Raw genomic sequence first — 57,671 nt, 5'->3', positions numbered from 1 at the left:
TTTTCATGCGTTTATATCCTTTATCCCCAGGACCTAATCCATCACCATGACCTATTAAAAATAATTTATCATTGATTTTAAATTCTTGAGGTGAATGAAATACAGGGATATCTAATTCCTTTTCAAAATAATCATGCATCCATAAATCATGATTTCCAACAAAAAAGTAAATCGGAATACCACTATCTTTTATTTCAGCAAGTTTACCTAAAACACGAACAAAACCTTTAGGAACAACAGTTTTATATTCAAACCAAAAATCGAATAAATCACCTAGAATAAAAATTGCTTCAGCATCTTTTTTAACTTCGTTTAACCATGTTACAAACTTTTGTTCACGAGGAAAACTAGCTTCAGAAGTTGGAGCTCCTAAATGTTGGTCAGAAGCAAAATAGACTTTTTTATTCTCAGAAGTATTGATTGAAATCAAATCGTAAATTTTGGTAAAAATAAGTATTTTACCTAGAGTTTACACAAACAAATTTTGGCTACATTTGTTTTCGTATTTACAAAAACTCTTGTTGATGAATCCATTTGATGATGCCTACTTTATGAGAAAAGCTTTACAAGAAGCTGAGTTAGCTTTTGATAAAGGAGAGGTTCCTGTTGGTGCAGTTATTGTTTTTAAAGATCAAATAATAGCAAGAGCACATAACTTAACAGAGTTGTTAAATGATGTTACCGCACATGCAGAAATGCAAGCGTTTACTGCAGCAGCAGATTTTTTGGGTGGAAAGTATTTAAAAGACTGTACTTTGTATGTTACGCTAGAGCCTTGTCAAATGTGTGCGGGAGCGAGTTACTGGGCGCAAATAGGTAAAATAGTGTACGGAGCTAGTGAACCTAAACTTGGTTTTTCTGTTTTACAAACTAAAATACATCCAAAAACAAAAGTAATATCAGGAGTTTTGGAAGAAGAGTGTGGATTTTTGTTGAAGAAATTCTTTATTGAAAAACGCAACTTAAATTGACGATAGTCATTCAAAACTTGTTTCGATACCTTATAAAAAGAAATTAAAACAAAGTCTGTTGTTTGGCTCCACTTTCGTGTTCTAATAACCATTTTTTACGCCAAACACCACCAGCATATCCTGTTAATGAGCCATCAGAACCAATAACTCTATGACATGGAATTACAATCCAAATAGGGTTTTTACCATTGGCAGAAGCTACAGCTCTAATAGCCTTCACGTCGCCTAATTGTTTGGTCTGTTCTAAATAGGTTCTGGTACTTCCAAAAGATATGTTTAATAATTCTTTCCAAACAGATTGTTGAAAGGTTGTTCCTTGTGGGTTCAATTTTAGGTTGAAATCTTTTCTAGTACCAGCAAAATACTCATTTAGTTGGGTAATACATTCTTGTAAGCAAGCTGGAATTTCCTTTGAGGAGCTGATTGTGGTTGAGGTATCATCATCCAATACAGAAATGGATTGAATTCCGTTTTCATCACCTTCTATTTTGGCAATTCCTATAGGAGTTTTATAATATGTGGTCTGTAGGTTAGACACCAAAAACGTCTTTAGAGTTCTGTGTTGTAATTTCCGAAATTTCATCGAAAGTCAATCCATAAATATCTACCAATTTATCCACAACATTAGTTATATAGCTGCTTTCATTACGTTTACCTCGGTATGGAGTAGGAGCTAGGTAAGGAGAATCAGTTTCTAAGACAATGTGTTTGATATCAATTTGATTTAAAAATTTATCAATCTTTCCATTTTTAAAAGTCGCTACACCACCAATTCCTAATTTCATGTTGTATGAAATTGCTTTTTCAGCTTGCTCTAAGGTTCCTGTAAAGCAGTGAAAAACACCAAATAAATCCTCTCCTTTTTCAGTTTCTAATACTTCAAAAATTTCATCAAATGCATCACGACAGTGGATTACAATTGGTAATTTTTTTTCTTTTGCCCACTGAATTTGCGTACGGAAGGCTTCTTGTTGTTGTGGTAAAAAAGTTTTGTCCCAATATAAATCGATACCAATTTCACCAATCGCATAAAAATCACGTTTATCTAACCATTCTTTTACATGTGCTAATTCTTCTTGGTAATTCTCTTTTACCGAAGTAGGGTGCAATCCCATCATTAAAAACACATCGTTTGGATAGTTCTTTTCTAAATCGAACATGCGTTCAGTATAAGAACTATCAATCGCAGGAATAAAGAAACGAGAAACGCCAGCTTCTTTAGCACGTTGTATCATTTCGTTTCTGTCTTCGTCAAACTGACTTGAATATAAGTGGGTGTGTGTATCTGTAATCATTTATTGCCGTATCTTTACGAGACAAAAGTACAAGAAATGGCAAGTTTGAAAAAAGTATTACGAAAAAAGAAATACATTAAAATAAAACTCAAAAAAATGATAACAAATCATTTAGAGTTAGATGCGGAGATAAATGGTGTTAAAGGAAGGTTTATTTTAGATACAGGGGCTTCTAATTCGTGTGTTGGGTTAGATTTAATAGAGCGTTTCAAGCTTATTTCTGAAGAAAGTGAAGTAAAAGCTGCTGGAGCAGGAGCGACGGATATGGAAACACATAAGTCAGGAAATAATTCTCTTAAAATAGGAAAGTGGAAAGCGAATGAGTGTGATTTAGTATTGTTTGATTTAACGCATGTAAATACAGCTTTAAAACAACATGATGCTGATGAGGTAGACGGAATTATAGGCGCAGATATTTTAGAGCAAGGAAAAGCTTTTATTGATTATAACAAAAAAGCATTGTATTTAAAGAAGCTTAAAAAGAAAAAAGTTAGAAAATTAAAAGTTCCATTTTAGAGTATAAAAAATCCGTAAGACACGTCTTACGGATTTTTTTATACTTAATTTATTTAAGTTAATTAACTTAAAACTTCTTTAATTCTTTTAATTGCCTCACGTAATTGTAATTCAGAAGCAGCATATGATAAACGAACACAGTTTGGTGCACCAAAAGCTTCACCAGTTACTGTAGCTACATTTGCTTTTTCTAGTAATAACATAGAAAAGTCGTTGGCATCTTTAATTTCTTTTTCTTGGATAGTTTTTCCGAAGAAATCAGAAATATCTGGGAATACATAAAAAGCCCCTTCTGGTACGTTTAGTTTAAACCCATCGATTTCTCCTAATAATTGTAAAACTAAATCTCTACGTTTTTTAAACTCATCTACCATGTATTGTACTTTTTCTGGCGATGCTTTTACAGCTGTAATTGCAGCACGTTGAGCAATACAGTTAGTCCCTGAAGTAATTTGTCCTTGCATTTTAGTACAAGCCTTAGCAATCCATTCAGGAGCTCCAATATAACCAATTCTCCATCCTGTCATGGCAAAAGCTTTAGCCAATCCGTTTACAGTTATGGTACGGTCGTACATGCTTTCAATAGCAGCAAAACTAAACGGTTTTGTTCCGTAGTTAATGTGCTCATATATTTCATCAGATAAGATATAAATATCTGGGTGCTTTTCTAATACTTTAGCTAATGCTCTGTATTCTTCCTCGCTATATATAGTTCCACTTGGGTTATTTGGCGAGTTAAAGAAAATCATTTTTGTTTTTGGCGAAATAGCAGCTTCTAATTGTTCTGGAGTGATTTTAAAATCATTTTCAATAGAAGAAGGAATTTCGGTAAATTTAGCTTCACACAAAGTTGCAATTGCAGAATAGCTTACCCAATAAGGAGCTGGTAATAATACTTCATCACCAGGGTTTAATAATACCTGAGCTACGTTAGCAATAGATTGTTTTGCTCCTGTAGAAACAACTACTTGGTTTGGAACATATGTTAAGTTATTATCACGCTTAAACTTCTCGCAAATAGCTTCTTTTAATTCTACATATCCATCAACTGGAGTGTATGAGTTATAATCTTGATTAATAGCTTCAATTGCAGCATCTTTAATAAAATCAGGAGTGTTAAAATCTGGTTCTCCTAAACTTAAACTAATGATGTCTTTACCTTCAGCTTTTAATTCTCTTGCTTTAGCAGCCATTGCTAAAGTTTGCGATACTGGTAAACTGTTAATTCTGTTTGATAATGCGTTTGACATTGTGTTGTTATGTTGTATGTTGATTTATGCTAATTGCGGTTTTTTTCCTAATTCAGCTAAGTGTCTAAAGTGCTCAATAACTGCTCTACGTGTAGTATTGTATTCGTTGTAAGGAAGGTTAAATTCCATAGCAGTTTCTTTTACAATTTGAGCTAACTTATTATAATGAATATGAGAAATATTAGGGAAAATATGGTGTTCTACCTGATGGTTTAAACCACCTGTGTAAAAGTTGATAAACCAATTTCTAGGAGCAAAATTTGCTGTAGTGTATAATTGGTGAATAGCCCATGTGTTTTTCATATTACCATCTTCATCTGGTAATGGGGTTTTTGTTTTAGGAACAATGTGCGCTAATTGGAAAACCACACTTAAAATGATTCCTGCAGTATAGTGCATCACAAAAAATCCGATTAATACTTTCCACCAAGCAACATTCATCACAGCGATTGGTAATACAATCCAAAGAGAATAATAAATAACTTTAGAAACTACTAATTTAGTCCACTCTTTAGCTGGATTTGGAAACTCACCATACGATAACTTACGCTTTAAATAACTGTGCATTTGTTTAAAATCGGTAGTAATAGCCCAGTTAATAGTTAACAATCCGTATAAAAAGATTGAATAATATTTTTGGAATTTATGAATCCATAACCATTGTGTGTGTTTTGAAAAACGAATAATCCTACCAGCATCCATATCTTCATCATGGTCTTGAATGTTTGTGTATGTATGGTGTAATACATTGTGTTGTACTTTCCAGTTATACACATTACCTGCTAAAATATAAATACTGCTTCCAAAAAGCTTATTTACCCATTTTTTACTAGAAAAAGATTCGTGGTTGGCATCGTGCATCACATTCATTCCAACTCCAGCCATTCCAATACCCATTACAATAGCAAGTGCTAATTTTATCCATTGCGACATATCAACAGTTAAAATTAATATGAACGGAACGATAAACATAGCTAACATAATAATAGCTTTTGAATATAGTTTCCAGTTACCTGTACGCTTAATATTGTTTTCTTTAAAGTAAGTGTTAACTCTTTTATTTAGAGTTCTAAAAAACTTAGCTTTGTCTATTCTTGAGAAGTTTACTGTCTTCATTTGTTGTTTGTTTGTACCGCAAAAATAAACGTTTTTGGTTCACGGTTATTGCTAAAGGTTAACTTTTTAACTAGATTAATATCTTTTACATAAAAATTAACAATACCAATTAGTTTTTTATTTTTGCAGCGGAAAAAATCACTTCATGGAACTTATAAAAAAATACTTTGACAATTTATCAGAAAAGCAATTAGAACAATTTTCTAAGTTGCAAGAACTGTATCAAGATTGGAATTTAAAAATTAATGTTGTTTCTCGAAAAGATATTGATGAATTGTATTTACGCCACGTATTACATTCGTTAGGAATAGCGAAGGTTATGGAGTTTAAAGCAGGAGCCAAAGTAATGGATGTAGGTACTGGTGGAGGTTTTCCAGGAATTCCGTTAGCTATTTTATTCCCAGAAACACAATTTCATTTGGTAGATTCTATTGGAAAAAAGATAAAAGTAGTGAATGAAGTTGCTGAAGGATTAGGTTTACAGAATGTGAAAACGACACATGGACGTGTTGAAGAAGTAGACGACACCTACGATTTTATTGTAAGTAGAGCAGTAGCACAAATGGAAACGTTTCACCGTTGGGTGAAAAATAAAGTGCATAAAAAACAAAATCATGCACTTAAAAATGGAATTTTATATTTAAAAGGTGGTGACCTTACAGAAGAACTTGCGAACTTCCCTAAAGCCACCATTTATAACTTGCCTGACTTTTTTGAAGAAGATTTCTTCGAAACCAAAAAAGTAGTGCATTTACCTATGAAATTCAAAGGTTAATTTTTTACAGTAGAAAACACATAGTGCATTTCAGCTGCAATTTGTAAACTACGCTCTAAGTATTTCTCTTTTTCAGAAGATGTACCGTCGTATAATTTAGGATCTTCATAAGTAATAGGAATCCTTTTATCAGCACTTGCTATAAAAGGACACCCTTCGTCGGCTTGTGAGCAGGTCATGATAGCACAAAATGCTGAGGTAGGGTTAAACGTATCATCATATTTTTTAGAAAAACCTATTATAGAAGGCGTGTTTTCTGCGTACTTAATTGCATAAATAGGGTTTGTACCTTCAGATAATTGCTGAATCTTAAATCCGTTACCTACTAAAGTATCTACAACTGTTGCATTCATAGCAGTAGCTTCTGTTCCTCCTGAATAAGAAAGGACATTTGGAATTTGATAATAAAAAGCCATTGTTTGTGCCCATACTTGCGACAAATGACTTCTTCTTGAGTTATGAGTACAAATAAAATTCAGATTTATGACTTCTTTATTGTTCAGTTTTTCCTGAATGTAACTTACAAGAGGTTGTAAAACTTGTTTTCGCTCTTCTGAAACAGTTGGTAAACTTGAAAGAGTTTGTTGTATTTCAGTAAATAGAGATGAGGTTTGTGTATTCATATTAGCAGCACCCTGAATTTGGTTCACAAGCAGTTTGTTTTTGTAAATCTGATAGTTTTACTCTTGGCTTTTCTGTTGGAATTCCGCAGTTATCTTTCGCTAAACAATCCGTTTGTTTTGTGGTTAGTAAGAAGTTGGTTCCGTCAAAGTCTAATCCATACTTTCCAATAGTACTTCCTTGGTATTCTACTTCAATTTCTAAATCAGGAATATTTAATACTTTTTCTGATAATTCAATAATATGGATTAATTTTTCCGGATGTAAACGATGATCATAATCATTAGCATTCCATAATTGGAAGTTAACTACTTCTTCATTTCTAATTGTTCCACCGCAGTCGATAAAGTTTTTAGTAACTTTTCCTACTTCAGTTACGTGAAAATGATTAGGAACTAGGCTACCGTCAGGTAATTGAAAAGCAATAGTTTTTAATGCGCTTAAATGTTGTTTGATTTCTGATAGTTTCATGGTTATAGTATTTATTGTAATATTACGATTAATGATTCCAAATTTTTTTAGCAACAGCTTTGGTTATTCACGTCAAGGTTTAAAAAAGAAGAAAGTAAGTTTTTTATTTCTTTCCATGTTGATGGATTAATACAATAGCAAACGCTAGTTCCTTCTATAGTTCCTTTAATAATACCAACTTTTTTTAACTCTTTTAAATGTTGCGAAATAGTAGGTTGTGCCAAACCGATTTCATTTACCAAATCACCACAAACACAAGAATTCAATTTGAATAAGTGTTGTACAATAGCAATACGAGCTGGGTGCCCTAACACTTTCGCAATCGTAGCTAATTGATTTTGCTCTTCAGTGAATATTTCAGACTTGGTTAACCCCATTGATTAATTATTATATTGCAATATTACGATTAATAAATAAAATACCAACTATTTTTAATGTTATTTTTTATAAAAAGTTTAATACCAGCGTTTTTTCTTCTTTTTAGAAGCTTCTGATTTTCTTCCTTTTTTGTGTTTACTAACAGTGTTGGGTTGTTTTTTCTTCTTTGGTTTTGCTAGAGGGAATGGATGGTCTTCTACAATTTTTATAGTTCTATCCATAAATTCTTGAATTGCTTTGATGTAAGAAGTTTCATCGGCGCTACATAACGAAAAAGCAATTCCAGATTTACCAGCTCTACCTGTTCTACCAATTCGGTGTACATACGTTTCAGGAATGTTTGGTAAATCTACATTAATTACAGCATCGACTTTGCTTACATCAATTCCTCTGGCAGCAACATCAGTGGCAATTAAAATATTGGCTTTGTTATTTTTGAAGTCTTCTATGGCTTGATTACGCAAGTTTTGCGATTTATCACCATGTACACTGGTTGCTTTATAACCGTTTTTTTGTAGTGTTTTTTCTAACTTATCAACTCCAAATTTGGTACGACGAAATATAATGATGCGTCCTTTTATGGTGTTTCGTAGTAAGTGCAAACACAAATCTACTTTGTGTTTTTTAGGGGTGTAGTATAGTAACTGACCAATGTTTTTAGAAGTGGTTTCCGCAGGTGAAATATCTACTTTTTCAGGATTGCGCAACATCGATTTTGCTAAATCATTTACCTTATCAGGCATCGTAGCAGAAAACAATAAGGTTTGTTTTTTACGCGGACATAACTCTTCTATTTTCTGTACATCGTCAATAAAGCCCATGTCTAGCATTAAATCAGCTTCGTCTAGCACCAATGTTTTTAGTTGTCTAACATCAATACTACCTTGTTTGTGTAAATCGATAAAACGACCTGGAGTAGCAATTAAAATATCAACTCCTTTTGCTAATACATCTTTTTGAGGTTGCGTAGACATACCTCCGTATATAACAGTGCTTCTTAAATTAGTATACTTACTATACGCTTTAAAATTTTCTTCAATTTGAATAGCCAGTTCTCGAGTAGGACTTACAATTAAAGCTTTGATTTTTTTTGCTCTTTTTTCAACATCTTCTTCTTTAGAAAGCCCTTGAATAATAGGCAACGCAAAAGCAGCTGTTTTACCAGTACCTGTTTGTGCAGCTACAATCACATCCTTTTTGTTAAGTACTAACGGAATTACTTCTTGTTGTACTAGCGTTGGTTTGTGGTGTCTTTCTTCGGTAAGTGCTTTTAAGATAGACTTGCTAAGTTGTAGGTCTGAAAACTGCATCAAATATTTTTTTGCAAAGGTAGGCTAAAAGGAGTTATACTTTAAGATTTACCAAAAAGTTAAAATATATCCTAACATAGCACCTCCTAAAACAATAAAAGCGCTGTTTACTTTTTTTTTAAAAAAAACAGCAAGCAGACTTATGATGGCAATAACAATAGTGCGCCAATCTGTAACTGTATCTTTAGCCATTGTTATACAAACAGCAATAATTAAGGCAACGGCTGCTACATTTACAGCATCTAAAATAGCACCAATAAGCTTCGATTTCCTCATTTTAGGAATCAACGGATTTAAAACTAAAACAAAAAAGAAGGATGGTAAAAATATTCCAATAGTTGCTACCAGTGCACCCGTTATTCCATTCATTTGCCAACCAATAAAAGTAGCGGTAGATAAAACAGGACCTGGAGTTATTTGCCCTACAGCAACAGCATCTATTAGTACCTGTCTAGAAAGCCATCCGTTAGCAACCAGTTCTGCATCTAAAAAAGCAAATAATACATAACCACTTCCATATAAAATTGCACCAACTTTTAAAAAGGTCAATAAAATTTTCAGGTTGTTGGCTTGAAGCGTTTCACTTGCTTGAAATAGAAAAAAAGGAAGTATGCTGGTTAAATTAGTACGGTTTTGGTTGAAAAAATAGAGTAATGCACCTAGTAAGCCACAGCCAAATAAAGCCGCTATTTCATTAACGCCTAAAAGGCAAGCAACTAAAGTGATTAATCCTAAAATAGCTAAAGATGTATTTTTTACGGCTTTTTTACCTAATCGATAAGCTGCCATAACAATAATGGCGATTACTGCTGGTTTTATTCCGTAAATGAAGGGTTCAACTTTAGGAAGCTGACCATATTCTTGGTATAACCACGCTACTATTGATGTAATTACTACGGCAGGAAAAATAAAACAAAAACCAGCTACAATTAACCCTTTCCAACCAGCTCTTTCATGTCCGCAGTGCATGGTCATTTCAGTAGAGTTTGGTCCTGGTATTAAATTGGTAGCTCCCATTAAATCTAGAAAATGTTGCTGAGTCATCCATTTTCTTTTTTTAACAACTTCATCTTCCATCATGGCAATATGCGCAGCAGGTCCGCCAAAAGCAATACAACCTAGTTTAAAAAATAGTTTGGCGACTTCTTTAAGTTGAGTTTTTTGTGACATTTTAAAGTGTTAGAAAAATAGACTTTAGTGGTTTTTGGAGGTAAATTTAAATAAAAGTACACTGGTTAAAGCTTTTTTACACTTTTTTGACAATTGATTTACACTTTTAACGTAAGGTTGCGATAGTTTTGATGAAAACTTTAAAAACGAATAGTATGAAAACCATTAAAAATAGAATTTTGTTAGTTGGGGCATTGTTAGTTATAGTACTTGTAAGCGGATTTGCTAAAAGTACTTCAACAGTTACACCAAAAGAAATAAAAGAGGTAAGAGAAACTGTGAAAAATCAAACAATTAATATGTTTGTAACACACGGACATTGTAGTACACCGTTTGGTGGTATTGTAAACGATTTAAAAGTGGATATCCCTGTACGAATGGATGCTGGAAACCCGTTAGAAAACATGCGTATTTCGTTTGAGGTTGACCCAAACTCATTTAGAGTATGTAGAGGTGATGAGGCTGATTTAACTGCAAGAATTAAAACCAAAGGAGTGTTTATTAATGATCAAAACGATAACATAACATTTAGAACTACGAATGTTTTTGTGATGGGGGTAGATTGGTATCAAATTAACGGAATGATGTCTATTAAAGGAGTTGAAAGAGAAGTGAAATTTTTTGCAACTGGAATTAGAAATTCATACGAAAGCATGTCTAGCGAACTGGTATTGCAAGGTCAAGTAAATTTATTAGACTGGGGGATTGATTATGATAAATTAGTAAACGGGCAATCATCAAACGTTCCTACCAAATGGTTGTATTTAAATATGAAAATTGAGTTGAGTTAATTGAATATATAAAAGAGCCTACAATGTTTTAAATTTTGTAGGCTTTTGTTAACGGTTATCATATGGTTTGTTGAGTGAAAATCAGGTGTAATGAATTAAACATAGTGTTGTATCATGTCTTTCTTTTTAATTTTAAATTTCTGAACTTTATTATTTTGCGTTCTGTATTCTATATGCCAATTTGATTTCAAAATTTTATCAAAGTCTTTTTTAAAATAAACACTCAAATTAAAATTTCTAATTTCTTTTGGTTGAAGGTTTATATGTTTAAGGTCATCTACTTTAATCATATAATCTAAATTTTTCCTAGTAGAGTTATCTTTGAAGATTGTTGTATTTTTTGATTTTTGGTCAGTTGCCACAAATTTTACATCCCTTAGAATTTTTCTTGAATATTCGGAAGTGTTAATTAAATCAAAATCAATACTGATGTGGAGAAGTTCAGTCTGCTTCTTTATTTTTTGAGTTTTATTATAACCTCCAGAATCACTTCGTTCTAATAAACTAAAACTTACATTATTTAAGTAAAATTTTATTCGACCAAATTTAGATATTTTGTTAAGAAATGCTCCTAATAAAACACCTAGCAGAGTACCTAGCAATCCAATGATTTCAGTAAAATGTTTTGATATTAAGTCAGTCAATTTTTATTTGATATAGGTTATAATGTATTATAACTTTTAAGAGTATAAATCCGTTTTAATAATTCATATTCTAATGTCAACCAAGTTAGTTTAAATCAGGTAAAAAATCAAACCTAAAAAATAGACTGTTCAGAAAGCGTGGTAAACTCCTCTAAAAAGCGCATACCTCTGTAGGAATTTCCTTTTTTGTTCAGTTTAGGGCTCCATACAGCAATGGCATACTGGTTAGGGTGTATGGCAATAATACCACCGCCAACTCCGCTTTTACCTGCGAGTCCAACTTTAAAAGCAAACTCACCAGATTCGTCATAAAACCCACAAGTTTGCATTAGTGCATTAATTCTTTTCGATTGACTTTTGGTCAATATTTGTTCTCCTTGTCGTGTTTTTCCGTTATTGGCTAAGAAGAAAAACAATTCAGAAAGTTGTTCGCAAGTCAATTCCAACGAACATAAATCGAAATAGAAATCAAGCACCACTTCAGGATCATTGTATATGTTTCCGTAAGATTTAATAAAATTACATAAGGCAACATTTCTGTATCCTACCGATTTTTCTGAAGCTGCAATTTTTGCTGAGTAGTCAATGTCTTTATTTTTAGAAAGACTTTTAATGAAATTCAATAAATCTTCCTTAGGATTTACCAAACTACTAATTAAAATATCAGCAATTACAATAGCACCTGCGTTGATAAACGGATTTCTAGGAATACCATTATCCGTTTCTAGTTGGATCAATGAATTAAAACTATTTCCAGATGGCTCAACACCTAATCTGTCCCAAATAGATTCACCAAGATGCTTATACGCCAAACAAAGTGATAATACTTTAGCAATACTTTGAATAGAAAATTTTTCTTGAAAGTTTCCTAATCCAAAATTAGTATTAGTAACTGTTGAAATATGTACGCCAAATTTATCAGCATCAATGGTAGCTAATTCAGGAATATAGGTAGCTAACTCCCCAACATTTTCAATAGGAGCTATTTTTTGATATACAGTTTCAAGTATTTCTTTATAATTCATTGTTTTTAAACACTAAATATGTGTTAAACGAAATTAGTTGAATTCTATTTGAAAACAAAAAGGAAAGTAACTACTTCATTTATACTGTTTTAAAATGTTTTCATGATTGATTATCAGTGTTTTATGGTGTTTTTTGTATGTCGAGTTTATTTATTTTTGAACTTAGCATTGTCGAAATGAAGTGCTATTAAAGCAAGAAATCTATATATAGTGATTATAGAGGTATAAAATGAAAAAGGTTTGGTAGTACTATGAATTTTAAAAGGTGGAATCCGAAAAACCTATTATAAATAGAGTAGGAAATTAACTAACCAAATTTTTATATTATGTCAAGTATAGCATTAGAAGCTCTAGGAGCAGAGGTAGGTAAATTCCTTAGTCATGCAAATGATAAGGTGTGGCTTCAAAACGGAGTGCAAGGAAAAGGAGAAGTTTTTGAACTTAAAAAATTAAAAGATAATCGTGTAGCTTTAGCATGTAAAGGAGCTGAAAAAGGAAAGTATCTTAGTCATGCTTTTGGTAAATTATGGTTGCAAGATGGTGTGCAAGGAGAAGGAGAAGAATGGATAATGAAAGATCATGGAAAAGGAAATGTATCTTTTGATTGTTTAGGAGCAGAGACTGGAAAAACACTTAGTCATGCTTTTGATAAAATGTGGCTACAAGATGGCTATCAAGGAGAAGGAGAATTGTGGGCTAAAAAACACGAATAAAAACTTTTCTTCTTGAAGGAAAATAAAAAAGCAACCTCAAACGAGGTTGCTTTTAATATATAGTAAGGCTCCTTGTTAGGAAGTTCTTTTCTTATCCTAAGAAAGGGTAACGGTAATCTACAGGAGAAACAAAAGTTTCTTTGATTAAACGAGGAGATACCCAACGTAATAAGTTTTGAGCAGATCCTGCTTTATCGTTTGTTCCTGAAGCTCTAGCTCCACCAAATGGTTGTTGTCCTACAACAGCACCTGTTGGTTTATCGTTTACATAGAAGTTACCAGCACAGTTTTCTAAAGCTTTAGTAGCTTCTGCAACTGCGTAACGATCTGTAGAGAATACAGCACCAGTTAAAGCGTATTCAGAAGTTCCGTCAACTAACTTTAAAGTATCAGCCCAATCTGCATCTTCGTATACATAAATAGTTACTACAGGACCGAATAATTCAGTTTCCATAGTAGTATATTTAGGGTTTGTAGTTAAGATAACAGTTGGCTCAATAAAGTATCCTTTTGATTTATCGTAGTTACCACCAGCAAAAATCTCAGCATCAGCATCCGCTTTAGCTTGATCAATATATTTTGCTAACTTATCAAAAGAACCTTCGTGAATTACCGCAGTAATAAAGTTACTCATGTCTTCTGGAGAACCCATTTTAAAAGAAGCGATATCTTCTTTTACGTAGTTCAATGTTTCTTCAGCTAACGATTTTGGTAAGTATACTCTTGAAGCTGCAGAACATTTTTGACCTTGGAATTCAAAAGCACCACGAGAAATACCTGTAGCTACTTGTTTTGGATTAGCAGAAGGGTGTGCAATGATAAAATCTTTACCACCAGTTTCTCCTACAATTCTTGGGTATGTTTTGTATGTATGAATGTTTTCTCCAATCTTTTTCCATAATTCCTTAAATACATAAGTAGAACCTGTAAAGTGGATTCCAGCAAAATCAGGAGAAGATAAAACTACATCAGTAATTTCAACAGGATCACCATAAATTACGTTGATAACACCGTCTGGTACACCAGCTTCTTTAAATACATCTACAATTACTTTTGCAGAGAAAATTTGGCTATCAGATGGTTTCCAAACTACAACGTTCCCCATCATTGCAGCTGATGCAGGTAAGTTTGCAGCAATTGCAGTAAAGTTAAATGGAGTAATTGCGTATACAAATCCTTCTAACGGACGGTACTCAACGCGGTTCCAAATTCCATCGTCAGAGTTTGGTTGCTCGTTGTAAATTTCAGACATGTACTCTACGTTAAAACGTAAAAAGTCGATTAACTCACATGCAGCGTCAATCTCAGCTTGATGAACTGTTTTTGATTGAGCAATCATAGTTGCAGCGTTAATCTTTGCACGGTAAGGTCCAGCAATTAACTCAGCAGCACGTAAAAAGATAGCAGCTCTTTGTTCCCATGGCATTTGTGCCCATTCAGTACGAGCTTCTAAAGCATTAGCAATAGCTTTTTCAGCATGAGATTTATCTCCAATATGATATTGTCCTACCACGTGTTGGTGATCGTGAGGAGGAGTCATATTACGAGTATTTCCAGTTCTAACTTCTTCGTTACCGATGTACATAGGTACATCAACAGATCCGTTAAAATATTCTTTGTATTGTTTTGAAACGGCTTCACGCTCTGAAGATCCAGGAGCGTATCCTTTTACCGGTTCGTTAATGGCAGTTGGTACGTGAAAAAATCCTTTTCCCATTTGTATGTTGTTTGTTGAATTAAATTTCTTTCTTTGTTATTGAAAAAGTCCAATAATGAACTTTCTTAAATGACAAAGTTACGGTTATTTTAGGAATATTTAAATGGACATAAGGCTGGAATTATATAAAACTAAAACAACATGTGTACGGTAACTTATTTACCTTTAGGGAATAATGATTTTATATTAACTTCTAACAGAGATGAAGATCCGAAGCGAAAAACTATTTCTCCAAAAACGTATGTTGAAGAAGGAGTGAGGTTAACGTATCCTAAAGATGAGTTAGCAGGAGGAACTTGGATAGGTTTAAGTGAAAAAAATAGATTGATTTGTCTGTTGAACGGTGGATTTACAAAACATCAAAGAGCAGAGTCGTATAGAATGAGTAGAGGAGTTATTGTAAAACAATTATTAAAAGTTGATAATCCTGTTGAAATAATCAATCATTTTGATTTTGAGGGAATTGAGCCTTTTACGATTATTTTAGTTGATTGGAGTAAAGAGTTAAAAGCATACGAGTTGGTTTGGGATGTAAAAGGAAAACATTTTCAAGAGCTAGATAAAACGCCTAAAATTTGGTCGTCATCTACACTCTACACTGATGAAATGAAACAGTTGAGAAGAGATTGGTTTGCTGATTGGTTATCGGTTAATAAAGATTTCGAACAATCAAAAGTCATTAACTTTCACCAAGATGAAACTAGAGGGAATAAAGAAGTGTCATTAAAGATGAAGCGTCAAAATGTAGAAACAGTAAGTGTAACATCTGTAATGAAAAATGAAGAAGAACTTACCATGAGTTACTACGATTTACATTCAAATATTAACAAAATAGAGGAAGAAATCATTCGCTTGTAATAAAAGCTATTTAATATCTTTGCAAAAAAGTTTTTATGAATAAAAGATTATTACTCCTATTTTCCGTAATTTCTATTTTCTTATTTACAAGTTGTTTTGAGTTTGTTGAAGAGGTAACTTTTAATAAAGATGGTTCTGGAAGTGCTGTACTTACTATTAATTTAAGTAAAAGTAAAACAAAGCTAGCTTCTATAATGCTACTTGATAGTATAAATGGCTACAAAGTACCTTCAAAAGTAACCATAAGAAAAAAAGTACAAGAAATAGTTTCTAAAATTAAAGGAACAAAAGGAGTTCATAATGTAAAAAACACGTTAGATTTTAATGAGTTTATTGTTACAGTTTCGTGTGATTTTGATAATGTGGAAGCTTTAAATGAAGTAATAGCTAATTTTAGCTCAAAGAAACACATAGAAGCTATCAAAAAGAATAAACATTTTACATTTAATGAAAAAAGTAAAACATTTACACGTAGTCATCATTTCGATTTAGGAAAAGAGTTTAGAAAAACAAAAAACCAAGATCGTAAGGTGTTTGAAACAGCAACTTATACAAGTGTTTATAGGTTTGAAACACCAATAAAAACTACAGAGAATAATCAAGCAAGAATATCAAAAAGCAAAAAAGCTATTATGTTGCATTTACAAGCACAAGACATTATAGCAAACAAGCAAACAATCAAAAATAAAATACAATTAGAGAATTAAATTTAGAATGAAAAAAATTATTGCTACACTACTGTTATTAAACACATATACAGCTATACAGGCTCAGCGATTAGAGTCTAAAATACCTAACAATGTAGATGTGTTAGTTTCTGCAAACGCAGAAAACTTATTTAAGTTAATAAAAGTATCAGATATAGATAAAAGCGCTATTGGAAAAGAGATTTTAAAAGACTTAAATAGAAGTAATAAAACTTACAGAGTAGAATCTGTAGTTGAGTCAGAGTCTGATGAAAAGAAAGAAGGCTCAAAAGAAATAGAAGAAAGAAAAAAAGTGTCTTCAGTAGCTAATGCAGGTATAGACATTAAATCAAACGCTTATTATTTCTTTACTAAAACAGACAGTATTTCATACCATAACTTTTATGTGGAGTTGAAAGATAGAGAGTTGTTTGAGTCAATGTTAAGTAAACGAAATAAAAAGAAGATAAGAAGAATGGAAGGCTACAACATTATTGAAGGACGTAGCGATATTAGAATTTGGAATGATGATTATCTTTTATTAGTGAATGGAGATGTTTCTAGAGGTTATTTCTCAACTCATAAAGAGCGTTTAGATAAACTAAGAGAAGAGAAGGAGTTCACTTATTCATTTAGAAAAAGAATAGGTAAGGGTTGGACAAAAAAGTATGTACTGGACTTATTTAATAAGAATGTTATCAGTTCTATTGCTTCTAATACTAAGTTTCAAAAGAGTAAAAAGAAAAATGCATCAGCAACACTTTGGGTTCGTAACTATGGTATGTTAATGACAGATTTATTTAAATCTTTTGGTAGTTCTTTGTACCCTTTATATGCAGATGTAGGAGATCAAAATATTTATGGAGTTGAAGAAGTAACTGCTAATTTATTTTTTGATAAAAGCGATGCAAGAATTTTACTAGATATGTCAGTTAGTCCTGATATGAAGAAATCTTTTAAAAAGATTTATAATAAAAGAATGAGTCGCGATCTAGTAAATAGCTTTGATCATGATAAAGCATTAGCATTTTGGAGCATTTCTATTGATACTGAAGAAACATTAAAACAATATCCAGAATTATTGAACAAGATGTACGGAGGTATTTTGCCTAAGTTTCAAGAAGAAATGGAAATTGTAGGAGATTTATTTTCTTTAGTTATAGATGAAGAAGCTATTGGAAGACTAATTACAGGTGATGCTCTTTTAGTGTTAAACGATTTTTCTAAAAAAGAAGTAGAGTATACTACTTACAAGTATGATGAAGACTATAAGCGTAAAGAAGTAACAAAAACTAAAGAGGAATTTGTTCCTGATTTTACGTTAATGATTGGCTCAAAAGAAGAAGATTTATTGAATAAGTTTTTCAAATTAGGAGAAAAACATAAAGCTGTTGAAATTGAAAATAACGTTGTAAAGTTTAAAACTAAAAAATCTGATATACCATTCAATTTATATTCAGTAGTTAAAAACGATGTACTGTATTTAACAACCTCAGAAACTAATGCGTTAAGTATTGCAAGAGGAAATAACAATTTCAATACTAAAAAACATAGTAAATTAGTTAGAGATAATTCAACAGTGTTTTTTGTTGATGTTAATGCGGTTTTAAATAAGATTCCTAATAAGTGGATGAGTAAATCAGAAAAAGAAGCAATGCGTTTTTCAACAAATAATTTAAATGACGGAGTGTTTAGAGTGTCTAGAATGAGAGGGAATACAATTTCTTCAGAGTTGAAAATTTCTACTCAAGGAACTGAAGAAAACACATTAAAGTTATTGTTAGAGTTTATCAATGCAGTAGCGAAGTAAGCTAAATGATAAAAAGAATAGCATATATACTCATAATAGTATGCTGTATTATAGTTACGGTTGGGTTTTTTAGATATAATCCAACCGTAACTTATACAAAAAAAGTTCCAGCATCAGCTGAAACAGTAGTCTATATTAATCTTCGAGAAATAGAATACAACATAGTTCTTAGTTTTTTAAAGCATCCACTTTCTCAGTTAGACTTTAAGGAATCTTCAACTTCAAAAGAAGAGGAAAAGAAAGCAACATTATTAGATGAAATAGAAGTGCCCAATAGTTTGTTTTTCTATACCAATAAGCAAGAGTTTGAAGACTTTTTTATTAGTAGTCCAATAGTTGTTAAGGAGAAAATTATAGAAGCTTTAAAAGAAGAGAATTTTACTACAAAAAATGTTAATAAAAGTACAGTTTATAGCAAAGGAATAATAAGTTGTGTACTGCAAAATAACTCTTTGCAAGTGTTATTGAAAAAGCATAAAAAAGCACAAATATCACCTGAGTTATTATCTAAATTAAATCAAGAAAATTACTTTTCTGAAAACGATTTAATTTTCAAACAAATAAAAAATAGTAAACAGCCAGTGGCTATAAGTACTTTGCAAGGAGATTTTTTTGAGTTTGTTATAGATGGAAGTAGTTTAAGAATCAAAGGTGAGTTGAGTGAAGAAAATAACTTGTTTGAACCATTTAAAGTGACATCAGTAGCTAGTTCAATACTGAGTGTGTCAGGAAAGTTAAATACTGAACTAATAGCCGATAAATTAGGTGAGAATCTAAAGAAAAAGTTTAAAAAACTCACAACATTGTCATTGGACTCTGTTACTAATAAATGGGACGGAGTAGTAGAGGGCAATCTTACTTCTTTTGTAGAAAAATCAGATACCATCGTAACTTATGAATATGATGATGATTTTAATAAGGTAGAAAAAAAAGATATTCAAAAAACGATAACACCTAAGGTTACCTTGGAGTTGCAAGGAAACGATCTTTGTGATTATTTGAAAGAAAAAGAAGTGATTAAGAGAGTTGATAATGAGGATCTATTGACATTGATGCCTTTGTTTACTACTTACAGTTTTTGTAAAGGAAATGGCTTGAAATTTACATCTGAAAAAAATCAAAAGCCTACCAAAAATATCGATGGAAACAATAAGTTTTACCTCTTGTTTAATGTGGCTAATTATCAAGAAAAAGATAGAGGTATTTACTCTTTAAAAAATAAATACCTAGATAAGGTAAAAACAATACAGTTGTCAGTAACTAATAACAATCAATTAGATGCAACTGTAGAGTTAAAAAACACTTCTAAAAACGTCTTCTTGCAAATGCTAGATTAATAAAAGGCAAAAGCAGCAAACGATATAGCGATAGAGCCAAACATAGCTAATATAAAAAACATAGTATTGGCTAGTATGTATTTTATAAATGTTTTAAAGTACCCTTGACTGTAAAATCTTTTCATGGCTATGAATAAATAAATCATAAAGAGTAGTAAGAAAACAAGTAAAAAACTGTCTGAATGCTTGAAAAAATCTATTATATAAAAAATAGAAAACAGCAGAAAGAGTACGGTTTGTACATGAAATACAAAAACAAGATGTTCTACATATGTATACCTTCTTCTAAGGTAAATAAACTTTAAAAATAAAGTGAATATAGGTAGGAGTATAAATAGTGCGATAGAAGCATACGATAGTATTTGACGGAAAAACTTCTTAGCTTCATCTTTATCTAAAAATACAGAGTTAAAAACTTTTGCACGTGAATACCAAAAACGATTGCTAAAGTTTTTCTCTGTTTTCAAGCTGTCCAAAGCAGCTTCTATTGGTACTTTAGGATTAGCTTTTTGAAATTTCATGAACTTAATAATTCTGAAAGAATCATTAGGATCAGCTTTGGTTAGTTTTAGTTCAGAATTATATGAAACTGATGTAGAGTCAGATTTAGGTTGTGTTTTTTTTGCTTCAAGAGAGTCTTGCTCTTCAAGTTGTTTGAAAACTACATCTTGAATTGAATCAAGATCTACCTCAATAGTTTCGCTATTGTCATTGTTTAGTTTAATTTGAGAATTACTACTTGAAGATTTACCGATTCTTAATTCTTCAAATTTTTTATAGCTATCGGTTATACTTATAATTAAAAAGAAAATAATAGAAGTAGCTAAATAAAACCGAAATGGATTGGTGTATTTAGTTCTTTTTCCTTCTATATAATCTTTAGAAACTTTCCCCGGACTTATTAATAATGGAATAAGTGTTCTCCAAAATTTAGTATCTAAAGAGAAAAAACCAGCAAAAAGTTCACGAAGAAAAATGCTTAAAGTAATTTTTTTGCCTCTATTTTTTTGTCCACATTCAGGACAAAACTTTTCATTGTTAGTAAAAGGGTGTCCGCAGTTTAAACAGTTAGCATCTCTTACAACTGGAACTTTATTTTTTTTAATCATTAGTTTAAAATAGCAGTAGTGGTTAATTGAAAAGTTGGAATAGTTACTAAAAACTCTTCTAGTGTTTTTACATTAATCATTTTGTAATTGCCTCCCATAGCACCAGTGGTAGAAAGTAAAAAACAATTAGATCTATAATTGTAAATATCGTTAGGTTTTAAGGTTGGGGTTTCGCCAACAACTCCTTCGCCTTCTACATATTCAGTGCCATTAAGAGCGTCAAAAATAACCCAAAAACGTTCCAAGAGTTTTACAGTGTCTTTTGATTTGTTTTCTATAGAAATATAGTAACTGAAAGCATAGTATTGTCGATGCCCTCTGTAAACAGAGCCTCTAAAAGATGTTTTTACAGAGATCTTGATGCCTTTTGTTACTTGTTGAAACATATGATAAAGATAGTTCTTTTTCAGTTTTTAGTCAATGTTTCTAAAGATACCTTACCTATTTTGGTTAAAAAATCCATAACCTACACCAATTACCCTGTCATAAATTTCACCAAAAGGTTTGTAGTAAACAATCACAGTGTACTCGTTTTCGGTTTGGTAAAAAGAACCGTCAACTTCATGTAGGTCAATATTTTTGTTATTGTCTAAAGTAGCGTAGCTATAGTTATAGAAGCCTTGTTTAAAGGGTAATGTAGCTTTGTAAATTTTCTGAGAAGAGTCGTAAGTCATTTTATTCTCTTCAGATAACTCGTAATTATTAAAAGCACCATACACGTATACATCTTTGTTCTCGTAAGGCTCAAAAGCTTCTAAAGAAAAATGAACTAAAGAGTAATCAGCTTCGGTATTATCTCTATTGTCAACAACATCACGTTCAGTAGTTCTTACAACAAACTGTCCATTGATATCGGGGTTATATGTGTATATTTTATCAATACGAGGTTCGTCTGTGTAAAGGTAGCTGTGGTATAGGTTTTTACGTTCAACACGGGCAATATTTAAGCTAGAATTTCTTATAAACTTTGTGTCAAAATTCAAAAACTCATTTCCACCCCAAAAATTAGTTTTTACAGTATGATTGTAAAGAAGTTGCTGAGGTTTAATAAAAATGGGCTGAAGATTGGTAATAGCAGTATTCCAATTATGATTTTGAAACAATGTTACATTAATTTCTTGAGAAGGAATGTTTATCTGTAAGCCTGGGTGGTTAACAGAAAATTGAACTGTTTGTTGCTCGTTGGTTGTTGCTGTATTTCTACTTCTAAAAGCGGCAACACCAACAGTGGTAATTTCTTCATAGAACACACAACGCCTAGTAAAAATGACCTCGTAGTTTTCATCAATAATAGAAATTAAATAATTGCCACTTTTAGTAATAATGGTATTTTGATTTGGAATTTCGACAGAGTAGTGTGTGTAGGGTTGGAGTGTGTTAAAGGAATTAGTAAAATTGATAATTTCATTTTGTTCAAACCCCTCAATATATTGATTGCTCGTCATTGAGCTAGGTTTCCAGTCATGGGTCATATGTTCTATTTTATATTGATACTGTTTGCTGTCAGCATCTAAATCGTCAAAAGACAATTTTAAAACATCACCTAAACGTACAATTGGAGTATAAAAATTTGGGTTATTTTTAGGTCGTAATTGTACAGTTTTTATGTTTTGAGCAAAGCTCGAAATAACTAATAAAAAGGCAATTAAGGATAGTTCTTTTTTCATCATGATGTAACAAAAGTATCAAAATATAAGCCAAAGACAAGGTTTTTATTTAGAATAAATATAAATAATAAGGTTTCGTAAAGATAAAAATGTTTTTGTTCTGCAAAGGGATTCAAAATTTTTAAATTTGCGTGTTTTTTAAGAAAATCAAATTAATCAGTTCCTATGTCAAAAGACATCCGTATTAAGAGAGGCTTGGATATCAAGCTAGTTGGCGAGGCAGAACAGGTAACTACCGAACTTCAATCAGGTAGTGTGTTTGCAGTAAAGCCAGATGATTTTCACGGCGTTATTCCTAAAATTTTAGCAAAAGAAGGTACAGAAGTAAAAGCAGGTGAAGCACTTTTTTATTCAAAAAGTGATGAACGTATTTTATTTTCTAGTCCTGTTAGTGGTAAAGTTACAGAAATCGTTCGTGGAGCACGAAGAAAAGTTTTAGCAATTAAAATCACTGCTGATGCACAGCAGGAATACAAAGATTTTGGTAAAAAAGATGTAGACGCAATGTCTGGAGAAGAGGTGAAAAACCACTTGTTTGCTTCAGGTTGTTGGCCGTTTGTAAAACAACGTCCGTATGACGTGGTTGCAAATCCTAATCAAGCACCAAAAGCAATTTTTGTATCAGCCTACGCAAGTGCACCTTTAGCAGCCGATTATGATTATGCGTTAAAAGGCAAAGAAGCAGAATTACAAACAGCTTTAACTGCGTTAACAAAATTAACAGTTGGTAAAGTACATGTTTCTGTAGCTAAAAACTCAACACTATCACCATTTAAAGATGTAAAAGGAGTTGAGTTGCATAAAGTTTCAGGACCACACCCAGTAGGAAATGTAAGTACTCAAATAGCACAAATTGACCCAATTAATAAAGGAGAAGTTGTGTGGGTAGTTACACCTCAAGACTTAGTAGTAATAGGAGAGTTATTATTAACTGGAAAGTTTAATATTACTCGTACGATTGCATTGGCAGGATCTAAGTTTAACAAACCGCAATATGTAACTGCAAAAGCAGGAGCACAAATTGCTGATGTTGTTAAAGGAAATTTAGATGCCAATAATGCTCGTATAATTAGTGGAAATGTTTTAAGTGGTTTAGAAGTTAAAGAAGATGGTTTCTTAGGATACTACGATAACTTAATTACAGCTATTCCAGAAGGAGATGACTATGAGTTATTTGGTTGGAATAAGCCAGTTTTTAATAAAATATCTACTTCTAGAGCATTAACTTTTTCTTGGTTAAACCCAAAGAAAAAATATGACTTAGATACGAATACTAACGGAGAGCATAGAGCATTTGTAGTAACAGGTTCTTATGAAGAAATTTTCCCGTTAGATATCTATCCGATGCAATTATTAAAAGCTTGTATGTACAAAGATCTTGACGAAATGGAAGGATTAGGAGCTTACGAAATTGCACCAGAAGATTTTGCGTTAACAGAATTTATTTGTGTGTCGAAACAACCTCACCAAAAAATAATTCGTGAAGGATTAGATTTAATGAGAGAAGAATTAGGATAAGATATGGGCTTAAAACAAAACTTACATAATTTAAAAAAGAAGTATGAAGGAACTAAAATAGCTCCGCTATTTAATGGTTTTCATACATTCTTATATATGCCGAATGAGACTACTCATGGAGGAACTCACATTAAGTCGGCAGATGATCTTAAACGTACAATGAATACAGTAATTATGGCATTAGTTCCATGTTTAATATTCGGTATGTTTAATGCAGGATATCAGCATAATCTTCAAATAGAAGCCGTTTCAAACGCAACCGGTTTCTTTTCTGGAGAATTTTGGAATATGGATAACTTACTAATCGGTTTAGTTAAAATATTACCATTAGTAATTGTATCGTATGTTGTTGGTTTAGCAATAGAATTTATTTTCTGTATAATCAAAGGACATGAGATAGAAGAAGGGTACTTAGTAACAGGAATGTTAGTTCCGTTAATTGTACCTGTAGATTTACCATTATGGATGCTAGCAGTAGCAGTAGCTTTTGGTGTTGTAATTGGTAAAGAAGTATTTGGAGGAACTGGGATGAATATCTTAAACCCAGCCTTAACAATTCGTGCATTCTTATTCTTCGCATATCCAACATGGATGTCTGGAGATAAAGTATGGGTTCAAGGAGCTGTTGAAGCTGCAGGAACAGCTGATGCTATATCAGGAGAAACTATCTTAGGAAGTTTAGCACAGTCGCAACCATTAAACTATTCAGTTTCTGATATGTTCTTTGGATTTATTCCAGGTTCTGTAGGAGAAACTTCAACATTATTAATTTTATTAGGAGCTTTATTCCTAATCTTTACAAAGATTGGAAGCTGGAGAATTATGTTATCTGCAGTTATCGGAGCTTTAGTAATGGGATTCATCTTTAACCAAGTAGTTGATATGGGATGGATTGGTGAAACAAGTAAGTTTTACGGATTAATGAGTTTAGATTTTTGGAAACATTTATTAATTGGAGGTTTCGCATTTGGTGCGGTATACATGGCAACTGACCCAGTAACAGCATCACAAACTAACAAAGGGAAGTGGATTTATGGATTCTTAATTGGATTTATTTCAATTATGATTCGTGTATTCAACCCAGCATACCCAGAAGGAGTAATGTTAGCAATCTTATTAATGAACGTATTTGCTCCAACAATTGATCATTACGTAGTTCAAGGTAATGTTAAGAGAAGATTAAAACGTTTAAAAGCTAAAACTGCCTAATTATGAGTAAGAAGACAGATAGTAATTTATATACGGTACTTTTCGCCATAGGAATGGTGTTAGTAGTAGGTGCGTTGTTAGCTTTTACAGCGTCATCACTTCGCCCAACAATCGATGCTAATAAACGTATCGAGAAGCAGCAAAATATTTTGTATGCAATGGGTGTTAACGAGAATGATGAAACAAGTGTAGAGTTTGTTTCAAAAGATAAAGTAGCAGAAGAGTTTGCTAAATACATTAAAAAACAATTAGTAATTGAAGGGGATAACGTTTCTGAAGATGCTAAAGCGTATTTAATTGATGTTAAAAAGCAACAAACAGCAGCTAAAGAAGGTAAAATAAGAAAACTACCATTATTTGTAGGTGAAAAAGAAGGTAAAACTTTTTATATCGCTCCAATTAGAGGTAAAGGTCTTTGGGATGCTATTTGGGGATATGTTGCAATGGATAAAAATATGGTAGTTCAAGGAGTTTTCTTCGATCATAAAGGAGAAACACCAGGTTTAGGAGCTAACATTAAGCAACGTTACTTTATGGACGATTTTATTGGAGAAGATTTAATGAACAACGGTTCTTTTAAAGGAATTGCAGTATCTAAATCTAACAATGATCCAAAGAATGAAGATAAAAATGATAACGAGGTAGATGCAATTGCAGGAGCAACTATTACAGGTGACGGAGTGTCTGCAATGATTAAATCTGAATTAGGTTTATACGTACCTTACTTTAAAACATTAAAATAAATATGGGACTTTTATCAAAAAAAGACGCAGCATTAATTACTGATCCATTAGCAGATAATAACCCAATTACAATTCAGGTATTAGGTATTTGTTCTGCATTAGCAATTACAGCAGAGTTAAAAGCTTCTATTGTAATGTCTATATCGGTATTATTTGTATTAGGAGTAGGGAATGTAGTAATCTCGTTAATGAGAAATATTATTCCATCAAAAATTAGAATTATTGTACAGTTAATCGTAGTAGCTACATTAGTAATTATTGTAGACCAAGTGCTAAAAGCATTTGCGTACGATTTAAGTAAAACCTTATCGGTATTTATTGGGTTAATTATTACCAACTGTATTATTATGGGACGTTTTGAAGCATTTGCTTTAGGTAATGGACCATGGAGATCGTTTTTAGATGGAATAGGAAATGCTTTAGGATATGCAGTAATCTTAATTATTGTAGGTTTCTTTAGAGAGTTATTCGGTTCAGGTACTTTATTAGGATTTAAAGTACTAGGAGATCCTATCGAAAAAACAGGATTGTATGCTTTAGGATATGAAAACAACGGGTTTATGTTATTATCACCAATGGCATTAATCGTTGTAGGTATTATTATTTGGGTACAACGTACAAGAAATAAAGCATTAGTAGAAGACTAACCTAAGTTAGTGTTCATTAAAAATATAGAAAATGGAACATATAGAATTATTTTTCAAATCGATATTTATAGATAACATGGTATTTGCTACCTTCTTAGGAATGTGTTCTTACCTTGCTGTATCTAAAAAAGTATCAACAGCCGTAGGTTTAGGAGCTGCAGTAATCTTTGTATTAGCAGTTACAGTACCAGTAAACTGGTTGTTAGATCAATACTTATTACAACCTGGAGCTTTAAAGTGGTTAGGAGAAGAGTATGTAGATTATGACCTAAGTTTCTTATCATTTATCATGTTTATTGCAACAATTGCAACCATGGTACAATTAGTAGAAATTATTGTTGAAAAATTCGCACCAGCATTATATAACTCTTTAGGTATTTTCTTGCCGTTAATTGCAGTAAACTGTGCAATTTTAGGAGGATCTTTATTTATGCAATCTCGTGAAATTCCAACATTAGGTTTATCATTTACGTACGGTATTGGTTCAGGAATCGGGTGGTTTTTAGCAATTTTAGCAATTGCAGCTATTCGTGAAAAAATCAGATACTCATCTGTGCCACCAGCATTAAGAGGTTTAGGTATTACATTCATTATTACAGGTTTAATGGCTATCGGATTTATGAGTTTCGGTGGAATGTTAACTGGAGGTGATGATGCAGGTAAAAAAGAAGAAACTGCTGAAGTTAAGGTTGAAAAGAAAGAAGTTGAAGAAAAGGTAGTAGAGGAAACTGAAAAGACTGAAGAGAAAGCAGAAGAATTAGCTAATAACACTAAAGAAATTACAGAATAATGGTATTTTTAGAAGTAAGCACAGGAGGAACAGTTGCTATTACAGTATTAGCGTTTTTAGCGGTAATCTTAGTTTTAGTAGCTTTATTATTATTTGTTAAGCAAAAATTGGCACCATCTGGACCTGTAAAGATTACAATCAATGGTGAAAAAACAATAGAAGTAGCATCAGGAGGAACTTTATTATCTACCTTAGGTAATGAAAAAATCTTCTTACCATCAGCTTGTGGTGGTGGTGGTTCTTGTGTACAATGTGAGTGTCACGTTAACTCTGGTGGAGGAGAAGCTTTACCTACAGAAACACCACACTTTACACGTAAAGAATTACAACACGGTATCCGTTTAGCATGTCAGGTAAAAGTAAAGCAAGATATGGATATTTCTATTCCAGAAGAAATTTTCGGAATTAAGAAATGGGAAGCAACTGTTGTAAGAAACTATAACGTAGCAACATTTATTAAGGAATTTGTAGTTGAGATTCCAGAAGAAATGGATTATAAAGCAGGAGGGTATATTCAAATTGAAATACCACCATGTGAAGTAAAATACGCTGATATGGATATTTCAGCACATCCGCAAGATCATCCAGGTGAACCTGATAAATTTGAGGCTGATTGGGATAAATTTAACCTAAGGCCATTAGTAATGAAGAATGAAGAAACTGTAGAGAGAGCATACTCTATGGCTTCTTACCCTGCAGAAGGAAGAGAAATCATGTTAAATGTTCGTGTAGCAACACCTCCTTTTGACCGTGCTAAAGGCGGATGGATGGATGTAAATCCAGGGGTGGCATCTTCGTATATTTTTAATCAAAAGCCAGGAGATAAAGTAACTATTTCTGGACCTTATGGTGAATTCTTCATCAATGATTCTGAAGCTGAAATGTTATATGTAGGTGGTGGAGCTGGTATGGCACCAATGCGTTCACATATTTATCATTTATTTAGAACTTTAAAGACTGGTAGAAAAGTAACATACTGGTATGGAGGTCGTTCTAAAGCAGAATTATTCTACATTCACTACTTTAGAGCGTTAGAAAAAGATTTTCCAAACTTTAAATTCTACTTGGCATTATCTGAGCCATTAGAAGAAGATAACTGGAAGGTTAAAAAAGATATTAATGATGAAAGCGGAGATGGTTTTGTTGGGTTTATTCACCAAGTTGTAATAGACCAATATTTATCTAAACATGAAAGTCCTGAGGATTTAGAATTATATTTCTGTGGACCACCATTAATGAACAAAGCAGTACAAAAAATGGGTGAAGATTTTGGTTTAGATGACGAAAACATTCGTTTTGATGACTTTGGAGGATAGACACTCAGTGTTTAAATATAAAAAAACCGATACAAATTTGTATCGGTTTTTTTATATTTAAAAAGATAAGTTTTAGATGTAATAAGAGCAGGACAACGTTTTTAGAAAACAGTACTATTCATAAATTACATCAAATTTATATACAGGGCTACCTTGTTCATATTCAAAAACCTTAGTATAATCCATAACATTGGGTATGCCTTCAAGTTTACACAAATGTGCAACTACAGCAGACAAGCCATTAAATAATTTTTCTTTATTAGTAGGGTTTTGAGGTTTTGGATTGTAATGACATAATGGAACAACAAAACCACATGCTTCTAAAAATATTTTTTCAATGTGTAATAGCTCAAGTGGAGTATAACCATTAAACTTTCTGCCTAAATTTTGATGTACCCTACCCACATAGCTTAATCTCAAAGAACCATGACCATTTGTTAGGTGTTTCCAGCTATCTCGATTATCTAATATATTCCCAACCGCACATGCTGAACAACATTCAGGATTCAATTCATCGTTATGAAAAGCATTATAAAGCTTAATAAGCGCTTGTTCTAATCGTTTAGGTATTTCCATAATCAAAAAGGATTTACTCCTTTAAATATACAAAATATTGGTTGTACCTTTGCAGCAAATTATTGTTAATGACGACTTTTCAAGATTTAGACTTATCAAATCCACTTAGAAACTCAATTGAAGAATTAGGTTTTGTAAATCCAACACCAATTCAAGAAGAAGCATTTCCTGTAATTCGTTCAGGAAAAGATGTGGTGGGTATTGCACAAACAGGTACAGGTAAAACCTTTGGTTATTTATTGCCAATACTTCGAGATTTGAAGTTTTCGAAGCAACAACATCCAAGAGTGATGATTTTAGTACCTACACGAGAATTAGTAGTGCAGGTGGTAGAAGAAATTGAAAAGTTAGCAAAATACATTACGCTTCGTACTGTTGGTGTTTATGGAGGTGTGAATTTAAACCGTCATAAAGAAGCAGTAATGCAAGGAGCAGATATTATTGTAGCTACTCCAGGGCGTTTGTACGATTTGGCGTTGAGTAATGTTTTAAAGTTAAAATCTATTCAGAAATTAGTAATTGATGAAGTAGATGTAATGCTCGATTTAGGTTTTCGTTTTCAGTTATTAAACATCTTTGATTTATTACCGCAACGACGTCAAAACATTATGTTTTCAGCAACCATGACGGAGGATGTGGAAGCATTAATAGATGATTTTTTTATTGCACCTCATAAAATAGCGATTGCTGTTAGTGGAACACCGTTGGATAATATTCAACAAACAAGCTATGACGTTCCAAATTTTTATACAAAAGTTAATTTGTTAAACTATTTATTGTTTGATAAATCAGAATTTAGCAAAGTATTAATATTTGCACCTAATAAGCGAAATGCAGACAGGTTGTTTGATTGTGTTGCAGAAGAATATCCATCGCAAGCTTGCGTAATTCATTCAAACAAAACGCAAAATTATCGTTTACGTTCTATAGAGCAATTCAACCAAGGAGAAAAACGAATTTTAATAGCTACCGATGTAATTGCACGTGGGTTAGATTTAGAAGAAGTAACACATGTAATAAATTTTAACGTACCACACTTCCCTGAAAACTATATGCATAGAATAGGTCGTACAGGTCGTGCAGAACGAGAAGGAAAAGCAATTTTATTTGCTACAGAAAAAGAGCAGGAAGCTAAACAAAGAATTGAAGAATTGATGGATTATGAAGTTCCTAAGTTAGAAATTCCAGAGCAGGTTGAGATTTCTAAGGAATTAACAGAAGAAGAGCGACCAAAAGAAGATAGAGAGGTCAATAAGAATAGAACGTCACAAGAATATATTCCAGGACCTGCTTTTCATGAGAAAAAGGAAAAGAATAAAAAAACAAACCAAGGAGGTTCATACAGAAGAGAAATTGCTAAGAAGTATAAAAAACCTAAAACAAGAGGAGACAAAAACTATAACAAACGCAATAAGAAACGAAAATAATGCAAGCACTTACAGAACAAGAACTTCATAATTTGGGGATGAACATTGTAGGTAAAAAATTACAAGAAATGGGCTATGAGTTTATTGCAATAAACAGTGAGTTAAAAAGATATCCGCAGTTCGTGTTGTATAAAAAAGAAGAACCGACCATATTTGTTTTAGTAAAGACTACTAATAATATTCAGTCACCACAAGAGTATGATGTATTGTGGATGGAAACATTTAAAAAGCATGCAGAAAAACAAAATGCTAAGGTTTGGTATGCAGGTATAGGAATTGCAAATGCTGAAAGTGTAGATTTACCAGTTTTTAAAAACAAACCCTATTATGTTGCTTTCGATGATTTTATAAAGATTTTATAGATACGATATTACTAATATCTATAATTTTCTGGTGTTAATTCTCCTTTTTAACTGATAGAAAAAGAGTGGTTTAGTAGATTGAAAAGGGCAAAAACCCTATTAGTTTTCAGATAGTTGTATGTTAATTTTACCTCAGGGAAATTAATGAAATATCTAAAAAAATGAAAAGACAACTACTAACCAAAAAAGGAAAAAAATTAATGAAAACTATTATGGCATTTTTATCAGATTTAGGTAATGGTGCTAGTTATGCAATTAACAATTAAGACTTAAATAGTTAAAGTTAAAAACACTCGATTAAATTGTAATCGAGTGTTTTTTTATGCATAAATATTAACTTTACAGTGTGGAGAATCTTCTAAGGAAAATAAAAGAATGTAAAATATGTGAGGAACATATAGAGCCTAACCCTGTGATTTTAGCTAATAGAAAGTCAAAAATTATTATTGTAGGTCAAGCACCAGGAACCAAAGTACACAAATCTGGAATTCCTTGGGATGATGCTAGCGGAAAGCAACTTAGAAAATGGCTGGATGTTACTGATGAGCAGTTTTACAACACCAACAATTTTGGAATAATTCCAATGGGTTTTTGTTATCCAGGAAAAGGAAAATCAGGAGATCTGCCACCTAGAAAAGAATGTGCCCCGAAATGGCATCAACCATTACTAGAAGAAATGTCTAATGTAAAGTTGGTTATTTTAATTGGAATGTATGCTCAAAACTACTACTTAAAAGAGCAAGCAAAAAGGACACTTACTGAGACAGTGAATAACTATGAAGAGTATCTACCCAGTTATTTTGTATTACCTCACCCATCACCAAGAAATAGGTTTTGGTTAACTAAAAACCAGTGGTTTGAAAAAGACGTTTTACCCATATTGAAAACTACTGTAAAAAAGCTGTTGTAGTGATTTTAATACCAAAAGAAAGTTAAAAACATGCGTTGATAAATTTGTACTTTTGCAATGTATGATAGAAACAAGAGAAGCCATATCAGAAAAAGCGGTTTTAATAGGTATTATAACCCAACATCAAGATGAAAAGAAATCAGAAGAATATCTTGATGAACTAGAGTTTTTAACGCTTACAGCTGGAGGAGTAGCTGTTAAACGTTTTGTTCAAAAGCTAGACAAACCACACCCAAAAACTTTTATAGGAACAGGAAAGTTAGAAGATGTAAAAGCGTATATAGAGTCAAATGATATTGGAACAGCCATTTTTGATGATGAGCTATCACCAGCTCAACTTAGAAATGTTGAGCGTTTTTTAGATTGTAAAATTTTAGATAGAACCAATTTAATATTAGATATTTTTGCCAGCAGAGCACAAACGAGTTCGGCAAAAGCACAGGTAGAGCTAGCGCAATATCAATATTTATTACCTCGATTAACAAGAATGTGGACACACCTTGATAAACAAAAAGGAGGGATTGGTATGCGTGGACCAGGAGAAACAGAAATAGAAACAGACCGTCGTATTATTCGTGATAAAATCTCGCTACTAAAAAAGAAGTTAGTAACTATTGATAAACAAATGTCTGTGCAACGTAAAAACCGTGGAAAAATGGTTCGTGTTGCTTTGGTAGGATATACCAATGTTGGTAAATCTACTTTAATGAATGTAGTGAGTAAAAGTGAGGTGTTTGCAGAAAATAAGTTGTTTGCAACACTTGATACTACAGTAAGAAAAGTAGTAATAAAGAATATCCCCTTTTTAATGACAGATACTGTTGGGTTTATAAGAAAGTTACCAACTCAATTAGTAGAGTCGTTCAAATCTACCTTAGACGAAGTTCGTGAAGCTGATTTATTATTGCATGTAGTAGATATATCACATCCCAATTTTGAAGACCATATTGCTTCTGTAAATAAAATTTTAGATGAGATTGATAGTAAGGATAAACCTACAGTTATGGTATTTAATAAAATAGATGCTTACACTCATGAAACTATTGATGAAGATGACTTAGTTACAGAAAAAACAAAAGAACATTATACGTTAGAAGATTGGAAAAGAACATGGATGAATGATTTAGAAACAGAGAGTATTTTTATTTCAGCATTAAATAAAGATAACCTAGAGAATTTTAAAGATAAAGTGTATGAAGAAGTGAAAAAAATACACATTCAGCGCTTTCCATATAATGATTTCTTATACCAAGAATATTAGTTTTTTACAGTAAAAAAACATAGCCATAACTTAAAAAGAACTTAAAGAATTGCAACTTTAAGTTCTTTTTTATTATATTTATATTCGCTAACATAGTTTTTTCTGTGTTTTATAAAGCATTGTAAATTAATATTTTTAACCATTTTATCCCCCTGAAAATGAAAAATAATAAAACTTCACAAACAAAATCTAGACGATTTTCATTAGATCAATTAGTTAATAAGAAATCCTAAAACTTACGTAAGTAAATTAATCTTATTTAACCAGCTAACTTACCAAGTATTCATAAAGTTTTAAATAATGAATTTAAGACCAGGTGAAATGTCCGCTCTTTTTGAGTTACCATGTGTTAATCTGAATAGATCATGATGAAAAATATAATTACCCTCTTGTTACTATGTTGTGGTTTACAATTTACTATAGCACAAGAGAAATGTACATCTGAAACTTCCCATTCAGTAGATGTAAACGTTGTAGACAAGTGTTTAGTAGAAAAAAAAGTAGAAAAAAGTAGTGAGGTAACTCCTACTGTTGTAACTACAATTTCTAGTAGAAGGCATTTTAGAAAACGTGTTTACTTTGAAAAAGTTGTTAGTTTAGCTAATGATATAGAAGCTAACAAAATTAAATTGATTAAAACAACTAGTGACTTAGCTTCATGTCGCTTGTATGATATATTTCCAATTACAAGAAAATTAATCAAAAAAGCTACTTCTTTTGATGTAGTAGACGAAATCCCTATGTTTTTATCTTGTACTGATCCTTTAATGGATAAAGTAGACTGTTTTAATTATGAAATGCAAAACCATATAATTAATACACTAAAATACCCTGAAGAAGCCTTAGACAAAGGAATTGAAGGAGAAGTACTAGTAAGTTTTGTAATTGATGAAACTGGAAAAGTGACAGATATTAAAACGGAAGGAGCAAATGCACATGAAATCTTAAAAAAAGAGGCAAAAAGAATTGTGTTATTACTTCCAGATTTTACACCAGGGAAACAACAAGGAAAAAATACAAGAGTAGCATACAGCTTTCCTATGAACTTTAGCTTAAATAGCTCTGAATATTAGTGTGTTAAAATAATTTATTTTATGTAAAAAAAAGAATACCTTTGCACGCCATGTTTTTCACAAATAATGAACTATAATTAGTTGATTGAAAAAATGTTAAACCCCTTAGGTATGAGAAAAATTATTTTAGTTATTACGTTAGTTTGTTTTTATGCTACTAATGTTGTGTCACAACGTGAAGTATGTGAAACCCCAGAAGAGTCTTTAGTAGATTTAAATAGTATAACAAAATGTACTATTGCTCCAAAAGACAAGAAGAATAAAGGTACACGACAAATCTCTGTAAAAGTATCTGCTAATAGAAGGTATTTAAAAAAGAGAGAAATTTCAAAAAAGAAAGCGGTTTCAAGTGCTACGGAATTATCGGGAGCAGGAACTGCGGCATTAGAAAGTACAACTCCTCAAGAAGAATTAAATCAACCTTTAACCTTTAAAAATAATCTTGAAAACATAACAAGTAAACTATCAGCAGAAGAAGTAAGAAAAGCTGAAAAATTTACTACAGTTGATAGAATCCCTTTGTTTACTGCATGTAAAAAGGCAAAGAAAAATGAAAGGTTAGATTGTTTTAATGTTGAAATGGTAAAGCATATTCAAAAACACTTCAGATACCCTAGTCAAGCGGTAAAAGAATCTATTCAAGGAGAAGTTTGGGTGCGTTTTATTATTGATAAAAATGGTCAGGTTAAGAATATTAAAACTTTAGGACCAAAAAATGGAGAGCTACTAAACAACGAAGCTATTCGTGTGGTATCTCAATTACCACAGTTTGTACCTGCTAAAAAGTCAGGAGATCAAACCTCTGTAAAATACGGATTCCCTATTATGTTTGCTCTAGATGAGTAAATAAACCAATAATAACTTAATACAAATCAATTAAAATAAACATTATGTTTAAAAAACTACTATCCATAGTTTTGGTAGTGTGTAGTATGGCTATTTATGCACAAACTACAGTAAATGGAAAAATTTACGACGAATACTTGGAGCCTTTTCCAAATGCAGTAATTCTTTCAGGAGAAGCAAGAGCAACTTCTGATTTTGAAGGAAAATTTACGTTACAAGTTAAGTCAACCTACCCTATAACTATACAAGTTTCTGCTTTTGGATATAAAACAGAAATCATAGAAGTTACTTCACAAGATCAAGAAGTAAATGTAATATTAAAAGAAAGTGTAGCATTAGATGAAGTTGTAATTTCAGCATCTAGATCTCCTGAACGAGTTATTGAATCTCCAGTAACTATTGAAAGAATGGGTATTGTTGATGTTAAGAGAAATACTTCTGTTTCATTTTATGACGGATTAGCAAATTTAAAAGGAATTGAGTCACGTGAGGCGAATTATGGATTTAAATCTGTAAACTCTCGTGGTTTTTCTACTTTTGATAATACTAGATTTGTACAGTTAGTTGATGGAGTAGAAACATCAATACCAGCACTGAACTTCTCAGCAGGAAACATTCTAGGATTGTCTGATTTAGATGTTAAGAATGTTGAAATTCTACCTGGAGCTTCTTCTGCTTTATATGGTGCAAACGCCTTTAACGGTATTTTGTTAATGAGAAGTAGAAACCCTTTTGATGATGCGGGTATCAGTACTTATATTAAAACAGGTACTATGTCACAAGAAGCAGCAGGTAATAATCCTTTTTATGACGCAGGAATTCGTATGGCATATAAGTTTAATGATTATGTTGCTGCTAAAGCAAACTTAACTTATTTCTCTGCTGAAGAATGGCATGCTGTTGATACTAGAAATACAACAGGAATTGGTGGAGTAGCTATTGATGGAGATAGAAATACAAATACTGATTATGATGGTGTAAATGTATATGGTGATGATTTTAATTTTAACTTAAATGATTTAAATTCAGCATTACCTTCTTTGGATGTAAGTAGAACAGGGTACAATGAAGCTGACTTAACTAATTATAATGGTTATAACTTAAAATTTGATGGATCTATACACATCAGACCATGGGCAAATGATGCATTAGAGATTGTATTAAACTCTCGTTTTTCTCGTGGAGATAACACATATCAAGGAACAAATAGATTCTCTCAAAAAGGATACTTTATTGAGCAGTATAAATTAGAACTTATAGGGAAAAACTTCTTTGTAAGAGGATATTATACAGGAAATGATTCAGGAAAAAGTCACGATTTACGATTTGCAGCGATTGCTTTAAATGAAAAGTATAACCCAACGCAAAACTGGTATAAAGAATATATAGATGTTTATACGGGAAGACTTAATGATGAAAGATATACTCCTTTTAATGATGCAGATGCTAGAAGGTATGCAAACAGAAACAGATATGTTCCTGGGTCACCTGAGTTTAAAACAGCTTTAGAAGAAGTAATCAATACTCCAATAAACAAAGGAGGAGCAGGGATAAAAGACGAAACTTCTTTTTATCACTTTGATGCTAATTATAACTTCAAGGATTTAATTCGTTGGGGAGAGATTCAAGTAGGAGGTTCTTACCGTAAATTTGATATTAACTCAAACGGAACTTTATTTACAGATGAAAATAGTAGTATAGAGTTTGATATGGTTGGGGTTTACTCTCAAATTCAAAAGAAATTTTTAGAAGATAGGTTAAAGTTTACAGGATCTGTTCGTTATGATAAATCTAAAAACTTTGAAGGTAACTTTTCTCCAAGGGTAGCGTTAAACTATTCTTTAGGTGAATCAAAGAATCATATTTTAAGAGCTTCTTATCAAACAGGGTTTAGAAACCCTAGTACTTTAGAACAATACTTTGGGTTACGTTCAGGACCAAGTAAATATATTTTAGGTACTTCTCAAGAAAATTTAGATCGTTTCTCTACTATAGTAGCTAATCAAGATGGTTCTACTAGTGTAATTACAGGTAGACAAGCTTTTGGAAATGCATTAGTTGGAGCTGACAATAGAATTAAACTTGATGTTAACCCAATTAAGCCAGAAAAAGTTACTTCATATGAAGTAGGATATAGAAGTATTATTGATTTAAATAGTAGAAATATATTAGAGTTAGATATTAATGGTTATTATAACCAGTATAACGACTTTGTAGCATTCAAAGATGTTATTGTAGCTAATTATGGAGGTTTAGAAGCAGATGGAACACCAGATGCACAAGCTGATGCAGCAATAGATAATGGAGATTATACATCATTTGTACTTAATACAAATACATCAGCTAATGTTGATTCGTATGGTGTAGGTGTAGGGTTAAATACGAAAGTATTTAAGACGTTTAACTTAGGAGCTAACTATACATATTCAAAATTAGTTTTTGATCAAAGTGATGATCCAACTTTTAAAGCAGGATTTAATACTCCAGAACATCAAGTAAAAGTAATGTTTGGAAATCCTAACTTATTTAAAAACTTTGGGTTTAATGTGAATTTAAGATGGCAAGATGAGTTCTATTGGCAGTCAAGCTTCTTAGATGATACAGTAGATGCAAGAACTGTATTAGATGCACAAATAAACTATAGAGTGCCTGCTATTAAATCAAGATTTAAATTAGGAGGAACGAACTTAACTGGTAACGAATATATGGTTGCACCAGGATCAGGATTAATTGGTTCTATGTACTATGTTTCTTGGACAATTAATGACTAGAAATAGTTTACTATAAAATAAAAAAGGCGTGAATTAATTCACGCCTTTTTTATTTTATAAACTTGTAAGTTTACTATTCGTTTTCAGAGTCATTAATTATCCCTAATCGTTTAGCACGCTGTTCCCAGCTTTTTCTAGCCAAACTTTGTAGGTTTGCTACATTGTCACTCTCATCCATTATTTCATAGCCTAAAAGGGTTTCTATAACGTCTTCTTGAGTTACTAAACCGCTAACTGCTCCATATTCATCTACAACTAAAGCTAAATGCTCTCTTTGCTCAATTAACTTTTCAAATAAATTAGGAATAGAAAGCTCTCTGCTAGCAATAATAATTTCTCTTTTAATTGTTTTTAAAGGTTCGTTTCCTTTGTTATCAACCAAAGAAAGCAACAACTGATCCTTTAAAACATATCCAGTTATGTTGTCTGGATTTTCAGCATACACTGGTATTCTAGAAAAGCGTAAAGGTCTATTTTCATTAAAAAACGATTCAATGCTTTGGTTTTCGTCAGCAGTAGTAAGTACCGTACGAGGTGTCATAATATGTTTAGCTTGAACTTCTTTAAAGTTTAGCATGTTTCTAATTACTTTACCTTCACTTTCATGAAAAACACCTTCTTGCTCAGCAATATCAGTCATAGCAGAAAAATCTTCTCTGCTTAAAACACTTTCACCATGTGCTCCTTTACCAAATAGTTTAGTAAATAATTGAAGTACCCATATAATACCAGTGTATTTACAGAAGAAAATTAGCACATTTAAGGCTTTGGTTGTAAAACCAGCTAGAGATTTCCAATAAGTTGCTCCGATAGTTTTAGGAATAATTTCAGATGCTACTAAAATTAAAATAGTCATTATAGCAGAAACGATAAAAACACCATTTCCTTCGTCGTTAAATATTTTCTTTGCTTGAGCACCAACTAAGATAGCTCCTACTGTATGGGCTATGGTGTTTACTGTTAAGATAGCAATAAGAGGCTTGTCAACGTCTTTTTTTAAAGCTTCAAGATCGTTTGCGTAAGCTTTTTCTTCTTTCTTTTTAACATTCACAAAAGTAGGGGTAACACTTAGTAGTACAGCTTCTAATATAGAGCATAAAAAAGAGAAAAATATAGATAAGGTGGCGTAAACAATTAATAATGTCATTCGTTAAAATTTTTAGGCTAAAATACGTAAAAAAGAAAACCTCAAGAATATATTCTTGAGGCTTTACTATTATGTTTTGTTTTTCTAGAAACCGTAATTTACTCCTAGACCAAACACTTCTCTCGTTTGGAATCCTCTAAAGGCGTTGTCGTCATAAATAGCTTGCATAGAAAGATTCGCAGATAAGTATTTGTTAACTTTCATTACTACGTTAACAGTGTAGTCAATATCTACATTTTGAAAATCTTCCAAGTAGTTACTGTATAAGTTCAATATATTTTCTACAGATACATTTTTCATTACATCTAATTTGTAATAGGCATTAACTGCAGCACCTAGTTCATAACGAGTATTTTCGTTTTGCTCTACTCCAAAAGCAGGTCCAAAATCAGTTAAGTGTTTGTGTACATATATTAACTTAGAAGTTGCAGGAGCGATGTTTACTTTTAAATTGTCATGTTTTTTCCAAAGCATACCAGGTCCAAATTGGAAGTATGCAGGAGAAAAGAAATGAGATGTTTGCTCGCCAGAAACATAGGTTGAAGACATTTGAGTCTTAAAATTGAAAAAAGCTGAGTAATACCAATATCCGCCGGCTTTTTTTCCTAATAAAGAGTTTAACTCTAAACGGTCATCTGTTTTTTGTACTTCTTCTCCTTTTAACTTTGTTAAACCGTAAGAAGCAATTAATTTATTATCCCAAGTCCAATCACCTTTGGTGTAATTAAAATCATAGTTTAATCCAATAGTACCAGAAATGTTATTTGTACCACCAGCTAACCAATTGTTAAAAGCAGATTGGTTGAATAAAAAAGAAATGTTACCGCTTCTTTTCCATCCTTCTTTAGGTTCTTCTTTTTTTTCTTCTTGAGCGTTAACTGTTAGTGCTCCAAACAAAACAGCAATAGCTAATAATTTTTTCATTTTAATAGTTTTAAATTAATTTTTGAGGGCGCGAATGTACGCTTAACCTAGGGGTTAGACAATAACATTACGCCAAAAGTCACGTCTTATGAAAAATATAATTTAAACCAAGACCAAACACTTCTTTAAATTGTACTTTGCTTGAAGCATCGTCATCAATAATGGCGTGTAAGCCAAGATTTGTAGACAGGTTTTTATTAATTTTAACAAAGATATTTAATTGATAATCGATATCAATGTTTTGTGGTTTGTTCAAATAATCAGAATATACTGCTACAATGCTTTCCATGGTAACATCCTTCATTATTTCGCTTTTAAAATAAGCTGAAAGGTTGAAACCTAAACTGAAATTTATATTCTTACCTTCATCTACACCATACTTTCCTGAAAACTCATCTGAAACAAATGTGTAACGAGCTGAAGCAGGAGCAACGTTTATTCTTGCATCATCATTTTTTTTCCATAACATACCTGGGCCAAAACTCCAATATGCAGGAGAAAAGAAATCTGAAACGGCTACCTTTGGTTCTTGTTTATAATCATAACCTCTGGTGTACTGAGTTTTAAAATTACTAAAAAATGAGAAAAACCATAGTTTTGAAGTTCTTAAACCAAGTAAAGAGTTATATTCAAATTGATCTTCTGTTTTTCTTACTCCTTGACCATCTACATAACTAATTCCATAAGCAGAAATAACTTTATTATCCCAGTTCCACTTTTTTCTCTTGTAGTTAAAATCATAACCAAGAGTCATATTTCCAGCAACTGTGTTATTTCCACCTGCTGCCCAATTAGAAAAAGATGATTGATTGAAAAGAAAAGTATACTTTCCTACAACAGTCCATTTTTTGGGAGGATTCTTTTTGACCAGAGGTTCTGCAAATACTCGTCTATTAAATATATAGAAAGCAAAACTAGTGTCTAAAGGTGAGTTTTGTAAACCTACAGTAGAAATACTATCTTTTTTAGTTTCTTGTGAAACTATAGAAAAAGAGTAACAAGAAAACAGGATTAAGAACAGTTTTTTCATTTGTTATTAAATTGAGGAGTTCTATTGAGTTTAATTATCTTTTTCTCTTATAAAGCGGTACTGTTGAACAAGCTTCACCAAACATGATGGTTTTAGCTACAGGTTTGATTTTTTCAATTAATAAGGTATAAGCTGATGGTGGTATAGGCTTATTTGCACACCCTTTAATTATTACAGGCTTGTCCTTATATTCAGAAGTGTCTAGCTTATGAATAATCTCTTGATATATTACAGTTTCTAATAATATTAAGTCACCAACAACAACTTTTTTAGCAAAAGGAGTAAGTTCAGTAGTCAATAAAAGATACGCCCAAGAAGGAATAATGGCATCAGTGGAACATGTTAATGAAACATAACTATCTTGGTATTGAGTCCAGTCATGATTTTTTACAGATTCTCTAAAATCCTTTTCACGAAGAATCAATTCTTCAAACAACCAATTTTTAATATCAAACACTACACGCTTACCTTTAGGGTAAAAATCTTCTAAATCTATCGTAGTAAGCTTACTGTTAGCAACTCTATTTATAATTTCTTCTGCCATATTTAGTTGAAAAGTTTAAAAGTTGTACGCTTTGTGTTTTTAATAGTTACATCAAAAGCCTTATAGCATTCCTAATTCTAATTTTGCTTCTTCACTCATCATGTCTTGAGTCCAAGTTGGATCAAAAGTGATTTCAACCTCACAGTTGTTGATTTCTTTCAAAGTTTTTACTTTTTCCTCTACTTCAACAGGTAATGTTTCAGCAACAGGACAGTTAGGAGAAGTTAATGTCATTAATATTTTGGCATCATTCTCTTCTGATATAAAAACATCATAAATTAAACCTAGTTCATATATGTCAACAGGTATTTCAGGGTCGAAAATGGTTTTTAATACACGAACTATTTTATCTCCTAATTCTTCTAATTTATCTTCAGTCATAATTCTAAACTTCTTTTAATTCGCTAACTTGCTTTGTTGCGCAATTGCGTACATTTTAATTTGTTTTACCATTGATACTAATCCGTTAGCACGTGTAGGGCTCAAATGTTCCTTTAAGCCAATTTCGTCTATAAATTCAGTATCGGCGTCTAAAATGGCCTTAGGTGTTTGGTCAGAAAATACCCTCAATAATAAAGCCACAATTCCTTTTGTTAAAATAGCATCACTATCGGCAGTAAACTCAATAGTGTCACCTTTTAACTCAGAGTGTAACCATACTTTCGATTGACATCCTTTAATTAGGTTTTCATCTAATTTGTATGCTTCGTCTATTAATGGTAGCGATTTACCTAGCTCTATAATGTACTCATAACGCTCCATCCAGTCTTCAAACATAGAAAACTCGTCAATAATTTCTTCTTGTATTTCTTTGATAGTCATTTTTTAAAACTATTTTTGCAAAGTCAAAAAGACCGTTTTTAATTAAAGACGCAAAATTACGACAAAAAAGGCAGTTGACATGAGAGTTTAAGCCTTAATGAGTAGAATTAGTAAAATTTTAAGTCTTAGTAATTTATAGAGACTTAAAGAAACAAATAGATTTCCTTAGGTAAAGGAATATTAAGTAGAGTTATGAGTAAATTATTAGCAGTAGGAACAGTAGCATTTGACGCTATAGAAACACCATTTGGAAAAACTGATAAGATCTTAGGAGGGTCAGGAACTTTTGTAGGATTAGCAGCTTCACAGTTTGGAGTGCAAACAGGAGTAGTTTCTGTAGTTGGAGGAGATTTTCCACAGTCATACATAGATATGATGAACGATAAAGGAATTAATACTGATGGAGTGGAAATAGTAAAAGAAGGAAAAACTTTCTTTTGGAGTGGAAAGTATCATAACGATATGAACTCTCGCGATACTTTAGTAACTGAACTGAATGTATTAGAGCATTTTCAACCTGTAGTTCCAGAATCTTTTAAAGATGCACCAATTGTAATGTTAGGTAATTTGCACCCATTAACACAAGTATCTGTTTTAGATCAAATGAATGAAAGACCAAAGTTAGTAGTATTAGACACTATGAACTTTTGGATGGATATAGCATTAAACGATTTACATGAGGTTTTAAAACGTGTAGATGTTATTACAATTAACGATGAGGAAGCACGCCAGTTAAGCGGGGAGTACTCTTTGGTAAATGCAGCAAAGAAGATTCACGAAATGGGACCAAAATACGTTGTAATTAAAAAAGGAGAACACGGAGCTTTATTGTTTAATGAAGGAAACATGTTCTTTGCACCAGCATTACCGCTAGCAGAAGTGTTTGATCCAACAGGAGCTGGAGATACATTTGCAGGAGGTTTCTGCGGATATCTAGCTAAAACAGAAGATATTTCATTCGAAAATATGAAGAGTGCAATTATTTACGGATCTAATTTAGCATCGTTCTGTGTTGAAAAATTCGGAACACAACGTATGGAGGCGTTAACTAGCGAAGAGGTACAAGCGCGCTTAAAAGCGTTTAAAGAATTAACACAATTTGATATAGCACTATCATAAACTATAAATCCGCGCTTTTTGCTGCGGATTTTTTTATACAACACACAAAACTACAACACAACTAAATACTTGAAATTAAATGAGTGACGCTATTAAACACGAATGCGGAATTGCAATGGTTCGTTTAAAAAAACCATTACAGTACTATAAAGATAAATATGGTACCGCGTTTTATGGTGTAAATAAAATGTACCTGTTAATGGAAAAACAGCACAATAGAGGACAAGACGGTGCTGGATTAGCAAGTATAAAATTTAATGTAGAGCCTGGAACAAGATACATAAGTAGAATACGTTCCAACCAATCACAACCAATCCAAGATATTTTCGGAAAAATCAACCATAGAATCAATGGAGTTTTTGAAGAGAACCCAGATAAGGTTGATGATGTAAAATGGCAAGAAGAAAACGTACCTTATATAGGAAACCTGTTTTTAGGGCATGTTCGTTACGGTACATTCGGTAAAAACTCTATAGAGAGTGTTCATCCTTTTTTACGCCAAAGTAATTGGAGGCACCAAAGTTTAATTGTTGCAGGAAACTTTAATATGACGAACTCTAAACAATTATTAAATGATTTAATTGATTTAGGGCAGCATCCAAAAGAGTTTACTGATACAGTAACTGTGATGGAGAAGATAGGTCATTTTTTAGAGTCAGAAGTTTCTGATTTGTACTTAAAGGCTAAAGAGGAAGGGTTTAATAAAAAAGATGCTTCACCTTATATAGAAGAAAACTTAGATATTCAACGAATTTTACAGCGTTCAGCTAAAAACTGGGATGGTGGTTACGCAATGGCAGGATTGTTAGGTCATGGAGATGCTTTTGTATTGCGTGACCCTTCAGCAATTCGTCCAGCATTCTTTTATGAAGATGATGAAGTAGTAGTGGTTGCTTCAGAACGACCAGTGATTCAAACAGTATTCAATGTTCCAATTGATACTATTAAAGAAATTGATAGAGGTCATGCATTAATCATCAAGAAGAATGGTCAAACAACAATGGCTCCGGTTTTGGAAGAAAGACCTAAAAAAGCATGTTCTTTTGAGCGTATTTACTTTTCAAGAGGAAGTGATGCTTCAATTTATGAAGAACGTAAAAACTTAGGAAAATATGTGTTCCCAGAAGTTTTAAAGTCTATTGATAGTGATATAGAAAATTCAGTTTTTTCTTACATACCAAATACGGCAGAAACATCGTTTTTCGGAATGATGGAAGCAGCAGAAGATGTATTGAATCAACAGAAGACAGATGCAATTTTAGCTGGTGAAGGAAAGCTTTCAAAAGAAAGAGTAATTGAAATTCTTTCTAAAAGACCACGTTTTGAAAAAATAGCAATTAAAGATGCAAAATTACGTACCTTTATTACTGATGATAGTAGTCGCGATGATTTAGTTGCTCACGTTTATGACGTTACTTATGGTGTTGTGAAGCCAACAGATAACTTAGTTATCATAGATGATAGTATTGTAAGGGGTACTACCTTGAAGAAAAGTATTATTAAGATTTTAGATAGACTAAACCCTAAGAAAATAGTAGTAGTTTCTTCTGCGCCTCAAATCCGTTACCCTGATTGTTATGGTATTGATATGGCTAAGATTAACGATTTCATTGCGTTTAAAGCTGCTTTAGAATTGTTGAAAGAGACAAATCAATATAATATTGTTGATGAAGTATACCAAAAGTGTAAACAGCAAGAAGGTAGTGAGGATAAAGATGTAGTAAACTATGTAAAAGAAATTTATGCGCCGTTTACCGATGAAGAAGTTTCAGCAAAGATTGCACAGATGCTAAAAACAGCTGAAATTAAGGCAGATGTAGAGGTTATATTCCAGCCAGTAAGTGGATTACATAAAGCGTGTCCAGATAATTTAGGAGATTGGTATTTTACTGGAGATTATCCTACAGATGGAGGTCATAGAGTAGTAAACCAAGCATTCATCAATTTTTATGAAGGAAGTGATAAAAGAGCTTATTAATAAGTAGATTTAATAAATAAAAAAGAGTAATCGAACAAACGATTACTCTTTTTTTATGCTGTAAAATATGTTTAATTACATAGGAACCACAATTGCACCAGAAAACTTTTCACGAATCTCATTTAAAGCTCTATCCGCATGTAAACGTGTTTTGTAATTTCCTACTTGTATTTTCCATTCTGGAGCTTTGTAAGTTAGTTTAGTGTAAACATCAGGATATTCAATTTTAAATCTATTACGTAAGCTTCTTGCACGTCTTTCAAGTCCGTTATATAATTGTATTCTATACCCACTTCCGTTATGTTTATTGTAAGCTCGTTTTTTTTCTATTAACGAAATAATGTCTTTGTTTTCAGTAAGTTTATCTTGAGCTTTTACGTTAAAAACACTACCTCCAATAATAAATAAGAAGGTGATTAATATGCTGTATTTTTTCATTTTGTTGAATCTTTTTACAAAAGTAATGACTTGTCAGTTAATACATTGTTAACGTTGTTTATTTAGAATTATTATAAATTATAGATTAGGATTCTCTTAACATTTCACAATTTAGACAGAAGTAGTACTTTTGTGCAACTTTCTGTGTACTATTTTTTAATAGTGTAACAGAAAAAATTGTACCAAAATAGATACAAAACTTATATTTTATAGTATGAAAAGTGTGAATCATCACAGTAGATTAACCAAAACTCTAGTAAGGAGTTTAGCTTTCTTTTTAGTTTTCTTAGTAAGTTCTTCCGCGTTTTCACAAGATATTGACGAAGCGCGTCAAAAAGAAGGAAAGAAATTATTTAAATCTCTTTGTGCTTCTTGTCACAAGTTAGATAAAAAACTTGTAGGTCCTGCGTTAGCTGGAGTAGAAGAAAAAAGAACTAACGAATGGTTAAAGGCATGGATTAAGAACAATGCTGAGCTTAGGGCATCTGGAGACAAAGATGCGATTGCTATTTTTGAAGAGTATAACGGTTCTAACATGACTGCTTTTCCGCAGTTAACAGATCAAAACATCGATGATATTCTTTATTATACAACTGTAGGTGAGGTTAAAAAGGCTGCTGTTGCAGGAGCTGAAGTTGCTGGTCAGCCTCAGGGAGATCAGGCGCCTAAGTGGTTGATTTATATATTAGCTGCGGCAATTGTTGTAGCGTTTTTAATTATTGGTAGTTTGCTAAAAACTATTAGTGAATTAAAAGGAGCTCCAAAAACTCCAGGTTTAATGGGGCAAGCAGCTGAATTATGGCAAGGAATTAAACAGAATACATTCTTAAAAGTATTAACCGTGGTTTTCGGAGCTTTAGTAGCTGCTTACTTCTTGTTTGGTACGTTGTTTAAAGTAGGTGTTGATGAAGGATATCAGCCAATTCAACCAATTGCTTTTTCGCACAAGATTCATGCAGGAGATAACAAGATCGATTGTCAATACTGTCACTCGTCTGCTAAGCACAGTAAAACATCTGGAATTCCTTCAGTAAATGTTTGTATGAACTGTCATAAAAATATTTCAGAGGTTGCTGATGATACTAAAGTAGTAATGGATGACCATACATTGGTAAAAGCAGATTTAGATAAGGAAATCGCTAAGATTTATGAAGCAGCAGGTTGGGATGCAGATAAATTAGAGTATACAGGAAATACTAAACCAGTTAAATGGGTTAGAGTTCATAACTTACCAGATTTTGCATATTTTAACCACTCACAACACGTAACAGTTGGAGGTATAGCTTGTCAAAAATGTCACGGACCTGTAGAAGAAATGGAAGAGGTGTATCAACATTCTCCATTAACGATGGGTTGGTGTATAGATTGTCATAAGGCGACTAAGGTTGACTTAAAAGGTAATGAGTACTATGCTAAAATTCATGAAGATTTAGCCAAAAAGTACGGTGTTGAGCAAGTAACTATTGCGCAATTAGGAGGAAAAGAGTGTGGTAAGTGCCACTATTAATCAATTTAGAAAGTAGAAAAACACATATATAAATGGCTTCAAACAAAAAATACTGGCAAAGTGTTGAAGAACTAAAAGGTAGTTCTGTTGTTGAAACGCTACGTAATAATGAGTTTGTACAAGATATTCCTACAGATGAATTTTTAGGCGACAAAGAAACCTTAGAGACATCATCAACTTCACGTAGAGATTTCTTGAAATATGTTGGATTTACCACAGCAGCAGCTTCTTTAGCAGCTTGTGAAGGTCCAGTAAGAAAATCAATTCCTTATGTAGTGCAACCAAATGATATCGTAGTAGGTGTTGCTGATTGGTACGCAACTACAATTGCAGATGGTTTTGATTTCGCAAACGTATTAGTAAAAACACGCGAAGGGCGTCCAATTCAAATCATGCCAAATAAAGAGGCAGGAGGTGTAACTAGCGCACGTACTCAAGCATCAGTTTTATCATTATACGATGAGAAATTACGTTTAAAAGAACCTAGAAAGGGTGAAACTCAAATTTCTTGGGCAGATGCAGATAAAGAAATTATTGCTAAGTTAAACGAGTTAAAAGACGCTAACGAACCAGTTGTGTTTTTAACAGGTACTTTAGCGAGTCCTTCTACTGAAAAAGTAATCGCTGACTTTATTACTGCTTATCCAAATGTGAAGCATGTGGTGTATGATGCAATTTCTGATAGTGCAGCTGCGGATGCTTTTGAAGCTATGTATGGTAAAAGAGCATTACCAGATTACGATTTTAGCAAGGCAGAAGTAATCGCATCTATTGGAGCAGATTTCTTGGGAGATTGGCAAGGTGGATATGAAAAATCTTATGCTGATGGTCGTAGAGTTGAAACTGGTAAAATGTCTTACCATGTTCAAATAGAAAGTAACATGTCTTTAGCAGGAGCAAATGCTGATAAAAGAATAGTTGCTAAACCATCTGAACAGGTTTTTGCTTTAATAAACTTATACAACCAAGTAACAGGAGGTAGTCTTCCTTCAAAAGCAACAGCTTTTGATACAGAGGTAAAGCAATTAGCTAAAGACCTTAAAAAAGCAGGTTCAAAAGGAGTTGTTGTTACAGGTTTAAATGATAAAAATGCTCAATTAATTGCTTTAGCAATTAACAAAGCATTAAATAGTGAAGTAATCGATACTAAGGCAGTGAACTTAAAACGCCAAGGTAACGATACTCAAGTTGCTCAATTAGTAGCAGACATTAAAGGAGGTAAAGTAAAAGGATTAATTACTTACAATGTAAATCCTTTATACTCATTGTCAAATGCAGCTGATTTAGCAGAAGGAATTAAGAACTTAAAATTATCTGTTGCCTTATCTACGCAAGATGACGCTACAGCTAATGCTACACAATATACATTGCCATCACCTCACAACTTAGAAAGTTGGGGAGATGTTATGGCTAAACAAGGTGTTTATGGTTTAATGCAACCAACTATTCAACCATTGTTTAATACACGTCAGGTTCAAGATGTATTATTAAAGTGGTCAGGAAGTACAGTAAACTATTATGACACTTTAAAAGAATTTTGGAGTACTAATGTATTAGGAGGAGCTTCATGGAATCAAGCATTACATGATGGATTCTTCAAAGCTGAAAATGTTACTGTAGAAGAAGAAATAGCTTTTGAATCTACAGCAGATGTAAATGCAGCAGCAGTACAATTAGTAAGAAAAGCTAATAATGCTTCAGGATTCGAATTAAACTTATATTCATCAACAGCTTTAGGAGACGGTAAACAAGCAAATAACCCATGGTTACAAGAATTACCAGATCCAATTACACGTGCTTCTTGGGATAACTACTTAACCGTTTCTATGGCAGATGCCAAAGAATTAGGTTTTGAAAACCCAGTAAAAGATAACGGCGCTATTGATGGTAACTATGCTAACGTAACAGTTAATGGAGTTACAATAAACAAAATTCCAGTTATTATCCAACCAGGTCAAGCAAAAGGATCAGTTGGTTTAGCGTTAGGTTACGGTAGAACTCAAGGATTAAAGTCAGAAATGCAAGTAGGTATTAATGCATATCCTTTCTACCAAAACGGAAACAATGTACAATACAATGTTTCTATAGAAAAAGCTTCAGGATGGCACAAGTTTGCTTGTATGCAAGTACAAAGTACTTTAGCTGGTCGTCACGATATCTTAAGAGAAGCTTCATTAAAAGAAGTAAACGATAAAAAATTAGATCCTAAGCATACTTGGAATAAACCATTTATGGTTTCTTATGATCATCAAGAAGTTGAAGGAAGTAAAATCGACTTATGGGATGAGCATGATAGAAGTTTAGGACACCACTTTAACTTATCTATCGATTTAACATCTTGTACAGGTTGTGGAGCATGTGTTATTGCATGTCACGCAGAAAACAATGTTCCAGTTGTTGGTAAAGATGAAATGAGAGTTGGTAGGGATATGGCTTGGTTACGTATTGATCGTTACTACTCTTCTACTGTAGAAGATAAGCAACACGATGCTAAAATGACGTTGGAAGAGTTTAAAGCTCAAAATCCAAACATAGCAAACCAAGAAGTTGAAAGACGTTATACTGAAAAAGTATTAGAGTTAAGCAAAGGAGATTTATTTGATGCTTTAGAAAATCCAGCAGAAAACCCACAGGTTGCTTTCCAACCTATGATGTGTCAGCACTGTAATCACGCACCATGTGAAACAGTATGTCCGGTAGCAGCAACATCACACGGTCGTCAAGGTCAAAACCAAATGGCATATAACCGTTGTGTAGGTACTCGTTACTGTGCAAACAACTGTCCATATAGAGTTCGTCGTTTCAACTGGTTTAACTATGCTGAAAACAATGAGTTTGACTTCAACATGAACAATGAGTACGGAAAAATGGTCTTAAACCCAGATGTAGTAGTTCGTTCTCGTGGAGTTATGGAAAAATGTTCTATGTGTATCCAAATGACGCAAGCTACTATCTTAAAAGCTAAGAAAGAAGGTAGAGCTGTTAACAAAGATGAGTTTGAAACAGCATGTTCATCTGCTTGTTCAACTGGAGCTATGGTATTTGGAGATATAAACAACTCAGAAGATACAGTTACAGCGTTAAAAGAAGATAAAAGAGCTTTCCACGTGTTAGATTATATTGGTACAAAACCAAACGTAGTGTATCAAGTGAAAGTAAGAAATACAAACGAAGCTTAATAGTAAAATTAATAAGTATATAGATTTATGTCGTCTCATTACGAATCATCTTATAGAGAACCTTTAATACTTGGTGACAAGAGTTACCATGATATTACTGAAGATATTGCTAGACCTATTGAAGGGAAAGCAAACAAAAATTGGTATATAGCATTCTATATCTCCTTAGCAGCAATGTTATGGGGATTTGGATGTATCTTCTACACCGTAGGAACAGGTATTGGTGTTTGGGGATTAAGTAAAAACATCGGTTGGGCATGGGATATTACCAACTTCGTATGGTGGGTAGGTATTGGTCACGCCGGTACACTTATCTCTGCCGTATTATTATTATTCCGTCAAAAATGGAGAATGGCAATTAACCGTTCTGCAGAAGCGATGACAATTTTTGCGGTATTCCAAGCAGGATTGTTCCCAATCATCCACATGGGACGTCCATGGAACGGATACTGGGTATTACCAATTCCTAACCAATTCGGATCATTATGGGTTAACTTTAACTCACCATTATTATGGGATGTATTCGCAATTTCTACCTATTTATCGGTATCATTAGTTTTCTGGTGGACTGGTTTATTACCTGATTTTGCAACGATTCGTGATAGAGCTGTAAAACCTTTCCAAAAGAAAATTTATGCATTATTATCTTTCGGATGGTCAGGTAGAGCAAAAGACTGGCAACGTTTTGAAGAAGTGTCATTAGTGTTAGCAGGTTTAGCAACACCATTAGTACTTTCTGTACACACAATTGTATCGATGGACTTCGCAACTTCTATCAACCCAGGATGGCACTCAACAATTTTCCCTCCTTATTTCGTAGCAGGGGCAATTTTCTCAGGATTTGCAATGGTACAAACCTTATTAGGTATTATGCGTAAGGTTACAAATATGGAAGCATATATTACACGTTTGCACGTTGAGTATATGAACATCGTAATCATTTTAACAGGAGGTATCGTAGCAGTAGCTTATGCAACAGAATTCTTCATTGCATGGTATACAGGATCTCCTTATGAAAACTACACATACTTATCGTTTGGTGCAGAAGCAGGGGCTTATGGATGGGCATTCTGGTCGTTATTAATTTGTAACATTTTCACACCACAGTTATTATGGATTAAAAAAATCAGAAGAAGTTTTATCTGGTCTTTCATTATCTCGATTGTAATTAATATCGGTATGTGGTTTGAGCGTTTTGATATTATCGCAATTGTATTAAGTAAAGGACAATTACCATCTACTTGGTGGCGTTTTGAGCCAACGTTTGTAGACGTAGGTATCTTCATAGGAACTATTGGATTCTTCTTTGTATTATTCTTATTATATGCAAGAACTTTCCCAGTAATCCCTACAGCAGAGATTAAGACTATTTTGAAATCATCAGGTGAGAATTTTAAAAAATCAAGAGAAGAGAACAATGAGCACTAATAAAGTAATTCACGCATTATATAATGATGATGATATCTTAATGGATGCCGTTAAGAAGGTAAAAGCAGAGAATCATCACATTGAAGAAGTATTTTGTCCATTCCCAGTTCACGGATTAGACAAAGCAATGGGCTTAGCGCCAACACGTTTAGCAATTACTGCTTTTTTATATGGTATTACAGGTTTATCAGTAGCAGTTTGGTTAACATGGTATACTATGATTGCTGATTGGCCTCAAGATATTGGAGGAAAGCCAAACTTTTCTTGGGCAACAAACATGCCAGCTTTCGTTCCAATTTTATTCGAATTAACAGTGTTTTTTGCAGCACACTTAATGGTAATTACTTTTTACATGAGAAGTAAAATTTGGCCATTTAAAGAAGCTGAAAATCCTGATCCAAGAACTACAGATGATCACTTTTTAATGGAGATTCCTGTTGAAGGAAGTGAAGAAGAGTTAGTGTCATTGTTAGAAACAACAGGAGCTGTAGAAATCAACGTAGTAGAAACGCACTAATAAAGAGATATGAAGAGTTTAAAAATAATTATCGCTTTAGCTGTAGTAGCAACAAGCTTAAGTTCTTGTAACGATAAACGTAAACCACAAGTACAATATATGCCAGATATGTATGTATCTGTACCTTATGATGCCAATGGAGCAGAAGGATTAAATAAGGAGATGGTAAATAAATTACCTGTGGCAGGTACTGTAAGTAGAAACGGAGTTGTAGCTTATGATATTCCTGATACAAATGAAGGATATGAAAAAGCAAAAGCTGAATTAAAAAACCCATTACCAACAACTGAGGCTAACTTAGAAAAAGGTAAAGAGTTATACGGTATATACTGTGCTTCTTGTCACGGAACAAAAGGTGATGGTAATGGAGTATTATCTCAAAGAGATAAATTTAACGGTATTCCAAATTATGCAGATAGAGAATTAAACCCTGGTAATATTTATCATGTAATTATGTATGGTAAAAACTTAATGGGATCTCATGCATCACAGTTAAGATACAATGAGCGTTGGCAAGTTGTACAATACGTAGAAAAATTAAGAAGCGAATTAAAATAAGTCTATAATAGATAGTTAAGATATGTACCAGTTTTCAGGAAAATTAAAAATGCTTGCTATTGTTTTAATGGCTGTAGGACTTTTAGGAACAGGTTATAGTTTCTTTTCAGCACCTAAAACATTAGAAGAAGCAAAAGAAATTTTAGCAAAACAAGATGCACACCATGGAGGTGGTCATGAAGCAGCTACTACTCATAATGAGGAGGAGCATGCAGATGAAGCTAAAGTTGAAAAGCATGTTGAAGTTGAAAATCACGAAGAAGATACAACAACTGAAACGCATGTTGCAGATAGTACTGCTACACATACTGAAGAAGTAGCACATAATGCTGAGCAAGAAGACTCAGGAGAAGCTACAGAAAACACACAAGCGCAAGATAGTTCTGCTGTACACGTAGCGGATGATGCTCATACAGAAACTGCAACAGATGAAGCGCATGAAACAACAACTGAAGCTCACGCTGAAGTAGCTGCTCATGGTGAAGATCATGGAGATGCTCATGCAGAACACGCTTTACACCAAATGCAAAATAGACCTTGGTCTGCATTGTACGTTGCTTTATTATTCTCATTAGGTATCACATTATTAGTATTAGCTTTTTATGGATCACAAATAGTTGCACAAGCAGGATGGTCGGTAGTATTACATAGAGTAATGGAAGCTATTTCTTCAAACTTACACTATGTGAGTTTAGTAATGTTAGTATTCTTAATAGTAACGGCAATGCACATGAACCACTTATTTACTTGGATGGGAGAAGGAGTAACTGATCCAACAAGTCCAAACTACGATGCTATTGTAGATGGTAAGAAATGGTGGTTAAATACTCCAGGATGGTTAATTAGAAGTATTATATATTTAACAGGTTGGAATGTTTATCGTTTCCTTATTAGAAAGTGGTCTTTAGCACAAGATAATGGAGACTTAAAACAACACAAGAAAAACTATAATGCAACAGTTATCTTTTTAGTATTCTTTATGCTTACTGAAAGTATGGCTTCTTGGGACTGGATTATGGCAATAGACCCACACTGGTTCTCAACATTATTTGGATGGTACGTATTAGCTACCTTCTTAGTATCTGCATTAACAGTAATAGCAATGGTTACAATTTACTTACGTTCTAAGGGAGTATTACCATTAGTAAATGATAGTCATATTCATGATTTAGCTAAATTTATGTTTGGTTTTTCTGTATTCTGGACATACTTATGGTTCGCACAGTTCATGTTAATATGGTATGCAGATATGCCAGAAGAAACTACTTATTTCTTATTACGTTTTAACGAATATAAAGTACCATTCTTAGCAATGGTTGTAATGAATTTTATTTTCCCAGTATTATTATTAATCAACAGTGATTTTAAGAGCAGACCTTGGTTTGTAATCTTAGGTGGTGTTGTAATCTTAGCAGGTCATTATATCGATTTATTTGTTATGATTATGCCAGGAACCGTTGGTGGTCAATGGGGATTCGGAATTGGTGAAATTAGTGGATTATTATTCTTTACAGGATTATTTATCTTCGCTACTTTTAGTGCATTTGCAAAAGCAAATCCAGTACCAAAAGGTAACCCATATTTACACGAGAGTGAAACATATCATTACTATAATATCGAACACACAGGAGAAGATAGTAATCATCATTAATAAAAAGAATTAATAAACAAATAGTTTAGATAATATGCTCGCTTTATTTTATATTTTCATAGCAGTTGCAATTGGAGTAAGTTTTTGGCAAATTACTCGTATAATGAATTTCCGTTCTGTAATTGCTACAGATAAAGACAACGAAAAACAAGGTAAATACGCTTTAGGTTTCTTAGCATTCCTTTATGCAATGATGATTTACTGCTTAATTGCCATGAACGTAATCATGTTACCAGAAGCTGCTTCTTTTGAAGGAGAGCATGATGATAACCTTTTCAATATTACTTTTTGGTTAATAGGAATCGTTCAATTCGGAATGCAGTTTTTAATTTTCTTCTTTACTTACAAGTATAGAGGAAATAAGAACAACAAAGCATTATTTTATGCTGATAGCCATAAATTAGAATTAATTTGGACAACTATTCCAGCTGTAACAATAGTATTGTTAATTGGATATGGTTTATGGGCATGGAACAACATTATGTATGTTGGAGATGACGAAAACCCAATCGTAATTGAAGTATACTCTCAACAGTTCCGTTGGGATGCACGTTATGCAGGTGAAGACAACCAATTAGGTTTAGGAAATGTAAACTTTATTAAGGGAATTAACACTATGGGTGTTGATATGTCTGATCCAAGTGCACAAGATGATAAGCAAGTAACTGAATTATATTTACCAAAAGGTAAAAAAGTATTATTCAAGTTCCGTTCACAAGATGTATTACACTCTGCATACATGCCTCACTTTAGAGCACAAATGAACTGTGTTCCAGGTATGGTTACTCAATTCGCATTTACGCCAAAGTATACTACAGCAGAAATGCGTCAGAACTCTGAGGTAATTGCAAAAACAGAAGGAATTAACAAAATTAGAAGAGCTAAAGGAGAAGATCCATATGAGTTTGATTACTTACTTTTATGTAATAAAATTTGTGGAGCATCTCACTACAATATGCAAATGAAAATTACTGTTGTTGAAGAAGAAGAATACAACAAGTGGTTATCAGAACAAAAAACATTAGCTCAAGCAATTAAATAAGATATTTTTAAAAAGTATATAAAGATATAGATTATGTCAGATCATCATCACAAAGAAACATTTGTAACTAAATACATTTTTAGTCAAGATCATAAAATGATCTCGAAACAGTTCCTTGTTACAGGTATATTTATGGGTATCATAGGAGGTTTCATGTCTATGTTATTTCGTTTACAAATTGCATGGCCAGATACATCGTTTTCAATTGTTGAAGCATTCTTAGGAAACCACCAAACTGATGGAATTATGAATCCAGATATGTACTTAGCGTTAGTAACAATACACGGTACAATTATGGTATTCTTTGTACTAACGGCAGGTTTAAGTGGTACATTCTCTAACCTATTAATTCCGTTACAAATTGGAGCTCGTGATATGGCTTCTGGGTTTTTAAACATGGTATCTTACTGGTTATTCTTCTTATCATCAGTAATAATGATAATCTCATTATTCGTAGAAGCGGGACCAGCATCAGCAGGATGGACAATTTACCCTCCATTATCTGCGTTACCACAAGCAATTCCAGGTTCAGGTACAGGTATGACATTATGGTTAGTGTCTATGGCAATTTTCATTGCATCGTCATTAATCGGATCGTTAAACTATATCGTAACAGTTTTAAACTTACGTACAAAAGGATTGAAGATGACAAGATTGCCATTAACAATGTGGGCATTCTTCATTACAGCAATTATTGGTGTAATTTCATTCCCAGTATTATTATCGGCAGCATTATTATTAATCTTCGATAGAAGCTTTGGTACTTCTTTCTACTTATCAGATATCTTTATTTCTGGTGAAGTATTACATTACCAAGGAGGATCACCAGTATTATTCGAACACTTATTCTGGTTCTTAGGCCACCCAGAGGTATATATAATCTTATTACCAGCATTAGGTATTAGTTCAGAAGTAATTTCAACAAATGCACGTAAACCAATTTTTGGTTACCGCGCAATGGTTGGATCTATTATGGCAATTGCATTCTTGTCTACAATTGTATGGGGTCACCACATGTTTGTATCAGGAATGAACCCATTCTTAGGTTCTGTATTTACATTCACAACAGTTTTAATTGCAATTCCATCAGCTGTAAAAGCATTTAACTACGTAACTACCTTATGGAAAGGTAATTTACAGTTAAATCCAGCAATGATGTTCTCTATCGGATTAGTTTCTACATTCGTAACAGGAGGTTTAACAGGATTAGTATTAGGAGATTCAGCATTAGATATTAACGTTCATGATACATATTTCGTAGTGGCTCACTTCCACTTAGTAATGGGAGTATCTGCTTTATTAGGAATGTTTGCTGGCGTTTACCACTGGTTCCCTAAAATGTATGGTAGAATGATGAACAAGACATTAGGATACTGGCACTTCTGGTTAACAATAATCAGTGCTTACGGAGTATTTTTCCCAATGCACTTTATAGGGTTAGCTGGTTTACCACGTCGTTACTATACAAACACAAACTTCCCAATGTTTGATGATTTAGCTGATATTAACGTATTCATGACTATCATGGCTATTCTTGGAGGTTTTGCACAGTTAATTTTTATAGCAAACTTCTTTATCTCTATGTATAGAGGTCAAAAAGCTACGCAAAACCCATGGAATGCAAATACATTAGAGTGGACTACTCCAGTTGAACATATACATGGAAACTGGCCAGGAGCAATTCCTGAAGTTCATAGATGGGCTTATGATTACAGTAAAACAGATGAAAATGGTGAGTATGTTCACGGAAAAGATTTCGTACCTCAAAACGTACCACTATTAGATGGTGAAGAACCATCTTAAGAAAAAAAATATAAAATAAAAAAGCCTCCCAATTTAGGAGGCTTTTTTTATTAAGGTATTCCTTTGGTCAGAAATATGTTGAATTATTTTAAGCTCAGAAAAAAAGAAAAATTGACTTATTGGATTCTTTAGAAGAAGAAACGAGTAAGTTCATTATGTTGTTATTTATTATTTAAAAGATCATGTTAAGGGAATTGACATATATAGTTTCTAGTAAATAATTAACTTGAACTAAACTTAGTTAGTAAAGTACTAATGAGAATTATTTAGTAGAAGATATAATACAGCGAGCATATATAGAAGAT

56 protein-coding genes (1 of these 56 running past the window's edge) are annotated in these 57,671 nt (G+C 32.7%); 32 read left to right on the top strand and 24 right to left on the bottom strand.

Annotated features, from left to right (window positions below):
- On the bottom strand, positions 1-430 hold the 5' portion of the coding sequence (locus LCI24_RS00280) for a UDP-2,3-diacylglucosamine diphosphatase (RefSeq protein WP_274638632.1). 338 nt of this gene lie to the left of the window's left edge; only the first 430 of its 768 coding nucleotides appear in the window; its start codon is at positions 428-430; the stop codon falls past the left edge of the window.
- Positions 431-521: 91 nt separating this feature from the next.
- Between LCI24_RS00280 and LCI24_RS00275 the strand changes: the two genes are divergently transcribed.
- Positions 522-971, top strand: coding sequence for a nucleoside deaminase (locus tag LCI24_RS00275; protein WP_274638631.1), 450 nt, complete (start codon positions 522-524; stop codon positions 969-971).
- Between the two features lie 43 nt (positions 972-1,014).
- Here the strand turns inward: LCI24_RS00275 and LCI24_RS00270 are convergent, their stop codons facing one another.
- The gene (locus tag LCI24_RS00270; RefSeq protein WP_274638630.1) at positions 1,015-1,509 is read right to left on the bottom strand and encodes a methylated-DNA--[protein]-cysteine S-methyltransferase; all 495 of its coding nucleotides are present in this window, start codon (positions 1,507-1,509) and stop codon (positions 1,015-1,017) included.
- On the bottom strand, positions 1,502-2,266 hold the full coding sequence (locus LCI24_RS00265) for a TatD family hydrolase (protein ID WP_274638629.1): 765 nt from the start codon (positions 2,264-2,266) through the stop codon (positions 1,502-1,504). Before LCI24_RS00265 ends, LCI24_RS00270 begins: the two co-directional genes overlap by 8 nt.
- A gap of 36 nt (positions 2,267-2,302) precedes the next feature.
- Here LCI24_RS00265 and LCI24_RS00260 point away from each other — a divergent pair, with 36 nt between their 5' ends.
- Complete coding sequence (locus LCI24_RS00260) at positions 2,303-2,782, top strand: retropepsin-like aspartic protease (protein WP_274638628.1); 480 nt, start codon at positions 2,303-2,305, stop codon at positions 2,780-2,782.
- Between the two features lie 62 nt (positions 2,783-2,844).
- Here LCI24_RS00260 and LCI24_RS00255 read toward each other — a convergent pair whose 3' ends face one another.
- Positions 2,845-4,032, bottom strand: a complete 1,188-nt coding sequence (locus tag LCI24_RS00255; RefSeq protein ID WP_274638627.1) for a pyridoxal phosphate-dependent aminotransferase — start codon at positions 4,030-4,032, stop codon at positions 2,845-2,847.
- Between the two features lie 24 nt (positions 4,033-4,056).
- The gene (locus LCI24_RS00250; protein ID WP_274638626.1) at positions 4,057-5,148 is read right to left on the bottom strand and encodes a fatty acid desaturase family protein; all 1,092 of its coding nucleotides are present in this window, start codon (positions 5,146-5,148) and stop codon (positions 4,057-4,059) included.
- A gap of 145 nt (positions 5,149-5,293) precedes the next feature.
- On the opposite strand from LCI24_RS00250, the gene rsmG reads away from it, so the two are divergent.
- Entirely contained in the window at positions 5,294-5,923 is a 630-nt protein-coding gene (gene rsmG, locus LCI24_RS00245) for a 16S rRNA (guanine(527)-N(7))-methyltransferase RsmG (RefSeq protein WP_099215171.1), read from the top strand.
- Here rsmG and LCI24_RS00240 read toward each other — a convergent pair.
- The 5 genes from LCI24_RS00240 to chrA all read right to left on the bottom strand — a co-directional run bounded on the left by LCI24_RS00240 (position 5,920) and on the right by chrA (position 9,873).
- Positions 5,920-6,546, bottom strand: coding sequence for an arsenate-mycothiol transferase ArsC (locus LCI24_RS00240; protein WP_274639058.1), 627 nt, complete (start codon positions 6,544-6,546; stop codon positions 5,920-5,922). The genes rsmG and LCI24_RS00240 overlap by 4 nt on opposite strands.
- 1 nt (position 6,547) lies before the next feature.
- A complete protein-coding gene (locus LCI24_RS00235; RefSeq protein WP_274638625.1) occupies positions 6,548-7,015 on the bottom strand; it encodes a DUF6428 family protein in 468 nt (155 codons plus the stop codon).
- Between the two features lie 47 nt (positions 7,016-7,062).
- Positions 7,063-7,392, bottom strand: a complete 330-nt coding sequence (locus LCI24_RS00230) for an ArsR/SmtB family transcription factor (RefSeq protein ID WP_274638624.1) — start codon at positions 7,390-7,392, stop codon at positions 7,063-7,065.
- Between the two features lie 78 nt (positions 7,393-7,470).
- Positions 7,471-8,703, bottom strand: a complete 1,233-nt coding sequence (locus tag LCI24_RS00225; protein WP_274638623.1) for a DEAD/DEAH box helicase — start codon at positions 8,701-8,703, stop codon at positions 7,471-7,473.
- Between the two features lie 48 nt (positions 8,704-8,751).
- Positions 8,752-9,873, bottom strand: a complete 1,122-nt coding sequence (gene chrA, locus LCI24_RS00220; protein ID WP_274638622.1) for a chromate efflux transporter — start codon at positions 9,871-9,873, stop codon at positions 8,752-8,754.
- Positions 9,874-10,028: 155 nt separating this feature from the next.
- Here chrA and LCI24_RS00215 point away from each other — a divergent pair, with 155 nt between their 5' ends.
- Complete coding sequence (locus LCI24_RS00215) at positions 10,029-10,664, top strand: YceI family protein (RefSeq protein ID WP_274638621.1); 636 nt, start codon at positions 10,029-10,031, stop codon at positions 10,662-10,664.
- Between the two features lie 95 nt (positions 10,665-10,759).
- Here LCI24_RS00215 and LCI24_RS00210 read toward each other — a convergent pair whose 3' ends face one another.
- Together LCI24_RS00210 and LCI24_RS00205 are read right to left on the bottom strand one after the other, a co-directional pair.
- Entirely contained in the window at positions 10,760-11,308 is a 549-nt protein-coding gene (locus tag LCI24_RS00210; protein WP_274638620.1) for a hypothetical protein, read from the bottom strand.
- A 113-nt stretch (positions 11,309-11,421) separates the two neighbouring features.
- Positions 11,422-12,333, bottom strand: a complete 912-nt coding sequence (locus tag LCI24_RS00205; protein WP_274638619.1) for a glutaminase — start codon at positions 12,331-12,333, stop codon at positions 11,422-11,424.
- A gap of 326 nt (positions 12,334-12,659) precedes the next feature.
- On the opposite strand from LCI24_RS00205, the gene LCI24_RS00200 reads away from it, so the two are divergent.
- Positions 12,660-13,046 (top strand): hypothetical protein, encoded by a 387-nt coding sequence (locus LCI24_RS00200; RefSeq protein ID WP_274638618.1) that lies wholly within the window; start codon positions 12,660-12,662, stop codon positions 13,044-13,046.
- A 91-nt stretch (positions 13,047-13,137) separates the two neighbouring features.
- Here the strand turns inward: LCI24_RS00200 and pruA are convergent, their stop codons facing one another.
- Entirely contained in the window at positions 13,138-14,763 is a 1,626-nt protein-coding gene (gene pruA / locus LCI24_RS00195; protein ID WP_274638617.1) for an L-glutamate gamma-semialdehyde dehydrogenase, read from the bottom strand.
- Between the two features lie 141 nt (positions 14,764-14,904).
- Here pruA and LCI24_RS00190 point away from each other — a divergent pair, with 141 nt between their 5' ends.
- From LCI24_RS00190 to LCI24_RS00175, 4 genes are read left to right on the top strand one after another with little or no spacing between them, the layout of a single operon-like run.
- Positions 14,905-15,621: an NRDE family protein gene (locus LCI24_RS00190; RefSeq protein WP_274638616.1), complete on the top strand. Its 717-nt coding sequence runs from the start codon at positions 14,905-14,907 to the stop codon at positions 15,619-15,621.
- A gap of 35 nt (positions 15,622-15,656) precedes the next feature.
- Entirely contained in the window at positions 15,657-16,328 is a 672-nt protein-coding gene (locus tag LCI24_RS00185; RefSeq protein WP_274638615.1) for a hypothetical protein, read from the top strand.
- Positions 16,329-16,335: 7 nt separating this feature from the next.
- Positions 16,336-18,117: a hypothetical protein gene (locus LCI24_RS00180; RefSeq protein ID WP_274638614.1), complete on the top strand. Its 1,782-nt coding sequence runs from the start codon at positions 16,336-16,338 to the stop codon at positions 18,115-18,117.
- Positions 18,118-18,122: 5 nt separating this feature from the next.
- Entirely contained in the window at positions 18,123-19,454 is a 1,332-nt protein-coding gene (locus LCI24_RS00175) for a hypothetical protein (protein ID WP_274638613.1), read from the top strand.
- On the opposite strand, the gene LCI24_RS00170 is transcribed toward LCI24_RS00175, so the two are convergent.
- The 3 genes from LCI24_RS00170 to LCI24_RS00160 are packed head-to-tail and all read right to left on the bottom strand — an operon-like array spanning position 19,451 to position 22,233.
- Entirely contained in the window at positions 19,451-20,563 is a 1,113-nt protein-coding gene (locus LCI24_RS00170) for a DUF3667 domain-containing protein (protein ID WP_274638612.1), read from the bottom strand. The two genes, LCI24_RS00175 and LCI24_RS00170, sit on opposite strands and share 4 nt — an antisense overlap.
- Positions 20,563-20,949, bottom strand: coding sequence for a Co2+/Mg2+ efflux protein ApaG (apaG, locus tag LCI24_RS00165; protein WP_274638611.1), 387 nt, complete (start codon positions 20,947-20,949; stop codon positions 20,563-20,565). The genes LCI24_RS00170 and apaG overlap by 1 nt, the downstream gene beginning before the upstream one ends.
- Before the next feature lie 51 nt (positions 20,950-21,000).
- A complete protein-coding gene (locus LCI24_RS00160; protein WP_274638610.1) occupies positions 21,001-22,233 on the bottom strand; it encodes a type IX secretion system plug protein in 1,233 nt (410 codons plus the stop codon).
- Between the two features lie 162 nt (positions 22,234-22,395).
- Here LCI24_RS00160 and LCI24_RS00155 point away from each other — a divergent pair, with 162 nt between their 5' ends.
- Genes LCI24_RS00155 through nqrF form a run of 6 tightly spaced genes read left to right on the top strand, consistent with a single transcriptional unit; the run spans position 22,396 to position 28,453 of the window.
- Positions 22,396-23,748, top strand: coding sequence for a Na(+)-translocating NADH-quinone reductase subunit A (locus LCI24_RS00155; RefSeq protein ID WP_274638609.1), 1,353 nt, complete (start codon positions 22,396-22,398; stop codon positions 23,746-23,748).
- Positions 23,749-23,751: 3 nt separating this feature from the next.
- Entirely contained in the window at positions 23,752-24,957 is a 1,206-nt protein-coding gene (locus LCI24_RS00150) for an NADH:ubiquinone reductase (Na(+)-transporting) subunit B (RefSeq protein WP_274638608.1), read from the top strand.
- A 2-nt stretch (positions 24,958-24,959) separates the two neighbouring features.
- Entirely contained in the window at positions 24,960-25,700 is a 741-nt protein-coding gene (locus LCI24_RS00145; RefSeq protein ID WP_274638607.1) for a Na(+)-translocating NADH-quinone reductase subunit C, read from the top strand.
- 2 nt (positions 25,701-25,702) lie between these two features.
- Positions 25,703-26,347: an NADH:ubiquinone reductase (Na(+)-transporting) subunit D gene (locus LCI24_RS00140; RefSeq protein ID WP_099215191.1), complete on the top strand. Its 645-nt coding sequence runs from the start codon at positions 25,703-25,705 to the stop codon at positions 26,345-26,347.
- A 31-nt stretch (positions 26,348-26,378) separates the two neighbouring features.
- Positions 26,379-27,137 carry an NADH:ubiquinone reductase (Na(+)-transporting) subunit E gene (gene nqrE, locus LCI24_RS00135; protein ID WP_099215192.1) on the top strand — a complete coding sequence of 253 codons (759 nt, stop codon included), beginning with the start codon at positions 26,379-26,381 and terminating at the stop codon, positions 27,135-27,137.
- On the top strand, positions 27,137-28,453 hold the full coding sequence (gene nqrF, locus LCI24_RS00130; RefSeq protein ID WP_274638606.1) for an NADH:ubiquinone reductase (Na(+)-transporting) subunit F: 1,317 nt from the start codon (positions 27,137-27,139) through the stop codon (positions 28,451-28,453). Before nqrE ends, nqrF begins: the two co-directional genes overlap by 1 nt.
- Positions 28,454-28,567: 114 nt before the next feature.
- Here the strand turns inward: nqrF and LCI24_RS00125 are convergent, their stop codons facing one another.
- Positions 28,568-29,029, bottom strand: coding sequence for a Na(+)-translocating NADH-quinone reductase subunit F (locus LCI24_RS00125; protein ID WP_274638605.1), 462 nt, complete (start codon positions 29,027-29,029; stop codon positions 28,568-28,570).
- A 68-nt stretch (positions 29,030-29,097) separates the two neighbouring features.
- Between LCI24_RS00125 and LCI24_RS00120 the strand changes: the two genes are divergently transcribed.
- From LCI24_RS00120 to LCI24_RS00090, 7 genes are all read left to right on the top strand, one after another.
- The gene (locus tag LCI24_RS00120) at positions 29,098-30,456 is read left to right on the top strand and encodes a DEAD/DEAH box helicase (RefSeq protein WP_274638604.1); all 1,359 of its coding nucleotides are present in this window, start codon (positions 29,098-29,100) and stop codon (positions 30,454-30,456) included.
- Entirely contained in the window at positions 30,456-30,818 is a 363-nt protein-coding gene (locus LCI24_RS00115) for a Na(+)-translocating NADH-quinone reductase subunit F (protein WP_274638603.1), read from the top strand. The genes LCI24_RS00120 and LCI24_RS00115 overlap by 1 nt, the downstream gene beginning before the upstream one ends.
- A gap of 346 nt (positions 30,819-31,164) precedes the next feature.
- Positions 31,165-31,728: a uracil-DNA glycosylase family protein gene (locus LCI24_RS00110; protein ID WP_274638602.1), complete on the top strand. Its 564-nt coding sequence runs from the start codon at positions 31,165-31,167 to the stop codon at positions 31,726-31,728.
- Between the two features lie 61 nt (positions 31,729-31,789).
- Entirely contained in the window at positions 31,790-32,989 is a 1,200-nt protein-coding gene (gene hflX, locus LCI24_RS00105; RefSeq protein WP_274638601.1) for a GTPase HflX, read from the top strand.
- Between the two features lie 365 nt (positions 32,990-33,354).
- On the top strand, positions 33,355-34,062 hold the full coding sequence (locus LCI24_RS00100) for an energy transducer TonB (protein WP_274638600.1): 708 nt from the start codon (positions 33,355-33,357) through the stop codon (positions 34,060-34,062).
- Between the two features lie 111 nt (positions 34,063-34,173).
- Positions 34,174-34,908 (top strand): energy transducer TonB, encoded by a 735-nt coding sequence (locus tag LCI24_RS00095; protein WP_274638599.1) that lies wholly within the window; start codon positions 34,174-34,176, stop codon positions 34,906-34,908.
- Positions 34,909-34,952: 44 nt separating this feature from the next.
- Positions 34,953-37,679, top strand: coding sequence for a TonB-dependent receptor (locus LCI24_RS00090; RefSeq protein ID WP_274638598.1), 2,727 nt, complete (start codon positions 34,953-34,955; stop codon positions 37,677-37,679).
- 73 nt (positions 37,680-37,752) lie between these two features.
- On the opposite strand, the gene LCI24_RS00085 is transcribed toward LCI24_RS00090, so the two are convergent.
- The 6 genes from LCI24_RS00085 to LCI24_RS00060 all read right to left on the bottom strand — a co-directional run bounded on the left by LCI24_RS00085 (position 37,753) and on the right by LCI24_RS00060 (position 42,146).
- Complete coding sequence (locus LCI24_RS00085) at positions 37,753-38,826, bottom strand: CNNM domain-containing protein (RefSeq protein ID WP_274638597.1); 1,074 nt, start codon at positions 38,824-38,826, stop codon at positions 37,753-37,755.
- 84 nt (positions 38,827-38,910) lie between these two features.
- Entirely contained in the window at positions 38,911-39,750 is an 840-nt protein-coding gene (locus LCI24_RS00080) for a DUF3078 domain-containing protein (RefSeq protein ID WP_274638596.1), read from the bottom strand.
- Between the two features lie 79 nt (positions 39,751-39,829).
- The gene (locus tag LCI24_RS00075) at positions 39,830-40,780 is read right to left on the bottom strand and encodes a DUF3078 domain-containing protein (RefSeq protein WP_274638595.1); all 951 of its coding nucleotides are present in this window, start codon (positions 40,778-40,780) and stop codon (positions 39,830-39,832) included.
- 34 nt (positions 40,781-40,814) lie between these two features.
- The gene (locus LCI24_RS00070) at positions 40,815-41,324 is read right to left on the bottom strand and encodes a DUF2480 family protein (protein WP_274638594.1); all 510 of its coding nucleotides are present in this window, start codon (positions 41,322-41,324) and stop codon (positions 40,815-40,817) included.
- A gap of 60 nt (positions 41,325-41,384) precedes the next feature.
- Entirely contained in the window at positions 41,385-41,705 is a 321-nt protein-coding gene (locus tag LCI24_RS00065; RefSeq protein ID WP_115899355.1) for a DUF59 domain-containing protein, read from the bottom strand.
- Positions 41,706-41,720: 15 nt separating this feature from the next.
- Positions 41,721-42,146, bottom strand: coding sequence for a SufE family protein (locus tag LCI24_RS00060; protein ID WP_274638593.1), 426 nt, complete (start codon positions 42,144-42,146; stop codon positions 41,721-41,723).
- Positions 42,147-42,338: 192 nt separating this feature from the next.
- On the opposite strand from LCI24_RS00060, the gene LCI24_RS00055 reads away from it, so the two are divergent.
- Complete coding sequence (locus tag LCI24_RS00055) at positions 42,339-43,265, top strand: PfkB family carbohydrate kinase (RefSeq protein WP_274638592.1); 927 nt, start codon at positions 42,339-42,341, stop codon at positions 43,263-43,265.
- A gap of 79 nt (positions 43,266-43,344) precedes the next feature.
- Positions 43,345-45,243 carry an amidophosphoribosyltransferase gene (locus LCI24_RS00050; RefSeq protein ID WP_274638591.1) on the top strand — a complete coding sequence of 633 codons (1,899 nt, stop codon included), beginning with the start codon at positions 43,345-43,347 and terminating at the stop codon, positions 45,241-45,243.
- A gap of 75 nt (positions 45,244-45,318) precedes the next feature.
- On the opposite strand, the gene LCI24_RS00045 is transcribed toward LCI24_RS00050, so the two are convergent.
- Entirely contained in the window at positions 45,319-45,681 is a 363-nt protein-coding gene (locus LCI24_RS00045) for an SPOR domain-containing protein (protein WP_274638590.1), read from the bottom strand.
- Positions 45,682-45,895: 214 nt separating this feature from the next.
- On the opposite strand from LCI24_RS00045, the gene LCI24_RS00040 reads away from it, so the two are divergent.
- The 8 genes from LCI24_RS00040 to LCI24_RS00005 are packed head-to-tail and all read left to right on the top strand — an operon-like array spanning position 45,896 to position 57,366.
- A complete protein-coding gene (locus LCI24_RS00040; protein ID WP_274638589.1) occupies positions 45,896-47,188 on the top strand; it encodes a c-type cytochrome in 1,293 nt (430 codons plus the stop codon).
- Positions 47,189-47,220: 32 nt separating this feature from the next.
- Positions 47,221-50,367: a TAT-variant-translocated molybdopterin oxidoreductase gene (locus LCI24_RS00035; RefSeq protein ID WP_274638588.1), complete on the top strand. Its 3,147-nt coding sequence runs from the start codon at positions 47,221-47,223 to the stop codon at positions 50,365-50,367.
- Between the two features lie 27 nt (positions 50,368-50,394).
- Positions 50,395-51,795, top strand: a complete 1,401-nt coding sequence (nrfD, locus tag LCI24_RS00030; protein ID WP_028891351.1) for an NrfD/PsrC family molybdoenzyme membrane anchor subunit — start codon at positions 50,395-50,397, stop codon at positions 51,793-51,795.
- Entirely contained in the window at positions 51,785-52,312 is a 528-nt protein-coding gene (locus tag LCI24_RS00025; RefSeq protein ID WP_274638587.1) for a DUF3341 domain-containing protein, read from the top strand. The genes nrfD and LCI24_RS00025 overlap by 11 nt, the downstream gene beginning before the upstream one ends.
- Positions 52,313-52,321: 9 nt before the next feature.
- Entirely contained in the window at positions 52,322-52,870 is a 549-nt protein-coding gene (locus tag LCI24_RS00020) for a c-type cytochrome (RefSeq protein ID WP_274638586.1), read from the top strand.
- Positions 52,871-52,892: 22 nt separating this feature from the next.
- Complete coding sequence (locus tag LCI24_RS00015; RefSeq protein ID WP_274638585.1) at positions 52,893-54,521, top strand: quinol:cytochrome C oxidoreductase; 1,629 nt, start codon at positions 52,893-52,895, stop codon at positions 54,519-54,521.
- 34 nt (positions 54,522-54,555) lie between these two features.
- Complete coding sequence (locus tag LCI24_RS00010) at positions 54,556-55,563, top strand: cytochrome c oxidase subunit II (protein WP_274638584.1); 1,008 nt, start codon at positions 54,556-54,558, stop codon at positions 55,561-55,563.
- Between the two features lie 33 nt (positions 55,564-55,596).
- A complete protein-coding gene (locus LCI24_RS00005) occupies positions 55,597-57,366 on the top strand; it encodes a cytochrome c oxidase subunit I (RefSeq protein WP_274638583.1) in 1,770 nt (589 codons plus the stop codon).
- Positions 57,367-57,671 lie beyond the last annotated feature (305 nt).

The sequence above is a fragment of the Tenacibaculum larymnensis genome, from assembly GCF_028829235.1.
Taxonomy (GTDB): Bacteria; Bacteroidota; Bacteroidia; order Flavobacteriales; family Flavobacteriaceae; genus Polaribacter; species Polaribacter larymnensis.
The sequence above is the reverse complement of the archived record's forward strand: the minus strand, read 5'-3'. Positions and strand labels throughout refer to the sequence as shown.

Excerpts from the sequence above, each read along its gene's own strand:
- LCI24_RS00265 (WP_274638629.1), bottom strand. The coding sequence starts at position 2,266 with ATGATTACAGATACACACACCCACTTATATTCAAGTCAGTTTGACGAA.
- LCI24_RS00260 (WP_274638628.1), top strand. The coding sequence starts at position 2,303 with ATGGCAAGTTTGAAAAAAGTATTACGAAAAAAGAAATACATTAAAATA.
- LCI24_RS00255 (WP_274638627.1), bottom strand. The coding sequence starts at position 4,032 with ATGTCAAACGCATTATCAAACAGAATTAACAGTTTACCAGTATCGCAA.
- LCI24_RS00250 (WP_274638626.1), bottom strand. The coding sequence starts at position 5,148 with ATGAAGACAGTAAACTTCTCAAGAATAGACAAAGCTAAGTTTTTTAGA.
- rsmG (WP_099215171.1), top strand. The coding sequence starts at position 5,294 with ATGGAACTTATAAAAAAATACTTTGACAATTTATCAGAAAAGCAATTA.
- LCI24_RS00240 (WP_274639058.1), bottom strand. The coding sequence starts at position 6,546 with ATGAATACACAAACCTCATCTCTATTTACTGAAATACAACAAACTCTT.
- LCI24_RS00235 (WP_274638625.1), bottom strand. The coding sequence starts at position 7,015 with ATGAAACTATCAGAAATCAAACAACATTTAAGCGCATTAAAAACTATT.
- LCI24_RS00230 (WP_274638624.1), bottom strand. The coding sequence starts at position 7,392 with ATGGGGTTAACCAAGTCTGAAATATTCACTGAAGAGCAAAATCAATTA.
- LCI24_RS00225 (WP_274638623.1), bottom strand. The coding sequence starts at position 8,703 with ATGCAGTTTTCAGACCTACAACTTAGCAAGTCTATCTTAAAAGCACTT.
- chrA (WP_274638622.1), bottom strand. The coding sequence starts at position 9,873 with ATGTCACAAAAAACTCAACTTAAAGAAGTCGCCAAACTATTTTTTAAA.
- LCI24_RS00215 (WP_274638621.1), top strand. The coding sequence starts at position 10,029 with ATGAAAACCATTAAAAATAGAATTTTGTTAGTTGGGGCATTGTTAGTT.
- LCI24_RS00205 (WP_274638619.1), bottom strand. The coding sequence starts at position 12,333 with ATGAATTATAAAGAAATACTTGAAACTGTATATCAAAAAATAGCTCCT.
- LCI24_RS00200 (WP_274638618.1), top strand. The coding sequence starts at position 12,660 with ATGTCAAGTATAGCATTAGAAGCTCTAGGAGCAGAGGTAGGTAAATTC.
- pruA (WP_274638617.1), bottom strand. The coding sequence starts at position 14,763 with ATGGGAAAAGGATTTTTTCACGTACCAACTGCCATTAACGAACCGGTA.
- LCI24_RS00190 (WP_274638616.1), top strand. The coding sequence starts at position 14,905 with ATGTGTACGGTAACTTATTTACCTTTAGGGAATAATGATTTTATATTA.
- LCI24_RS00185 (WP_274638615.1), top strand. The coding sequence starts at position 15,657 with ATGAATAAAAGATTATTACTCCTATTTTCCGTAATTTCTATTTTCTTA.
- LCI24_RS00180 (WP_274638614.1), top strand. The coding sequence starts at position 16,336 with ATGAAAAAAATTATTGCTACACTACTGTTATTAAACACATATACAGCT.
- LCI24_RS00175 (WP_274638613.1), top strand. The coding sequence starts at position 18,123 with ATGATAAAAAGAATAGCATATATACTCATAATAGTATGCTGTATTATA.
- LCI24_RS00170 (WP_274638612.1), bottom strand. The coding sequence starts at position 20,563 with ATGATTAAAAAAAATAAAGTTCCAGTTGTAAGAGATGCTAACTGTTTA.
- apaG (WP_274638611.1), bottom strand. The coding sequence starts at position 20,949 with ATGTTTCAACAAGTAACAAAAGGCATCAAGATCTCTGTAAAAACATCT.
- LCI24_RS00160 (WP_274638610.1), bottom strand. The coding sequence starts at position 22,233 with ATGATGAAAAAAGAACTATCCTTAATTGCCTTTTTATTAGTTATTTCG.
- LCI24_RS00155 (WP_274638609.1), top strand. The coding sequence starts at position 22,396 with ATGTCAAAAGACATCCGTATTAAGAGAGGCTTGGATATCAAGCTAGTT.
- LCI24_RS00150 (WP_274638608.1), top strand. The coding sequence starts at position 23,752 with ATGGGCTTAAAACAAAACTTACATAATTTAAAAAAGAAGTATGAAGGA.
- LCI24_RS00145 (WP_274638607.1), top strand. The coding sequence starts at position 24,960 with ATGAGTAAGAAGACAGATAGTAATTTATATACGGTACTTTTCGCCATA.
- LCI24_RS00140 (WP_099215191.1), top strand. The coding sequence starts at position 25,703 with ATGGGACTTTTATCAAAAAAAGACGCAGCATTAATTACTGATCCATTA.
- nqrE (WP_099215192.1), top strand. The coding sequence starts at position 26,379 with ATGGAACATATAGAATTATTTTTCAAATCGATATTTATAGATAACATG.
- nqrF (WP_274638606.1), top strand. The coding sequence starts at position 27,137 with ATGGTATTTTTAGAAGTAAGCACAGGAGGAACAGTTGCTATTACAGTA.
- LCI24_RS00125 (WP_274638605.1), bottom strand. The coding sequence starts at position 29,029 with ATGGAAATACCTAAACGATTAGAACAAGCGCTTATTAAGCTTTATAAT.
- LCI24_RS00120 (WP_274638604.1), top strand. The coding sequence starts at position 29,098 with ATGACGACTTTTCAAGATTTAGACTTATCAAATCCACTTAGAAACTCA.
- LCI24_RS00115 (WP_274638603.1), top strand. The coding sequence starts at position 30,456 with ATGCAAGCACTTACAGAACAAGAACTTCATAATTTGGGGATGAACATT.
- hflX (WP_274638601.1), top strand. The coding sequence starts at position 31,790 with ATGATAGAAACAAGAGAAGCCATATCAGAAAAAGCGGTTTTAATAGGT.
- LCI24_RS00100 (WP_274638600.1), top strand. The coding sequence starts at position 33,355 with ATGATGAAAAATATAATTACCCTCTTGTTACTATGTTGTGGTTTACAA.
- LCI24_RS00095 (WP_274638599.1), top strand. The coding sequence starts at position 34,174 with ATGAGAAAAATTATTTTAGTTATTACGTTAGTTTGTTTTTATGCTACT.
- LCI24_RS00090 (WP_274638598.1), top strand. The coding sequence starts at position 34,953 with ATGTTTAAAAAACTACTATCCATAGTTTTGGTAGTGTGTAGTATGGCT.
- LCI24_RS00085 (WP_274638597.1), bottom strand. The coding sequence starts at position 38,826 with ATGACATTATTAATTGTTTACGCCACCTTATCTATATTTTTCTCTTTT.
- LCI24_RS00080 (WP_274638596.1), bottom strand. The coding sequence starts at position 39,750 with ATGAAAAAATTATTAGCTATTGCTGTTTTGTTTGGAGCACTAACAGTT.
- LCI24_RS00075 (WP_274638595.1), bottom strand. The coding sequence starts at position 40,780 with ATGAAAAAACTGTTCTTAATCCTGTTTTCTTGTTACTCTTTTTCTATA.
- LCI24_RS00070 (WP_274638594.1), bottom strand. The coding sequence starts at position 41,324 with ATGGCAGAAGAAATTATAAATAGAGTTGCTAACAGTAAGCTTACTACG.
- LCI24_RS00065 (WP_115899355.1), bottom strand. The coding sequence starts at position 41,705 with ATGACTGAAGATAAATTAGAAGAATTAGGAGATAAAATAGTTCGTGTA.
- LCI24_RS00060 (WP_274638593.1), bottom strand. The coding sequence starts at position 42,146 with ATGACTATCAAAGAAATACAAGAAGAAATTATTGACGAGTTTTCTATG.
- LCI24_RS00055 (WP_274638592.1), top strand. The coding sequence starts at position 42,339 with ATGAGTAAATTATTAGCAGTAGGAACAGTAGCATTTGACGCTATAGAA.
- LCI24_RS00050 (WP_274638591.1), top strand. The coding sequence starts at position 43,345 with ATGAGTGACGCTATTAAACACGAATGCGGAATTGCAATGGTTCGTTTA.
- LCI24_RS00045 (WP_274638590.1), bottom strand. The coding sequence starts at position 45,681 with ATGAAAAAATACAGCATATTAATCACCTTCTTATTTATTATTGGAGGT.
- LCI24_RS00040 (WP_274638589.1), top strand. The coding sequence starts at position 45,896 with ATGAAAAGTGTGAATCATCACAGTAGATTAACCAAAACTCTAGTAAGG.
- LCI24_RS00035 (WP_274638588.1), top strand. The coding sequence starts at position 47,221 with ATGGCTTCAAACAAAAAATACTGGCAAAGTGTTGAAGAACTAAAAGGT.
- nrfD (WP_028891351.1), top strand. The coding sequence starts at position 50,395 with ATGTCGTCTCATTACGAATCATCTTATAGAGAACCTTTAATACTTGGT.
- LCI24_RS00025 (WP_274638587.1), top strand. The coding sequence starts at position 51,785 with ATGAGCACTAATAAAGTAATTCACGCATTATATAATGATGATGATATC.
- LCI24_RS00020 (WP_274638586.1), top strand. The coding sequence starts at position 52,322 with ATGAAGAGTTTAAAAATAATTATCGCTTTAGCTGTAGTAGCAACAAGC.
- LCI24_RS00015 (WP_274638585.1), top strand. The coding sequence starts at position 52,893 with ATGTACCAGTTTTCAGGAAAATTAAAAATGCTTGCTATTGTTTTAATG.
- LCI24_RS00010 (WP_274638584.1), top strand. The coding sequence starts at position 54,556 with ATGCTCGCTTTATTTTATATTTTCATAGCAGTTGCAATTGGAGTAAGT.
- LCI24_RS00005 (WP_274638583.1), top strand. The coding sequence starts at position 55,597 with ATGTCAGATCATCATCACAAAGAAACATTTGTAACTAAATACATTTTT.